The sequence below is a fragment of the Streptomyces sp. NPDC048461 genome, from assembly GCF_055587105.1.
Window position 1 is genome coordinate 159980 of the sequence record NZ_JBVJGW010000005.1, and the last position, 53622, is coordinate 213601.

The 53622-nt window shown below is 70.8% G+C and carries 64 protein-coding genes (2 of these 64 only partly in view); 10 read left to right on the forward strand and 54 right to left on the reverse strand.

Going from position 1 to position 53622, the window contains the following annotated elements; all coding sequences use genetic code 11:
• The 3 genes in view from ACZ6S8_RS11200 to ACZ6S8_RS11210 are tightly spaced (at most 57 nt apart) and all read left to right on the forward strand, a layout consistent with a single transcriptional unit that may run on beyond the window.
• Positions 1-1265: the 3' portion of a sensor histidine kinase gene (locus ACZ6S8_RS11200; protein WP_469454554.1), read on the forward strand. Its footprint begins 262 nt before the window's first position; only the last 1265 of its 1527 coding nucleotides appear in the window; its start codon lies off the left edge, out of view; it ends in the stop codon at positions 1263-1265.
• A 57-nt stretch (positions 1266-1322) separates the two neighbouring features.
• Complete coding sequence (locus tag ACZ6S8_RS11205; RefSeq protein ID WP_469454556.1) at positions 1323-2579, forward strand: LCP family protein; 1257 nt, start codon at positions 1323-1325, stop codon at positions 2577-2579.
• Positions 2567-4000 (forward strand): FtsW/RodA/SpoVE family cell cycle protein, encoded by a 1434-nt coding sequence (locus ACZ6S8_RS11210; RefSeq protein ID WP_469454558.1) that lies wholly within the window; start codon positions 2567-2569, stop codon positions 3998-4000. Before ACZ6S8_RS11205 ends, ACZ6S8_RS11210 begins: the two co-directional genes overlap by 13 nt.
• 52 nt (positions 4001-4052) lie before the next feature.
• On the opposite strand, the gene ACZ6S8_RS11215 is transcribed toward ACZ6S8_RS11210, so the two are convergent.
• Entirely contained in the window at positions 4053-4943 is an 891-nt protein-coding gene (locus tag ACZ6S8_RS11215) for a polysaccharide deacetylase family protein (protein ID WP_469454560.1), read from the reverse strand.
• Entirely contained in the window at positions 4940-5878 is a 939-nt protein-coding gene (locus ACZ6S8_RS11220; RefSeq protein WP_469454562.1) for a polysaccharide deacetylase family protein, read from the reverse strand. The genes ACZ6S8_RS11215 and ACZ6S8_RS11220 overlap by 4 nt, the downstream gene beginning before the upstream one ends.
• Positions 5879-6027: 149 nt before the next feature.
• Between ACZ6S8_RS11220 and ACZ6S8_RS11225 the strand changes: the two genes are divergently transcribed.
• From ACZ6S8_RS11225 to ACZ6S8_RS11235, 3 genes are all read left to right on the forward strand, one after another.
• Positions 6028-6444, forward strand: a complete 417-nt coding sequence (locus ACZ6S8_RS11225; RefSeq protein WP_469454564.1) for a VOC family protein — start codon at positions 6028-6030, stop codon at positions 6442-6444.
• A gap of 67 nt (positions 6445-6511) precedes the next feature.
• A complete protein-coding gene (locus ACZ6S8_RS11230) occupies positions 6512-8929 on the forward strand; it encodes an ATP-binding cassette domain-containing protein (protein ID WP_469454566.1) in 2418 nt (805 codons plus the stop codon).
• A gap of 89 nt (positions 8930-9018) precedes the next feature.
• Entirely contained in the window at positions 9019-10215 is a 1197-nt protein-coding gene (locus tag ACZ6S8_RS11235; protein ID WP_469454568.1) for a THUMP-like domain-containing protein, read from the forward strand.
• 33 nt (positions 10216-10248) lie between these two features.
• Here the strand turns inward: ACZ6S8_RS11235 and ACZ6S8_RS11240 are convergent, their stop codons facing one another.
• Genes ACZ6S8_RS11240 through tsaB form a run of 4 tightly spaced genes read right to left on the reverse strand, consistent with a single transcriptional unit; the run spans position 10249 to position 12836 of the window.
• On the reverse strand, positions 10249-10521 hold the full coding sequence (locus ACZ6S8_RS11240; RefSeq protein ID WP_383917648.1) for a hypothetical protein: 273 nt from the start codon (positions 10519-10521) through the stop codon (positions 10249-10251).
• Complete coding sequence (tsaD, locus tag ACZ6S8_RS11245; RefSeq protein WP_469454570.1) at positions 10518-11663, reverse strand: tRNA (adenosine(37)-N6)-threonylcarbamoyltransferase complex transferase subunit TsaD; 1146 nt, start codon at positions 11661-11663, stop codon at positions 10518-10520. Before tsaD ends, ACZ6S8_RS11240 begins: the two co-directional genes overlap by 4 nt.
• Complete coding sequence (gene rimI / locus ACZ6S8_RS11250; protein WP_469454912.1) at positions 11656-12135, reverse strand: ribosomal protein S18-alanine N-acetyltransferase; 480 nt, start codon at positions 12133-12135, stop codon at positions 11656-11658. Before rimI ends, tsaD begins: the two co-directional genes overlap by 8 nt.
• A gap of 38 nt (positions 12136-12173) precedes the next feature.
• Positions 12174-12836: a tRNA (adenosine(37)-N6)-threonylcarbamoyltransferase complex dimerization subunit type 1 TsaB gene (gene tsaB / locus ACZ6S8_RS11255; RefSeq protein ID WP_469454572.1), complete on the reverse strand. Its 663-nt coding sequence runs from the start codon at positions 12834-12836 to the stop codon at positions 12174-12176.
• A gap of 114 nt (positions 12837-12950) precedes the next feature.
• On the opposite strand from tsaB, the gene ACZ6S8_RS11260 reads away from it, so the two are divergent.
• On the forward strand, positions 12951-13508 hold the full coding sequence (locus ACZ6S8_RS11260) for a hypothetical protein (protein ID WP_469454574.1): 558 nt from the start codon (positions 12951-12953) through the stop codon (positions 13506-13508).
• Between the two features lie 106 nt (positions 13509-13614).
• Here the strand turns inward: ACZ6S8_RS11260 and ACZ6S8_RS11265 are convergent, their stop codons facing one another.
• From ACZ6S8_RS11265 to ACZ6S8_RS11300, 8 genes are all read right to left on the reverse strand, one after another.
• The gene (locus ACZ6S8_RS11265) at positions 13615-13803 is read right to left on the reverse strand and encodes a hypothetical protein (protein ID WP_469454576.1); all 189 of its coding nucleotides are present in this window, start codon (positions 13801-13803) and stop codon (positions 13615-13617) included.
• Positions 13804-13944: 141 nt separating this feature from the next.
• A complete protein-coding gene (gene tsaE / locus ACZ6S8_RS11270) occupies positions 13945-14511 on the reverse strand; it encodes a tRNA (adenosine(37)-N6)-threonylcarbamoyltransferase complex ATPase subunit type 1 TsaE (protein ID WP_469454578.1) in 567 nt (188 codons plus the stop codon).
• The gene (locus tag ACZ6S8_RS11275; protein WP_469454914.1) at positions 14462-15598 is read right to left on the reverse strand and encodes an alpha/beta fold hydrolase; all 1137 of its coding nucleotides are present in this window, start codon (positions 15596-15598) and stop codon (positions 14462-14464) included. The genes tsaE and ACZ6S8_RS11275 overlap by 50 nt, the downstream gene beginning before the upstream one ends.
• A gap of 71 nt (positions 15599-15669) precedes the next feature.
• Positions 15670-16806 carry an alanine racemase gene (alr, locus tag ACZ6S8_RS11280; RefSeq protein WP_469454579.1) on the reverse strand — a complete coding sequence of 379 codons (1137 nt, stop codon included), beginning with the start codon at positions 16804-16806 and terminating at the stop codon, positions 15670-15672.
• 90 nt (positions 16807-16896) lie between these two features.
• Positions 16897-18315, reverse strand: coding sequence for an NAD(P)H-hydrate epimerase (locus ACZ6S8_RS11285; protein WP_469454581.1), 1419 nt, complete (start codon positions 18313-18315; stop codon positions 16897-16899).
• A 55-nt stretch (positions 18316-18370) separates the two neighbouring features.
• Entirely contained in the window at positions 18371-18739 is a 369-nt protein-coding gene (locus tag ACZ6S8_RS11290) for a holo-ACP synthase (RefSeq protein ID WP_469454583.1), read from the reverse strand.
• Positions 18740-18760: 21 nt separating this feature from the next.
• Positions 18761-20608, reverse strand: coding sequence for a glutamine--fructose-6-phosphate transaminase (isomerizing) (gene glmS, locus ACZ6S8_RS11295; protein WP_469454584.1), 1848 nt, complete (start codon positions 20606-20608; stop codon positions 18761-18763).
• Between the two features lie 110 nt (positions 20609-20718).
• Positions 20719-21504, reverse strand: coding sequence for a hypothetical protein (locus ACZ6S8_RS11300; protein ID WP_469454586.1), 786 nt, complete (start codon positions 21502-21504; stop codon positions 20719-20721).
• A gap of 288 nt (positions 21505-21792) precedes the next feature.
• Here ACZ6S8_RS11300 and coaA point away from each other — a divergent pair, with 288 nt between their 5' ends.
• On the forward strand, positions 21793-22869 hold the full coding sequence (coaA, locus tag ACZ6S8_RS11305) for a type I pantothenate kinase (protein ID WP_469454588.1): 1077 nt from the start codon (positions 21793-21795) through the stop codon (positions 22867-22869).
• A gap of 28 nt (positions 22870-22897) precedes the next feature.
• Positions 22898-23848: a DUF389 domain-containing protein gene (locus ACZ6S8_RS11310; RefSeq protein ID WP_469454590.1), complete on the forward strand. Its 951-nt coding sequence runs from the start codon at positions 22898-22900 to the stop codon at positions 23846-23848.
• Between the two features lie 75 nt (positions 23849-23923).
• Here the strand turns inward: ACZ6S8_RS11310 and glmM are convergent, their stop codons facing one another.
• From glmM to ACZ6S8_RS11495, 37 genes are all read right to left on the reverse strand, one after another.
• Positions 23924-25282, reverse strand: coding sequence for a phosphoglucosamine mutase (gene glmM / locus ACZ6S8_RS11315; RefSeq protein WP_469454592.1), 1359 nt, complete (start codon positions 25280-25282; stop codon positions 23924-23926).
• A gap of 135 nt (positions 25283-25417) precedes the next feature.
• Positions 25418-25939, reverse strand: coding sequence for a 30S ribosomal protein S9 (rpsI, locus tag ACZ6S8_RS11320; RefSeq protein WP_267725064.1), 522 nt, complete (start codon positions 25937-25939; stop codon positions 25418-25420).
• 42 nt (positions 25940-25981) lie between these two features.
• On the reverse strand, positions 25982-26425 hold the full coding sequence (gene rplM, locus ACZ6S8_RS11325) for a 50S ribosomal protein L13 (RefSeq protein WP_266934864.1): 444 nt from the start codon (positions 26423-26425) through the stop codon (positions 25982-25984).
• Between the two features lie 232 nt (positions 26426-26657).
• Positions 26658-27941 carry a glycosyltransferase family 87 protein gene (locus tag ACZ6S8_RS11330; RefSeq protein WP_469454595.1) on the reverse strand — a complete coding sequence of 428 codons (1284 nt, stop codon included), beginning with the start codon at positions 27939-27941 and terminating at the stop codon, positions 26658-26660.
• Positions 27942-27981: 40 nt separating this feature from the next.
• Complete coding sequence (locus ACZ6S8_RS11335; protein ID WP_469454597.1) at positions 27982-29610, reverse strand: ABC-F family ATP-binding cassette domain-containing protein; 1629 nt, start codon at positions 29608-29610, stop codon at positions 27982-27984.
• Between the two features lie 57 nt (positions 29611-29667).
• Positions 29668-30519: a tRNA pseudouridine(38-40) synthase TruA gene (gene truA, locus ACZ6S8_RS11340; protein WP_469454599.1), complete on the reverse strand. Its 852-nt coding sequence runs from the start codon at positions 30517-30519 to the stop codon at positions 29668-29670.
• Positions 30520-30654: 135 nt separating this feature from the next.
• Positions 30655-31137: a 50S ribosomal protein L17 gene (gene rplQ / locus ACZ6S8_RS11345; RefSeq protein WP_267725053.1), complete on the reverse strand. Its 483-nt coding sequence runs from the start codon at positions 31135-31137 to the stop codon at positions 30655-30657.
• Between the two features lie 136 nt (positions 31138-31273).
• Complete coding sequence (locus ACZ6S8_RS11350) at positions 31274-32296, reverse strand: DNA-directed RNA polymerase subunit alpha (RefSeq protein ID WP_008739666.1); 1023 nt, start codon at positions 32294-32296, stop codon at positions 31274-31276.
• A 137-nt stretch (positions 32297-32433) separates the two neighbouring features.
• Positions 32434-32838, reverse strand: coding sequence for a 30S ribosomal protein S11 (rpsK, locus tag ACZ6S8_RS11355; protein ID WP_006376016.1), 405 nt, complete (start codon positions 32836-32838; stop codon positions 32434-32436).
• Between the two features lie 54 nt (positions 32839-32892).
• Complete coding sequence (gene rpsM, locus ACZ6S8_RS11360; protein WP_214936437.1) at positions 32893-33273, reverse strand: 30S ribosomal protein S13; 381 nt, start codon at positions 33271-33273, stop codon at positions 32893-32895.
• Positions 33274-33473: 200 nt separating this feature from the next.
• On the reverse strand, positions 33474-33587 hold the full coding sequence (gene rpmJ / locus ACZ6S8_RS11365) for a 50S ribosomal protein L36 (protein WP_003956441.1): 114 nt from the start codon (positions 33585-33587) through the stop codon (positions 33474-33476).
• A gap of 72 nt (positions 33588-33659) precedes the next feature.
• Positions 33660-33881, reverse strand: a complete 222-nt coding sequence (gene infA, locus ACZ6S8_RS11370) for a translation initiation factor IF-1 (RefSeq protein ID WP_003956442.1) — start codon at positions 33879-33881, stop codon at positions 33660-33662.
• A gap of 354 nt (positions 33882-34235) precedes the next feature.
• Complete coding sequence (gene map / locus ACZ6S8_RS11375) at positions 34236-35087, reverse strand: type I methionyl aminopeptidase (RefSeq protein ID WP_383905236.1); 852 nt, start codon at positions 35085-35087, stop codon at positions 34236-34238.
• A 165-nt stretch (positions 35088-35252) separates the two neighbouring features.
• The gene (locus tag ACZ6S8_RS11380; protein ID WP_469454602.1) at positions 35253-35900 is read right to left on the reverse strand and encodes an adenylate kinase; all 648 of its coding nucleotides are present in this window, start codon (positions 35898-35900) and stop codon (positions 35253-35255) included.
• Positions 35900-37213, reverse strand: coding sequence for a preprotein translocase subunit SecY (gene secY, locus ACZ6S8_RS11385; RefSeq protein ID WP_267724880.1), 1314 nt, complete (start codon positions 37211-37213; stop codon positions 35900-35902). The genes ACZ6S8_RS11380 and secY overlap by 1 nt, the downstream gene beginning before the upstream one ends.
• A gap of 187 nt (positions 37214-37400) precedes the next feature.
• Positions 37401-37856: a 50S ribosomal protein L15 gene (rplO, locus tag ACZ6S8_RS11390; RefSeq protein WP_053682613.1), complete on the reverse strand. Its 456-nt coding sequence runs from the start codon at positions 37854-37856 to the stop codon at positions 37401-37403.
• Between the two features lies 1 nt (position 37857).
• Positions 37858-38040, reverse strand: coding sequence for a 50S ribosomal protein L30 (rpmD, locus tag ACZ6S8_RS11395; RefSeq protein ID WP_053682614.1), 183 nt, complete (start codon positions 38038-38040; stop codon positions 37858-37860).
• The gene (gene rpsE, locus ACZ6S8_RS11400; protein ID WP_030298218.1) at positions 38040-38645 is read right to left on the reverse strand and encodes a 30S ribosomal protein S5; all 606 of its coding nucleotides are present in this window, start codon (positions 38643-38645) and stop codon (positions 38040-38042) included. Before rpsE ends, rpmD begins: the two co-directional genes overlap by 1 nt.
• Positions 38646-38690: 45 nt before the next feature.
• Positions 38691-39074, reverse strand: coding sequence for a 50S ribosomal protein L18 (gene rplR / locus ACZ6S8_RS11405; protein WP_267724873.1), 384 nt, complete (start codon positions 39072-39074; stop codon positions 38691-38693).
• A gap of 2 nt (positions 39075-39076) precedes the next feature.
• Entirely contained in the window at positions 39077-39616 is a 540-nt protein-coding gene (gene rplF, locus ACZ6S8_RS11410; RefSeq protein ID WP_469454605.1) for a 50S ribosomal protein L6, read from the reverse strand.
• 20 nt (positions 39617-39636) lie between these two features.
• Positions 39637-40035, reverse strand: coding sequence for a 30S ribosomal protein S8 (gene rpsH / locus ACZ6S8_RS11415; RefSeq protein ID WP_067163170.1), 399 nt, complete (start codon positions 40033-40035; stop codon positions 39637-39639).
• Positions 40036-40258: 223 nt separating this feature from the next.
• Entirely contained in the window at positions 40259-40444 is a 186-nt protein-coding gene (locus tag ACZ6S8_RS11420) for a type Z 30S ribosomal protein S14 (protein ID WP_003956452.1), read from the reverse strand.
• 5 nt (positions 40445-40449) lie between these two features.
• Entirely contained in the window at positions 40450-41001 is a 552-nt protein-coding gene (gene rplE, locus ACZ6S8_RS11425; RefSeq protein ID WP_030388859.1) for a 50S ribosomal protein L5, read from the reverse strand.
• Positions 41001-41324: a 50S ribosomal protein L24 gene (gene rplX / locus ACZ6S8_RS11430; protein ID WP_267724807.1), complete on the reverse strand. Its 324-nt coding sequence runs from the start codon at positions 41322-41324 to the stop codon at positions 41001-41003. Before rplX ends, rplE begins: the two co-directional genes overlap by 1 nt.
• 2 nt (positions 41325-41326) lie before the next feature.
• Positions 41327-41695: a 50S ribosomal protein L14 gene (gene rplN, locus ACZ6S8_RS11435; protein WP_008739701.1), complete on the reverse strand. Its 369-nt coding sequence runs from the start codon at positions 41693-41695 to the stop codon at positions 41327-41329.
• Positions 41696-41801: 106 nt separating this feature from the next.
• Positions 41802-42083 (reverse strand): 30S ribosomal protein S17, encoded by a 282-nt coding sequence (gene rpsQ, locus ACZ6S8_RS11440; protein WP_030008467.1) that lies wholly within the window; start codon positions 42081-42083, stop codon positions 41802-41804.
• Positions 42083-42307 (reverse strand): 50S ribosomal protein L29, encoded by a 225-nt coding sequence (gene rpmC, locus ACZ6S8_RS11445; RefSeq protein WP_073912892.1) that lies wholly within the window; start codon positions 42305-42307, stop codon positions 42083-42085. The genes rpsQ and rpmC overlap by 1 nt, the downstream gene beginning before the upstream one ends.
• Positions 42307-42726 carry a 50S ribosomal protein L16 gene (rplP, locus tag ACZ6S8_RS11450; protein WP_030026326.1) on the reverse strand — a complete coding sequence of 140 codons (420 nt, stop codon included), beginning with the start codon at positions 42724-42726 and terminating at the stop codon, positions 42307-42309. The genes rpmC and rplP overlap by 1 nt, the downstream gene beginning before the upstream one ends.
• A 5-nt stretch (positions 42727-42731) precedes the next feature.
• Entirely contained in the window at positions 42732-43574 is an 843-nt protein-coding gene (rpsC, locus tag ACZ6S8_RS11455; protein WP_008739710.1) for a 30S ribosomal protein S3, read from the reverse strand.
• The gene (rplV, locus tag ACZ6S8_RS11460; protein WP_267725087.1) at positions 43574-43921 is read right to left on the reverse strand and encodes a 50S ribosomal protein L22; all 348 of its coding nucleotides are present in this window, start codon (positions 43919-43921) and stop codon (positions 43574-43576) included. The genes rpsC and rplV overlap by 1 nt, the downstream gene beginning before the upstream one ends.
• Positions 43922-43964: 43 nt before the next feature.
• Positions 43965-44246 (reverse strand): 30S ribosomal protein S19, encoded by a 282-nt coding sequence (gene rpsS / locus ACZ6S8_RS11465; protein WP_008739713.1) that lies wholly within the window; start codon positions 44244-44246, stop codon positions 43965-43967.
• Between the two features lie 12 nt (positions 44247-44258).
• The gene (gene rplB / locus ACZ6S8_RS11470) at positions 44259-45095 is read right to left on the reverse strand and encodes a 50S ribosomal protein L2 (protein WP_030388860.1); all 837 of its coding nucleotides are present in this window, start codon (positions 45093-45095) and stop codon (positions 44259-44261) included.
• A gap of 40 nt (positions 45096-45135) precedes the next feature.
• A complete protein-coding gene (gene rplW / locus ACZ6S8_RS11475; protein WP_383917702.1) occupies positions 45136-45459 on the reverse strand; it encodes a 50S ribosomal protein L23 in 324 nt (107 codons plus the stop codon).
• Complete coding sequence (gene rplD / locus ACZ6S8_RS11480; protein WP_267724792.1) at positions 45459-46109, reverse strand: 50S ribosomal protein L4; 651 nt, start codon at positions 46107-46109, stop codon at positions 45459-45461. The genes rplW and rplD overlap by 1 nt, the downstream gene beginning before the upstream one ends.
• Before the next feature lie 4 nt (positions 46110-46113).
• Positions 46114-46758, reverse strand: coding sequence for a 50S ribosomal protein L3 (gene rplC / locus ACZ6S8_RS11485; protein ID WP_215015311.1), 645 nt, complete (start codon positions 46756-46758; stop codon positions 46114-46116).
• Positions 46759-46772: 14 nt separating this feature from the next.
• Complete coding sequence (gene rpsJ / locus ACZ6S8_RS11490; protein ID WP_003948644.1) at positions 46773-47081, reverse strand: 30S ribosomal protein S10; 309 nt, start codon at positions 47079-47081, stop codon at positions 46773-46775.
• A gap of 552 nt (positions 47082-47633) precedes the next feature.
• Positions 47634-49442: a hypothetical protein gene (locus tag ACZ6S8_RS11495; RefSeq protein ID WP_469454612.1), complete on the reverse strand. Its 1809-nt coding sequence runs from the start codon at positions 49440-49442 to the stop codon at positions 47634-47636.
• Positions 49443-49795: 353 nt separating this feature from the next.
• On the opposite strand from ACZ6S8_RS11495, the gene ACZ6S8_RS11500 reads away from it, so the two are divergent.
• The gene (locus tag ACZ6S8_RS11500) at positions 49796-51523 is read left to right on the forward strand and encodes a hypothetical protein (RefSeq protein ID WP_469454614.1); all 1728 of its coding nucleotides are present in this window, start codon (positions 49796-49798) and stop codon (positions 51521-51523) included.
• A 97-nt stretch (positions 51524-51620) separates the two neighbouring features.
• Here the strand turns inward: ACZ6S8_RS11500 and ACZ6S8_RS11505 are convergent, their stop codons facing one another.
• The 3 genes in view from ACZ6S8_RS11505 to ACZ6S8_RS11515 are tightly spaced (at most 6 nt apart) and all read right to left on the reverse strand, a layout consistent with a single transcriptional unit that may run on beyond the window.
• Positions 51621-52520 carry a glycosyltransferase family 2 protein gene (locus ACZ6S8_RS11505; RefSeq protein WP_469454616.1) on the reverse strand — a complete coding sequence of 300 codons (900 nt, stop codon included), beginning with the start codon at positions 52518-52520 and terminating at the stop codon, positions 51621-51623.
• A gap of 6 nt (positions 52521-52526) precedes the next feature.
• The gene (locus tag ACZ6S8_RS11510; RefSeq protein WP_469454618.1) at positions 52527-53030 is read right to left on the reverse strand and encodes a DUF2304 family protein; all 504 of its coding nucleotides are present in this window, start codon (positions 53028-53030) and stop codon (positions 52527-52529) included.
• Positions 53027-53622: the 3' portion of a glycosyltransferase family 2 protein gene (locus ACZ6S8_RS11515; RefSeq protein ID WP_351278179.1), read on the reverse strand. The gene runs 94 nt beyond the window's last position; only the last 596 of its 690 coding nucleotides appear in the window; its start codon lies beyond the right edge, outside the window — the gene reads right to left on this strand; the stop codon is at positions 53027-53029. The genes ACZ6S8_RS11510 and ACZ6S8_RS11515 overlap by 4 nt, the downstream gene beginning before the upstream one ends.

Below are 53622 nucleotides of genomic sequence, written 5' to 3' on the forward strand. Positions count from 1 at the left end.
TCGTACGGGACGCGGCCGGGCGGACCGTGGCCGGCAGCGGGAACCCGGAGGACGCCCCGGACTTCGGGGCCCTGCGCCCCGGCCCCGGGGAGGACTCCCGCTCGGCCGTGCTGCCGCCGGCACGGCCCGGCGCGCAGCGGCGGGTGGTGGTCGTCGTGCGGGCCCCGGGCGCGCCCGGGGCGACGGGCGCGGTGCCGGCACCGGGCGCGCCGGGGGTGCAGGGCCCCCACACCGTGTACGCCATGACGGTGCTCGGCGACGTCGACGACGCGACCGGGGCGGTCGCCGCCGGGCTGCTGGCGGGCGCGCCGCCGCTGATCGCCTTCGCGGCGGCCCTCGCCTGGTGGGTGACGGGCCAGGCGCTCCGCCCCGTCACCGCGATCCGCACCGGGCTGGCCGCGGTCACCGCGAGCGAGCCGGGCCGGCGGGTGCCCGACCCGGGCGGCGCCGACGAGATCGCCCGGCTGGCCCGCGCCGTCAACGACACACTCGACCGGCTGGAGCGCTCCGACGCCCGGCAGCGGCAGTTCACCGCCGACGCCTCGCACGAGCTGCGCAATCCGCTGGCCGCCGTACGCACCCGGCTGGAGGTCGCGCTGGCCGCGGGCCGCCCCGACCGCGCGTCGGTGGCCGCCGCGCTGGCCGACACCGAGCGGCTCCAGGGGATCGCGGCGGACCTGCTGCTGCTCGCCCGCCTCGACGGCGGCCCGGCGCCGCGGACCGAGCCGGTGGACCTGGCGCTGCTGGCGGCGGAGGACGCGGCGCGCCGGGGCGGGTCCCGGGTGGCGGTGCGCCTGGAGGCGGGGACGCCCGTACCGGCGGCCGGGGACCCGGCGCGGCTGGAGCGGGCGCTGGCCAACCTGGTGGACAACGCCGTGCGGTACGCCCGTACCGAGGTCGTCGTACGGGCGGGGCGGGACGGCGCGGGCCGGGCGCTGCTGGAGGTGGTGGACGACGGGCCGGGCATCCCGGAGGCGGACCGGGAGCGGGTGTTCGAGCGGTTCGTACGGCTGGACGCGGACCGGGGCCGGGCCAGCGGCGGAACCGGGCTAGGCCTGGCCATCGCCCGGGAGATCGCGCGGGCGCACGGCGGCGAGGTGACGGCGGGCCCGGGGCCGGAGGGCGGCGCCGCGCTGACCCTGCGGCTGCCGGCGGGGCGGGCGGGGCGCGGACCTGCGGCCCCGGCGGTTCCCGTGCGGGCCCTTCGGGCCGGCGGCGGCCCCGGCGGCCCGAAGGGCCCGGCCCCGGGAGGCCGGAGGTCCTGAAGCCGCCTTCAGGATCTTCAGGTTTCCCTCAGCGCGGGCGCCCCAGCATCGACAGGCATGAGCGCGCACCGGAGGAAGACGACGACGAACCGAGCCCGCCGGCCGTCCCGGCGCCGCCGTCGGCGGCTCGCCCGCACCCTGCTGATCACGGGCTGCGCCCTGACGGTGATGGCGGGCGGCACGGCCTGGTACCTGTACCGCGACCTGGCCGCGAGCATCGGCAGCTCCAAGGCCCTGGAGGGGGCCGAGAAGTCGTCGTCCGGCGACGTGAACATCCTGCTGATGGGCCTGGACAGCCGCAAGGACCAGAACGGCGAGGACCTGCCGGACGACGTGCTCGACAAGCTCCACGCGGGCAGCTCGGACATCGGCGGCTACAACGCGAACACGCTGATCCTGCTGCACGTGCCCGCGGACGGCAGCCAGGCGAAGGCCTTCTCCGTCCCGCGCGACGACTTCGTCGACATACCCGGCCACGGCAAGGACAAGATCAAGAAGGCGTACGGGCTCGCGAAGGAGAAGCGGCAGGAGCAGCTCGCCGCGCAGGGCGTCAAGGACCGGCGGCAGCTGGAGCGCGACGGCCGGGAGGCCGGGCGCGCGGCGCAGATCGAGACGGTGCGCGCCTTCCTCGGGGTGCCGGTCGACCACTTCGCCGAGCTGAACCTGGCCGGTTTCTACCACCTCGCGGACGCGCTGGGCGGCGTACCCGTGTGCCTGAACAAGCCGGTGAAGGACTCCTACTCGGGGGCCGACTTCCCCGCCGGACCGCAGACGCTGAACGGCGGGCAGTCGCTCGCCTTCGTCCGCCAGCGGCACGGCCTGGACATGGGCGACCTCGACCGGACGAAGCGCCAGCAGGCGTTCCTGGCGGGCGCGACGCGGAAGCTGGACTCGGCCGGCACCTTCACGGACCCGGTGAAGCTGATGCGGCTGATCGACGCGGCGAAGCAGGACGTGGTGACCGACGCGGGGTGGGACCTGCTCTCGTTCGTGAAGCAGGCGAAGAACCTGTCCGGCGGGAAGGTGCGCTTCACGACACTGCCCGTGGAGCGGTTCGGAAGGAACCACGGGGAGGACGTGAACGTCGTAGATGATATGAAGATAAAGCGCCTCATTGCAGAGCAGATCGGACCCAAGGCCGCCGCCTCCCCCGGCGCGCCGGACCCCGCTCCCTCCGCACCGGGTGCGCCCGCGGCGCCCGGCGGCGCGTCCGGCGAGGCGTCACCCCCTGCGTCCCGCGACGGGGCGCCCCCCTCGTCGCCCGCCCCCTCGGCCTCCCCCCAGGACGTCGGCGGCATCCCGTGCGTCGACTGAAGCCCCTGACGACGGCGGGCTCCCGCCGGCGCACCGAGGCCCTGCTCCTGGTGTTCGTCGTCGCCATCGCGGTCCTCGGCCACGCCAGCGCGGGGCTCGCGATGAACGACGAGCTGCCGCCCAACCTGGCCGGTTTCACGGTCAGCATGACGCTGCTGTCGCTCGTGGGGCACCTGGGCGTGCGCCGCTTCGCGGCCTACGCCGATCCGCTGGTCTTCCCGCTGGCCATGCTCCTCACGGGGCTGGGGCTGGTGCTCCTGCACCGCCTCGACCAGGGGTACATCGAGCGCTACGGCGCGGACGCGAACGCGCCGGGCCAGCTGCTGTGGACGGTGGTCGGGGTCGCCGCCTGCCTGGTGGTCCTGGCCCTGCTGCGCGACCACCGGCTGCTCCAGCGGTTCATCTACCTCACGATGGCGGTCGCGCTGGTGCTGCTGATCGCGCCGGCGTTCTTCGGCGCGGACACGTACGGCGCGAAGCGCTGGATCATCCTCTTCGGCTTCTCGCTCCAGCCCGGCGAGTTCGTGAAGATCATGATCGCGGTCTTCTTCGCCGGCTACCTGGTCGTCCACCGCGACTCGCTGGCCCTGACGGGCCGCAAGGTCCTGGGCGTGCGGCTGCCCCCGATGCGCCAGCTCGGTCCGATCGTCACCGTGTGGATCGTCTCGATGCTGGTGCTCGTCTTCGAGCGCGACCTCGGCACCTCGCTGATCTTCTTCGGCGTGTTCGTGGTGATGCTGTACGTCGCCACCGAGCGCACCGGCTGGATCGCGTGCGGCCTCGTCATGGCCTCGCTCGGGGCGTTCGTGGTGGGCTCGACCGAACCGCACGTCCAGGCGCGCGTCGCCGCCTGGCTGGAGCCGCTGTCGTACTACTGGGAGAACCGGCCGGCCGGGGTCACCTCGGACCAGTCGGCGCAGGCGCTGTTCAGCTTCGGCACGGGAGGCATCTCGGGGACGGGCCTCGGCCTGGGGCATCCGGAGCTGATCAAGTTCGCGGGCCGCAGCGACTTCATCCTCACCACGGTCGGCGAGGAGCTCGGCCTGGCCGGGGTGATGGCCGTACTGCTCCTGTACGCGCTGCTCGTACAGCGGGGCCTGCGGATGGCGCTGGGCGCCCGCGACCCGTTCGGCAAGCTGCTGGCGGTGGGGCTGGCCTCGGCGCTGGCCCTGCAGGTCTTCGTGGTCGCGGGGGGCGTCACGGGCCTGATCCCGCTGACGGGCAAGGCGCTGCCGTTCCTGGCGAAGGGGGGCTCGTCCCTGCTGGCCAACTGGATCATGATCGCGCTGCTCCTGCGCATCAGCGACAGCGCCGAGCGCCAGCGCGAGGCGGACGTCCTGGGGCCGGCGGAGACCACGATCACCCCAGTGGCGGCGGGGGCGGACGCCGATGCGGCGGGGGCCCGGGCGCGAGCGGGCTGACCGCGGGGCGGCGGCAGCAGGGACGGCTAGGGGCGACCGGCCACGGCCACGGCTAGAGGTAGTCCTCCAGGCGCCCTATCCGGAAGCCCTGCTCCTGTATGCGCTGGAGCATCCGCGTCGTCATCTGCGTCTCCGTGGCGCCCTTGAGCTCCGACGGGCCCCGGAAGTGCGCCAGGACGATGTCCCCCGGCTTGAGGGCGGAGCCCTCGGCGTACTGGAAGTTGTTGATCTGCATCGAGACCCGCCACAGCACCACGTCGCTGACCCCGCACTCCGCGGCGGCGCGGAGGGTGTCGTCGTTGTAGTTGCCGAACGGCGGGCGGAAGAGCGCCGGGCGCGTGCCGAAGCGTTTCTCCAGATGCTCCTGCTGGCCGCATATCTCCTTCTTCTGCGCCGCGAAGGGCAGGGTCCGGAGGTTCGGGTGCGTCAGCGTGTGGTTGTTGACCGTGCTCGCCGAGCCGTTGTCGCGGAGCTGCTCGAAGTGCCCGTAGTCCCCGGAGGCCACGCTGTGGGTGAGGAACATCGAGATCGGCAGCTTCAGGTCGGCCGCCATCTTCAGGAACTCGGGGTCCTTCTCCGCGCCGTCGTCGAAGGTCAGGAAGACGACCTTGTCGTCCAGCGCGACGGGTATCCGGTCCACCACGGCCGCCCTGCCCGGGGCGGCCGGCGGACGCCCGGGCTTCCGGGCGGGCTTGGGCGCGTAGGCGACGGGGGCCGTCAGGCCCCACTTCCGGTACGCCTCGTCCGAGGGGCTCCCCGGCCCCGTCGGCGATCCCGAGGGGGTCGCCGACGGACTTCCGGAGGGCCCGGCGGCCGGGGCCTCCTGCGTCGCCTTGCGGCCCAGCCGTTCGATCGGGTCCACGCTGTCCCCGCACCCCGTCAGAGACAGCGCGAGCGCGCCGGCCGCCAGCGTTCCGGCTACCAACCGGCGCGCGTGCTTCACAGATAATCCTCCAGGCGGGCCACGGAGTACCCCTTGTCCGTGACGGTCTTCATGACCTGACGGATCATGTCAGGCATGGTTCCCTTCCAGTCCTCCCGCCCCCGGAAGTGCGTGAGGATGATGTCGCCGGGGTGCAGGTCGCGGTCCCACTCCCGGTAGTCCATCCGGTTCGTGAACGCCTCGGCGTTCCACAGCGGGACGGCCTTGATGCCGCAGGACTTCGCCGCGCGCAGCGTGTCCTGGTTGTAGTTCCCGTACGGCGGCCGGAAGAGCGTCGGCCGCTTGCCGAACTGCTTCTGGATCGTGTCCTGCTGGCCGCAGATCTCCTGGCGCTGCTTCTCGTACGACAGCGCCGGCATGTAGCGGTGGTTGAGGGTGTGGTTGTTCAGCGTGACGCCCGCGGCCTGCATCTGCTTGAAGTACGGGTAGTTGTCGTTCACGACGTAGTCGCTGAGGAACGCCGTGTACGGGATCTTCAGCTCCTGCATCATCTTCAGGAACTCGGGGTCCTTCTCCGCGCCGTCGTCGATCGTCAGGAAGACGACCTTGTCCTCGGTGGGCACGGTGGTGAAGACCGGCGGGTACTCCTCCTGGTCCTCGACCTCGAAGCCGTCGCGCGTGGTGATCTCGGGCTTCTCCTTCGGCGCCGCCGGCGCCGTGAGCGGGGGCTTGAGCAGCCCCCACTTCTTCGCCGCGACGATGCGCGCCTGCTGGGCCGCCTTCGCCTTCTCCGCGGCGCTCAGCGCGCCGGCCGCGCCCGCCTCCGTGCCCTTGCCCGCCTTGGGCTTCTCCGGCGCCTCGGACCCGGAGGAGCACGCCGTCCCGAGGGCGGCGACCAGCAGGGCGGCCACGGCCACCCCGAACCGGCCGCGCGGACCCGCCGCGTACCGGTGACCGTAAAGCGTCTTACGTTCCTTTTGTCCTACTAGCTGCATAGCTGCGCATCCTGGCACCGGACACGCAGCCTCCCGGGAAGACACCGCGAGCGGCATCCCACCTTCCACCGGGTGGCCCACACCGTCCCCGGCGCGACCGGTCAGGAACGGAGAAGCGAAATCCGCCGCCGCCTCGTAGCGTCGGAGGCATGGACATCAAGCTCTCGCAATGCTTCATCGCGGTGGACGACCACGACCGGGCGCTCACCTTCTACCGGGACGTCCTCGGCCTGGAGGTGCGGGGCGACGTCGGGTACGCCGGGATGCGGTGGGTGACCGTCGGATCGCCCGCGCAACCGGGCGTGGAGATCGTCCTCGAACCGCCGCTCGCCGACCCCAACGCCTCCCCCGCCGACCGCCAGGCCATGGCGGAACTGCTGGCCAAGGGCCTGCTGCGGGGGGTGATCTTCTCCACCGACGACTGCGACGCCACCTTCGAACGCATCCGGGCCGCCGGCGGCGAGGTGATGCAGGAGCCGTTCGACCAGCCGTACGGCGTGCGCGACTGCGCGTTCCGCGACCCGGCCGGCAACATGCTCCGCTTCACCCAGGCCCGCACGCAGTAGGACCCCCGCCGGCGCCGGAGCCCGCGCGGTCGGCCCCCGCACCACAGTGACGGAGAGACAGGACAGGATGAGCAAGGCCAAGAGGACGGACCCGCGGTCGCCCGCCCCGCACGCCCCGCACGCCGCCGACGGACACGACCTGATCCGCGTGCACGGCGCGCGCGTGAACAACCTCAAGGACGTCAGCGTCGAGATCCCCAAGCGCCGCCTGACGGTGTTCACCGGCGTCTCCGGCTCCGGCAAGAGCTCCCTGGTGTTCGGCACGATCGCCGCGGAGTCCCAGCGGATGGTCAACGAGACGTACAGCGCCTTCGCGCAGGGCTTCATGCCGACGCCCGCGCGCCCCGAGGTGGACGTGCTCGAAGGGCTGACGACGGCGATCATCGTCGACCAGCAGCGGCTGGGCGCCGACACCCGCTCCACCGTGGGCACCGCCACCGACACCAACGCGATGCTGCGCATCCTCTTCAGCCGGCTCGGCACGCCGCACATCGGCTCGCCCAACGCCTTCTCCTTCAACGTCGCCTCGGTCCGGGCGAGCGGCGCGGTCACGGTCGACCGCGGCGCCGCCAGCCGGACCGTGAAGCAGACCTTCACCCGCACCGGCGGCATGTGCACGCGGTGCGAGGGCCGCGGCACGGTCTCCGACATCGACCTCACCCAGCTCTACGACGACACCAAGTCGATCGCCGAGGGCGCGTTCACGATCCCCGGCTGGAAGTCGGACAGCTGGTGGACCGTGCGGACCTACGCCGAGTCGGGCTTCCTCGACCCGGAGAAACCGATCCGCAAGTTCACCAAGAAGGAGATGCAGGACTTCCTGTACCGGGAGCCGACCAAGGTCAAGGTCGAGGGCGTGAACCTCACCTACGAGGGGCTGATCCCGAAGATCCAGAAGTCCTTCCTCTCCAAGGACCGGGAGGCGATGCAGCCGCACATCCGGGCCTTCGTGGACCGCGCGGTCACCTTCACGGCCTGCCCCGACTGCGACGGCACCCGGCTCAGCGAGGCGGCCCGGTCCTCGCGGATCGCCGGCGTCAGCATCGCCGACGCGTGCGCGATGCAGATCAGCGACCTCGCCGCGTGGATCCGCGACGTCGACGAGCCCACGGTGGCGCCGCTGCTCGCCACGCTGCGGCAGACCCTGGACTCGTTCGTGGAGATCGGTCTGGGCTACCTCTCCCTCGACCGGCCGTCGGGCACGCTGTCGGGCGGGGAGGCGCAGCGCGTCAAGATGATCCGCCACCTCGGCTCCTCGCTCACCGACACCACGTACGTCTTCGACGAGCCGACCGTCGGCCTGCACCCGCACGACATCCAGCGGATGAACGGCCTGCTGCTGCGCCTGCGGGACAAGGGCAACACGGTGCTCGTCGTCGAGCACAAGCCGGAGACGATCGTCATCGCGGACCACGTCGTCGACCTCGGCCCCGGCGCCGGCACGGCCGGCGGCACGGTCTGCTTCGAGGGCGGCGTCGAGGAGCTGCGGAGCAGCGACACCGTCACCGGCCGCCACTTCGGCGACCGGGCCGCCCTCAAGAAGACCGTGCGCGAGCCCACCGGCACGCTGCGGATCCGCGGTGCGAACGCCCACAACCTGCAGGACGTCGACGTCGACGTCCCGCTCGGGGTCCTCGTCGTCGTCACCGGCGTCGCCGGCTCCGGCAAGAGCTCGCTCGTGCACGGGTCGCTGCCCCGGCGGTCCGGGGAGGCGGGCGAGGGCGTGGTGGCGGTCGGCCAGGAACCGATCCGCGGCTCGCGGCGGAGCAATCCGGCGACGTACACCGGGCTGCTGGAGCCGATCCGCAAGGCGTTCGCCAAGGCCAACGGGGTGAAGCCGGCGCTGTTCAGCGCCAACTCCGAGGGCGCCTGCCCCGGCTGCAACGGCGCCGGGGTGCTCTACACCGACCTGGGGATGATGGCCGGAGTGGCCACCACCTGCGTGGAGTGCGACGGGAAGCGGTTCGAGGCCTCGGTGCTGGAGTACCGCTTCGGCGGCCGCGACATCAGCGAGGTGCTCGCGATGCCGGTGACCGAGGCCGAGGAGTTCTTCGGCTCCGGGGAGGCGCGCACCCCCGCGGCGCACGCGATCCTGCGCCGGCTCGCCGACGTCGGGCTCGGCTACCTCAGCCTCGGCCAGCCGCTCACCACCCTGTCCGGCGGCGAGCGCCAGCGCCTCAAGCTGGCCACCCACATGGCGGAGAAGGGCGGCGTGTACGTGCTCGACGAGCCGACCGCCGGGCTGCACCTCGCCGACGTCGAGCAGCTCCTCGGCCTGCTCGACCGGCTCGTCGACTCCGGGAAGTCGGTCATCGTCGTCGAGCACCACCAGGCCGTCATGGCGCACGCCGACTGGATCGTCGACCTCGGGCCGGGCGCCGGCCACGAGGGCGGCCGCATCGTCTTCGAGGGCACCCCCGCCGACCTCGTCGCCGACCGCTCCACCCTCACCGGGCAGCACCTCGCGGCGTACGTGGACGCCTGACCGGCGGCGCGAAGGCCGCTGCACGCCCCGCCCTCGGGAGCCGCCCCCGCCCGGGGGGCCGGGGGCGGGGCGTCGCCGACAATGGACCCGTGACCCCCGAAGACTTCGCCGCCCTCCTCACCCCCGAGGGCACCGCCCTCCTCGCCTCGCTCCGCGACCACGACCCCGCCCGGGAGCTGGCGCTCGCCACCCGGCTGCGCCGCGACCACCCCGCCGGGCTGGTCTCCGCCGCGCTGGGGCAGGCCCGGCTGCGACAGCGCGCGGTGGCGAAGTTCGGCGAGGAGGACGCCTTCCGGATGTTCTTCACCCCGGGCGGCGGCGAGATGGCCACCCGCGCCTCCGTGGCCTCGTACCGCGCCGAGCGGCTCGCCGCCCTCGGCGTGCGCACCGTCGCCGACCTGTGCTGCGGCATCGGCGGGGACGCGCTGGCCCTGGCACGGCTCGGCATCCGGGTGCTGGCGGTGGACCGCGACCCGCTGACCGTGGCCGTGGCACGGGCCAACGCCGCGGCGCTGGGCCTGGCGGACCTGATCGAGGTGCGGGAGGCGGACGTGACGGACGTGGACGTGTCCGCGTACGACGCCGTGTTCATCGACCCGGCCCGGCGCGGGGGGCGCGGCCGCATCTTCGACCCCGAGTCCTACTCGCCACCCCTGTCGTGGGCCGTGGAGACGGCCCGCGCGGCGCGGTACGCCGCCGTCAAGATCGCCCCCGGCATCCCGCACGAGGCGGTGCCCGCCGAGGCCGAGGCCGAGTGGATCTCCGACCACGGGGACGTCAAGGAGGCCGTGCTCTGGTTCGGCACCGCGCCCGGCACGATCCGCGCCACCCTGCTGCCGGGCCCGCGCGCGCTGTGCACCGCCGCCCCGCTCCCCGACCCGGAGGCCGGGCCGGTCGGCCGGTGGCTCTACGAGCCCGACGGCGCCGTCATCCGCGCCCACCTCGTCGCCGAGGTCGCCGAGCAGCTGGACGGCCGGCTGATCGACCCGACCATCGCCTACGTCACCGCCGACGAGCTGCGGGAGACCCCGTACGCGACGGCGTACGAGATCACCGACGTGCTGCCGTTCGGCCTCAAGAAGCTGAAGGCGCTGCTGCGCGAGCGCGGGGTCGGCGTCCTGACCGTGAAGAAGCGCGGTTCCGCCATCGAGCCCGAGGAGCTGCGCCGGAAGGTCAAGCCGCAGGGGCCGAACTCCGCGACGGTCTTCCTGACCCGGGTCGCGGGGGCCCCGTCGATGCTGATCGGCTCGCCCGCCCCGGTGCCGGCGTCCGGGCCCGTGCGCTGACCCGCGGCCGGGACGCCCCGCACCGGCTGCTGCTCAGCCCCCGCCGACCTCGACGGACTCGAACCGCCAGCGGTGCACCGCCCGCGTGATCAGGTCGGCCGCGGGCTCCGGCAGTTCGGGCAGCTCCGCCGCGACGCCCTCGGCCGCCTCCCACCAGGTGATCACGAGCACCCGGTCCTGCGGCGCCCGGAACACCTCGCGGCGCACCGGCTCCCGGGCCAGGACCTGCGACCGGGCCCACTCCAGCAGCTCGTTGCCCCGGCCGTCGGCGGCCCGGGCCTCCCACATCAGCGCGACGGTGCTCATGAGTACAGGTTGTCCTTGCTCAGCTCGTGCACGTGGTCGTGGGAGTGCCCGTGGCCGTGGGAGTGCCCGTGGGCGTGTCCCTCCGCGTGGCCGTGTCCCGTGCCCGGCACGTGCGGGTCGGTCACGGGCAGCGAGGAGTCCGCCGACAGGTCCCAGTCCGAGGGCGCCCGGTTGCGCTTGACCATCTCCGCGCCCAGGGCCGCGACCATGGCCCCGTTGTCCGTGCACAGCCCCGGCCGCGGCACCCGCAGGACGATCCCCGCGGCGTCGCACCGCTCCTGGGCCAGTGCGCGCAGCCGCGAGTTCGCCGCGACGCCGCCGCCGATCATCAGGTGGTCGACGCCCTCGTCCTTGCAGGCGCGGACGGCCTTGCGCGTCAGCACGTCCACGACGGCCTCCTGGAAGGACGCCGCCACATCGCGCACCGGCACGTCCTCGCCGGCCTTCCGCTTCGCCTCGATCCAGCGGGCGACGGCCGTCTTGAGCCCCGAGAAGGAGAAGTCGTACGCCGCGTCGCGCGGCCCGGTCAGCCCGCGCGGGAAGTTGATCGCCTTCGGGTCACCCTCGCGCGCGAGCCGGTCGATGACCGGACCGCCCGGGAAGCCCAGCTGCAGCACGCGCGCGATCTTGTCGAAGGCCTCGCCGGCCGCGTCGTCGATGGTCGCGCCCAGCGGCCGGACGTCGGAGGTGATGTCGGGGGCCAGCAGCAGCGAGGAGTGTCCGCCGGACACCAGCAGCGCCATGGTCGGCTCCGGCAGCGGCCCGTGCTCCAGCTGGTCCACGCAGATGTGCGAGGCCAGGTGGTTGACCCCGTACAGCGGCTTGCCGAGGGCGTACGCGTACGCCTTGGCCGCCGAGACGCCCACCAGCAGCGCGCCCGCGAGCCCGGGGCCCGCCGTGACCGCGATCCCGTCGAGGTCGCGGGCACTGACCCCGGCCTCCTTCAGGGCGCGCTCGATGGTCGGGACCATCGCCTCCAGGTGGGCCCGGGAGGCGACCTCGGGCACGACGCCGCCGAAGCGGGCGTGCTCGTCGACGCTGGAGGCGATGGCGTCCGCGAGCAGGGTCGTGCCGCGGACGACGCCGACGCCGGTCTCGTCGCAGGAGGTCTCGATTCCGAGGACGAGCGGTTCGTCAGCCATTGCTCTCACTGCTCTCAGTTCGTGCGTGTGCGGGGTCGGTCAGTCGCATGACGAGCGCGTCGACGTTGCCGGGCTGGTAGTAGCCGCGGCGGAAGCCGATGGGCTCGAAGCCGAAGCGCTCGTAGAGCTTCTGGGCGCGGGTGTTGTCCACCCGTACCTCCAGGAGCACCTCGGCGCACTCGAAGGCGGTGGCGGCGCGCAGCAGTTCGGTCAGCAGCCGGGCGCCGAGCCCGGTGCCCCACTGGTCGCGGGCCGCCGCGATGGTCTGTACGTCGGCCAGGTCTCCGGCGGCGGCCAGCCCGGCGTAGCCCACCAGGCGGCCCCGTCCGTCCTCGGCGACGAGGTAGCGGCGCGTGGCGCGCGGACCGCGCGCGTGGGCCAGCTCGGACCAGAACATGCCGGCCGACCAGGCGTCGTCGGGGAAGAGCTCGTGCTCCAGCTCCAGCACGGGCCCGATGTCCCACCAGCGCATGTCGCGCAGGACGACGTCGGGGGCGGGGGCGGCGGCCGTCACTGGGGGGTGACCACCTTGTAGTTCTTGGGCACCTGCGCGTCGGGCCTGCGCAGGTAGAGGGGGGTGGGCGGCAGGAACGCCTCTCCGGCGGCCAGGCGCCGCGCGGCCAGGGCCGCGAGGGCGGCGGCCGACTGGTGCTCGGGCGCCCGCGCGTCCGGGAAGACCTCGGGGTAGAGCAGCGCGCCCTGGCCGACCGCGGGAAGGCCGGCGACCTGCTCGGCGATGTCGGCGGGGCGGTCCACGGCGGGCTCGCCGACGCGCGTGAGGGGGTCCTCGTACCGGGCCCAGTAGACCTCCTTGCGCCGCGCGTCGGTGGCGACGGCGAAGGGGCCCTCGATCCCGGCGGCGCCGGCGGCGTAGGCGAGGCCGTCCAGGGTGCACAGGCCGTGCACCGGCACGCCGAGCACGGCGGCGAAGGTGGAGGCGGTGACCAGGCCGACGCGCAGCCCCGTGTACGGGCCGGGGCCGACGCCGACCACGATGCCGGTGACGGCGTCGAGCTTCAGACCGGCCTCGGCGAGCACCTTGTCCACGGAGGGCAGCAGCAGCTCCCCGTGGCGGCGGGCGTCGACCTGGTGGGACTCGGCGAGGACGGACTCGCCGTCGTGCAGGGCGACGGTGACGGCGGGCGTGGCGGTATCTACAGCGAGCAAGAGCACGCGAACAGCCTACGACTCCGGGGCCCCGGCCCTTCGCGGCCGGTCGCGGAGCGGCCCGGCTGCTACCTTTCGACCGAGGTACCCAACGGGGTCAGGCGCGAGAGGTGGAGCAAGGTGGCACGCAGCAGCTCGGGAATCGTGGCCGGGCTCACCGCCGCGGCGATCGCCGCCGTCGGCTTCCTCGGCTACCAGGCCTCGGCCTCGGCGCCCCCGCGCGTCCCGCAGGCCGCCCCGCAGGTCCCGGCGCCCGCCGCGAGCCAGCCCGCCGCGAAGCAGGACCCGTCGAAGCCGGCGGCCGTGCCCGAGGGCTCCGGCACCGGCGTGCGGGTGGTGTACTCGGTGGGCCAGAAGCGGGTGTGGCTGGTCGGCGAGCCGGCGCAGCCCACGAAGACGTTCACGGTGGTCCCCAGTACGGTGCACCCCGCGGTCGGCACCTACGCGGTCGGTTCCCGCTCGGGCGCCGTCACCGGCTCGGACGGGGTCCCGATCGAGCACGTGGTGCGGTTCGCGAGCAACGAGGGCGTCGCGCTGGGCTTCAGCGCCCGCGTGGACGGCGCGACCCCCGCTCCGGACCCCGGCAAGAAGACCGGCGGCATCCGCATGACGCGCGCGGACGGCGACGCGATGTGGGCCTTCGCGACGATCAGCTCCAAGGTGGTCGTCGTCCCCTGACCCGGTCGCGCGACCGGGTCGCATGACGTGCGCGGGACGCGGCGCCGCCGCAGGACCGGGCGGCGCACCGCTCCCGCCCGCCCGTCGATTCACCCCAACGTGCTACTCAGGCCGCTTCGGACTCCGGAGCGGCCTGTTCGCGTACGGCTGCGGCCTCCGGCGCGGACGCGTCGGGCGCGTGCCACCGCGCCGGGGGCGTCGAGACGGCGGCTGCGGCCGCCCCCGCGGCCAGCAGCGCCCGCATGGACACGGCGGACGGGCGGGGGTGGCGCTGTGCTCCTGCTGGTGCCGGCATGGTGCCTCCTGGGGCCCGGGAACGCCGAACTTAGGCATGCCTAAGAAAGTCTCGGTACCATGTCACCACGAGCGCCGCCACCAGCGCAATATCTTCCCGACTCGCTGTCGGTACGTGTGCCGCGACCGCCGCCTCGCCCCGCTACTCGGACAGGGCTCCCGCGAGGGTCTCCAGCCCGGCGCCGGCGCCCCAGCGGGCACCGATCCCGCGGACCGAGACCTGCCGTACGTCGTCCAGGACCTCCTCGTGGCCCACGGCACGCTCGATCACCACGTGCAGCCGGTCGTCCGAGAGCTCCTCGACCTTGCCGTCGCCCCACTCCACGACGACCACGGACTCGGGCAGCGAGACGTCGAGGTCCAGGTCCTCCATCTCGTCCAGCCCGCCGCCCAGGCGGTACGCGTCCACGTGCACGAGCGCCGGACCGTCGCCCAGCGGCGGATGCACCCGGGCGATGACGAAGGTCGGCGAGGTCACGGCCCCGCGCACGCCCAGGCCCTCGCCGAGGCCGCGGGTCAGGGTCGTCTTGCCGGCGCCCAGCTCCCCGGTCAGCAGCACGAGGTCGCCGGGGCGCAGCAGCCCCGCGATCCTGAGGCCCAGCCCGCGCATGGCGTCCGGGGAGTCGACGGTGATCAGGGTTTCGGCGCGGACGCCGGCCTCAGCTGCCGGGGCCGGGCCTCGCGGCGCTTCCAGCGGTACTTCTTCCATGCCCGCCAACGTTAGCCGCTGCCGGGGCGGGGACCGCGCCGCTGCGGGCCAGCAGCTCGGTGAGCAGCCGGGTCACCGTCTCCGGCTGCTCCAGCATCATCAGGTGCCCGGCGGACTCCAGGACCGCCAGCTCGGCGCCCGGCAGCGCCTCCTTGATGGCCTCGCTGTGCGCGAGCGGAGTGATCATGTCCCGGTCCCCCGCGATGACGGTGACGGGGATGTCCGCGAACCGCCGCAGGGCCACGGTCTTGTCGTGGGTCTGGAAGGCCGGGTAGAACTCCGCGACCACGTCGATCGGGGTGGCCTCGATGAGGCGCTCCGCGAACCGCGCGACGCCCGGATCGACGTCGCGGGAGCCGAACGAGTACATCTTGATCATGCCCGCGAAGAGGTCGGCGGTGGCCCGGCGGCCCTTCTCCACCAGCTCCACCTGCGAGCCGAGGGCCTTCAGCACGCCCGGCAGGAACCGGCGCACCGCGCCCAGGCCGACCGCGGGGAGCCCGTACGTCACCTCGCCGAGGCGGCCGCTGGACGTGCCGACCAGGGCCACGCCGACGACGCGCTCGCGCACCAGGTCGGGGAACAGCTCGGCCAGACCCATGATCGTCATGCCGCCCATCGAGTGGCCGACGAGGACCAGCGGGCCCTCGGGGGCGGTGGCGTCGATGACGGCCTTCAGGTCCCGGCCCAGCTGCTCGATGGTCACCGGCTCGCCGTCCGCCTGGGAGAGGCCCCGCGCGCTGCGGCCGTGGCTGCGCTGGTCCCAGTAGACGGCGCGGACCACCCCGCGCAGCGCGGCGCGCTGGAAGTGCCAGGAGTCCTGGCCGAGGCAGTAGCCGTGGCAGAACACGACGGTGGCCGGGGGCGCCGGCTTGCGGCGCAGCCGGCGCTTGGCCGCAGCGTCGCCCGGCACCTCGTCGACCTCGTAGTAGAGCGCGGTGCCGTCCTCGGCGCGGCAGGTGCCCTCGGTACCGCGCAGGGAGCCGTAGTCCCCGGCCGCGTCGAGGGCCAGGCGCGCCTTCATGCGCATGCCGCGCCCGACGGTGATCCGCTCGACGGCCACACCGGCCGCCGCGCCCGCCGCCATCACGCCGAGGGCGGCTCCGGCCCAGCCGGCCTTGCGCCAGTTCTCGCTCACGCCGCCGCCCTCACTCGGCCTCAGCCGCCCAGGTACACCCGGGGCACGCGCCCCCCGATACGGGTGACGATCTCATACGCGATGGTGTCCGCGGCCCGTGCCCAGTCCTCGGCGGTGGGTTCGCCCCGCTCCGCGTCGCCGAAGATGACGGCCTCGTCGCCGGCGCGGGCCGTGTCGCCGCCGAGGTCGACCACGAACTGGTCCATGGCCACGCGCCCGGCGACGTGGCGGACGGTGTCGCCGACGAGCACCGGCCCGCGGCCGGAGGCGTGCCGCGGGATGCCGTCGGCGTAGCCGGCCGGGATCAGGGCGAGGGTGGTCTCGGTGTCGGTGACGTAGTGGTGGCCGTAGCTCACGCCGTGCCCGGCGGGGACCGTCTTGACCAGCGCGAGGGAGGCCCGCAGCGTCATCGCCGGCCGCAGGCCGAGCTGGGCCGGGGTGCCGAGCTCGGGGGCGGGCGACACGCCGTAGACGGCGACCCCGCAGCGCACCAGGTCGAAGTGCGACTCGGGGAGGGTGAGCGTGGCCGGCGAGTTGGCGATGTGCCGCACCTCGGGGTCCGCGCCCTCCTTCTCGGCGTACGCGAGCATGTCGCGGAAGGCGGTGAGCTGCAGCTGGATGGAGGGGTGGCCGGGCTCGTCGGCGCAGGCGAAGTGCGACCAGACGCCGGTGACCCGGACGGTCCCCTCGGCCTGCGCGGCCACGGCGGCGCCGACCAGTTCCTCCCAGTCGGCGGGCTGGCAGCCGTTGCGGCCGAGGCCGGTGTCGGCCTTGAGCTGGATGCGCGCGGTGCGCCCGGCGGCGCGCGCGGCGGCGCGCACCTCGTCCAGGGCCCACATCCCGCTCACGGACACGTCGACGTCGGCTTCGATCGCCTCGCGCCAGGGCCCGCCCGGGGTCCACAGCCAGCACATGATCCGCCCCTGGATCCCGGCGGCGCGCAGCGCGAGCGCCTCCTCGGGGGTGGCGGTCCCGAGCCAGGTGGCACCGGCCTCCCGGGCGGCCCGGGCGCACTCCAGGGCTCCGTGCCCGTAGGCGTTCGACTTGACCACGGCCATCAACTCGGCCCGGGGCGCCCGCTCGCGCAGGGCGCGCACGTTCTCCCGTACGGCATCAAGATCGATCTCGGCGTACACGCGCGTCGGTGTCTCGTTCATCGCCCACAGTCTCTCAGACCCCGGTTACGCGCCGTAAAACCTCGCCGGGGGCCGAATCCGCCCCCGCCGGGGCGTCACGGCGTGCGGACGTCACGGCGTGCGGACGTCCCGCCACGCGCCCGGCAGGGCCTCGGCCACCTCCTGCGCGAGCACCGGCGCCCCGGACGCGGCCCGCCGCCCCGCGAGCCCGTGCAGGTACGCCGCCACCGCCCCCGCGTCCGCCCCGGACAGCCCGCCCGCCAGCAGCGCACCGGCCAGCCCGGACAGCACGTCCCCGCTCCCGGCGGTGGCCAGCCACGGGGTCCCGGTCGGGTTGACCCGTACGGGAACCGCGCCCCCGCCGCAGGCGACCAGCGTCGTGGAGCCCTTCAGCAGCGCCGCCACCCCGTACAGCTCCGCCAGCGCCCGTACCGACCCCATCCGCCCCGCCTCCACCGACTCCCGCGACACCCCCAGCAGGGCCGCCGCCTCCCCCGCGTGCGGGGTCAGCAGGGTCGGGGCCGACCGGGCCCGCAGCACCTCGGCGTCCAGCCCCCGCAGCCCGTCCGCGTCGACCAGTACCGGCACGTCCTCGGCCAGCAGCCCCGCGACCTCGCCCGCGCGGCCCTCCCCGAGCCCCGGCCCGACCACCCAGGCCTGCACCCGGCCGCGCCCGATCAGCGTCTCCGGGTACCGCGCGAGCACCGCGTCCGCGGCCGCCTCCGGGCCCACGTACCGCACCGCGCCCGCACCGCCCCGCAGCGCCCCGGCCACGGCCAGCACCGCCGCGCCCGGGTACTGCGCGGACCCGGCGACGATGCCGACCACGCCCCGCCGGTACTTGTCGCTCGACGCCCCCGGCTCCGGCAGCAGCGCCGCGACGTCGGCGTGCTGCAGGGCCTCGGCGTCCGGCTCGTCCAGGGCCAGTCCGATGTCCACCAGGTGCAGGGCGCCCGCCCGCGAGGCCCCCGGGTCTACGAGCAGTCCCGGCTTGTACGCTCCGAACGTGACCGTCACGTCGGCGCTCACCGCCGGGCCCGCCACCTCCCCGGTGTCCGCGTCCACCCCGCTCGGCAGGTCCACGGCGACCACCGTGACCCCCGGCGGGACCTGTTCCGCCAGCGCCGCGGCCGCCGGCCGCAGCCCGCCCCGCCCGCCGATCCCGAGCAGCCCGTCCAGGACCAGGTCCGGACGCGCGGGGACGGCGTCCGCCACCCGGCCGCCGGCGGCCCGCAGCGCCGCGAGCCCGCCCGCGTGCATCCGCTGCGGATCCATCGGGACCGCGGTCACCCCGGCCCCGCGCCGGGCCAGGCGCGCGCCGGCGTACAGCGCGTCGCCGCCGTTGTCCCCCGGCCCGACCAGCAGCACGACGCGCGCCCCGTAGACCCTCCCCGGCCGCCGGGCCAGCAGCCCCGCGCAGACGGCGGCCAGCCCGGCCGCCGCCCGCTGCATCAGGGCGCCCTCGGGCAGCCGGGCCATCAGCTCCCGCTCGGCGGCCCGTACGGTCTCCACGCTGTAAGCAGTACGCATGGCCCCCAGCCTGCCCGACGGGCGCGCGCTCTACCCCCGGGCGCGCCCCGGGGTCCTACCCCTCGGCGATCACCACGGCGGAGGCGACCCCCGCGTCGTGGCTCAGCGAGATGTGCCAGGACGTCACGCCCAGCGCCCGCGCCCGCGCCTCGACCGTGCCGGACACCCGCAGCCGCGGCCGGCCCGACTCCTCCACGTACACCTCGGCGTCGGTCCACAGCATCCCGCCGGGCGCGCCGAGCGCCTTCGCGAGCGCCTCCTTGGCCGCGAACCGGGCGGCGAGCGAGGCGGTCCCGCGCCGCTCGCCGCTCGGCAGCGTCAGCTCGGCGTCGACGAAGAGGCGCCGCGCCAGGTTCGGCGTCCGTTCCAGCGCCGCGCCGAACCGGTCGATCTCCGCGACGTCGATCCCCACACCGATGATCACAACGACTACCCCACTGCCCCGCTACTCCACCGTCACCGACTTGGCGAGGTTACGCGGCTGGTCCACCTCGTTGCCCCGCGCGGTCGCCAGCTCGCAGGCGAAGACCTGCAGCGGCACCGTCGCCACCAGCGGCTGGAGCAGGGTCGGCGTCGCGGGGATCCGGATCAGGTGGTCGGCGTACGGGACGACCGCCTCGTCGCCCTCCTCCGCGATCACGATGGTCCGCGCCCCGCGGGCCCGGATCTCCTGGATGTTCGACACGATCTTGTCGTGGAGCACCGAGCGGCCCTTCGGCGACGGCACGACCACCACCACCGGCAGGTCCTTCTCGATCAGTGCGATCGGCCCGTGCTTCAGCTCGCCCGCCGCGAAGCCCTCGGCGTGCATGTACGCCAGCTCCTTGAGCTTGAGCGCGCCCTCCAGCGCCACCGGGTAGCCGACGTGCCGGCCCAGGAACAGCACCGTGTTCTTGTCCGCCAGGGAGCGCGCGAGCTCCCGTACGGGCTCCATCGTCTCCAGCACGGTGTCCACGGCGGCGGCGATGTCCGACAGCTCCCGGACGACCGTCTCGATCTCGTCGCCCCACTTCGTACCGCGCACCTGCCCGAGGTACAGCGCGACGAGGTAGCAGGCGACCAGCTGGGTCAGGAACGCCTTGGTGGAGGCGACGGCCACCTCCGGACCGGCGTGCGTGTACAGCACGGCGTCCGACTCGCGCGGGATGGTGGAGCCGTTCGTGTTGCAGACGGCCAGCACCCTGGCCCCCTGCTCGCGCGCGTGCCGCAGCGCCATCAGGGTGTCCATGGTCTCGCCGGACTGCGAGATCGCGATGACCAGCGTCCGCTGGTCCAGGATCGGGTCGCGGTAGCGGAACTCGCTCGCCAGCTCCGTCTCGCACGGGATGCGGGTCCAGTGCTCGATGGCCAGCTTCGCGATCATGCCGGCGTGATAGGCCGTACCGCACGCCACGATCACGACCTTGTCGACCTCCCGGAGCACCGAGACGGGGATGCGCACCTCGTCCAGGGTCAGCGAGCCGTTCGCGTCGATGCGGCCCAGCAGGGTGTCGGCGACGGCCTTCGGCTGCTCGGCGATCTCCTTGAGCATGAAGTAGTCGTACCCCCCCTTCTCGGCCGCCGAGGCGTCCCAGTCCACGTGGTACGCCCGCACCGACGCGGGCGAGCCGTCGAAATTGGTCACCGTGACGCCGTCGCGGCGGAGCTCGACGACCTGGTCCTGACCCAGCTCGATCGCGGCCCGGGTGTGCGCGATGAACGCGGCCACGTCGGAGGCGAGGAAGTTCTCCCCCTCGCCGACGCCCACCACCAGGGGCGAGTTCCGGCGCGCGCCGACCACCACGTCCGGCTCGTCGGCGTGCACCGCGACCAGCGTGAAGGCGCCGTCCAGGTGCCGGCACACCCGCCGCATCGCCTCGGCGAGGTCCCCCGCGGCCGCGAAGTGCTCGGCGAGCAGGTGCGCCACGACCTCGGTGTCCGTCTCGGAGTCCAGCCGGTGCCCGCGCTCGGCCAGCTCGGCGCGGAGCGCGGCGAAGTTCTCGATGATGCCGTTGTGCACGACGGCGACGCGCCCCGTGTTGTCGAGGTGCGGGTGGGCGTTGGCGTCGGTGGGCCCGCCGTGGGTCGCCCACCGGGTGTGCCCCAGCCCCGTTGAACCGGCCGGCAGCGGGTGCCCGACCAGCTCCTTCTCCAGGTTGACCAGCTTTCCGGCCTTCTTGACGGAGGCCAGCCCGCCGTCGGCGAGCACGGCGATCCCCGCCGAGTCGTAGCCGCGGTACTCCAGCCGCTTGAGTCCGGCGATGACCACATCGAGCGCCGACTGCGCTCCCACGTAACCCACAATTCCGCACATAGGCGGCAGGGTACGCCGTCGTCGGCCGTCTGCCCGGTACCTGAACGAGACGAAAAACCCGCCCCGGCACATGCGGCCGGGACGGGTCGATGTTCATCTCCCCGCGGGGGTCAGACCAGCTTCTTGCCCTGCGCCTCGATCAGCGCCTTCGGGAAGACCGCCTTGCCGGTCAGGCTGATCGACGAGAAGGTGGCGACCGTGTTGCCCTTGCGCGCCACGGTCAGCAGGACGCTGGACTTCTCGCCGTCCCCCAGGTCCATGGCGACGACGAGGCTGACGGCCTCGTCGCCCACGGCCGCGCTCTCGCCCGGCTTGACGCTCTCGAACCTGGTGCTCTCGCCGTCCTCGGTCACCGCGAAGCCCCCGGCGCACGACTGGCCCGCGGCCTTGACGGACGCCACGGTCTCCTCGGCGCCCTTGCCCTCGTACGAGGAGAGGCCCACCAGCGTGGTGGTGACACCGATGGCGTCCGTGATGGCCGCCGCCTTGTCCGCGTCGGTCGCGTCCGGGTCGAGCTCCTTCGGCTTGGCACCGAGGGCCGTGCTCGCGACACCGGTCGGCGCGCCGATCTTCTGCTGGCCGATGGCGTTGAGGAGGACCTTGCACTCGGGCTTGTCGGTGGTGCCCGCGGCGCTGACGGCCGAGGCCTCGGCGGTCTTCTTCGCCGCGTCCTTCACCTCGATGTAGTCGGGTGCGTCGGCCTGCGCGATCAGCAGCGGGGCGAGCTCCGCGTCCGTCTTGCCCTTGGCGGCGGGCGCGGCCGACGTCGCCGGGGCGCTCGCGGACGCCTTGGCGTCGGCCGTGCCGTCCGCCTTCCCGCCGCAGGCGGTGGCCAGCAGGGCCAGGGACACCGCGGACGCGGTCAGGACGGTACGGCGGACAAGAGCGGTACGCACGAAAGATCTCCCCCATGGAGTACGACGACGGAACGGCGCAAGGACAGCCCGACGGGCGCTCCACGGTTCCGGGAGCGCGTCAGGGTTGCGGTGAGCGACAATCTACGCGCCGTCAGCACGCCCCGCGGGCCTCCCCGGCCCTCCCGCGCCAATCGTGATCATCGCGAGACTCCGCCACCCTCGAATCGGTACGCGGACCCGTACAACCCCGGCCCGGCCGGGCCACCGGTACCGCCACGTGACCGACCGCATAACCCACAACAGCCCCCCAGCCCCGACAATGGCGGTGTGATCACTTCGCCGCCACGAAGCAGCACGCCGGAGAACGCAATGGAGCGCACCGGCCCGGACGGGCCCCACCCGCGCACCGGCCAGGACGGGTCCCACCCGCGCCCGGGCCACCGCCGGGGCCCGGACGCCTCGCCGTACGTCGACCTGACCCGGGCCGAGTGGAGCGCCCTGCGCGAGCGGACCCCGCTCCCGCTCACCGCCGACGAGGTCGAGCGGCTGCGCGGACTCGGCGACGTCATCGACCTCGACGAGGTACGCGACGTCTACCTCCCGCTCTCCCGCCTGCTCAACCTGTACGTCGGGGCCACCAGCAACCTCCGCGGCACCCTCAACACCTTCCTCGGCGACGCGGGCAACGGGCACGGCGCCCAGCAGGGCACCCCGTTCGTCATAGGGGTCGCCGGGTCCGTCGCCGTCGGCAAGTCCACCGTGGCCCGCCTGCTCCAGGCGCTCCTGGCCCGCTGGCCCGAGCACCCGCGCGTGGAGCTGGTCACCACGGACGGGTTCCTGTACCCGATGAAGGAGCTCCAGCGGCGCGGCCTCACCTCCCGCAAGGGGTTCCCGGAGTCCTACGACCGCCGCGCGCTCACCCGCTTCGTCGCCGACATCAAGGCCGGCAAGGACGAGGTCCGGGCGCCCGTCTACTCGCACCTGATCTACGACATCGTCCCGGGCGAGGAGCTCGTCGTACGCCGCCCGGACATCCTCATCGTCGAGGGCCTGAACGTCCTCCAGCCGGCCCTCCCCGGCAAGGACGGGCGTACCCGCGTCGGCCTCGCCGACTACTTCGACTTCAGCGTGTACGTCGACGCCCGGCCCGAGGACATCGAGCGCTGGTACCTGAACCGCTTCCGGAAGCTGCGCGCGACGGCCTTCCAGAACCCGTTCTCCTACTTCCGCAAGTACACCCAGGTCTCCGAAGAGGAGGCCGTGGAGTACGCGCAGACGATGTGGCGGACCATCAACAAGCCCAACCTGCTGGAGAACGTGGCCCCCACCCGCGGCCGCGCCACCCTGGTCGTCCGCAAGGGCCCCGACCACAAGGTGCAGAAGCTGAGCCTGCGCAAGCTCTGACCCGAAGGCGACGCACTAGGGTGCGGGGATGCTGCATCTGCGCCTGATCACGCCTCCCGACCGTACGGAGGCGGTGGTCGCGGCCGTCGAGAAGACGGTCGGCACCACCCACCTGGTCGTCCTGGCGGGCGCCGCGCGGGTGCCGCCCGGAGACCTCGTCCTGTGCGACGTGGCGCGCGAGGCCGCGGACGAGCTGCTGGAGGAGCTGCGGGCCCTCGGGATCGCCGAGGACGGCTCGATCGCCGTCGAGAACATCGACCTCTCGCTGTCCAGGCGGGCCGACGCGGCCGAGGAGGAAGCGCCGGGCGAGCCGGCGGACGCCGTCCTGTGGGAGCACCTGACCGAATCCACGCACGAGGAGTCCACCCTCAGCATCACCTACGTCGCGTTCATGATCATCGCGACGATGATCGCCGCCTGCGGCGTGGTCCTCGACAACGCCGTCCTGATCGTGGGCGCCATGGCCGTCGGCCCCGAGTTCGGCCCGCTCGCCGGCGTGTGCACCGCCCTGGTGCAGCGCGCGCCCCGGCTGGCGGCGCGCTCCCTCATCGCCCTGTTGATCGGCTTCGCGGCCGCGATCGCCGTCACCACCCTGTTCAGCCTGGCGATGGACGCGATGGGCCAGTTCGACAGGGGCATGCTGGAGGACCCGCGGCCGAACACCAGCTTCATCTGGCAGCCGGACCCGTTCTCGTTCGTCGTGGCGCTGCTCGCCGGAGTCGCCGGAATACTGTCCCTGACCTCGGCCAAGTCCGGGGCCCTGGTGGGCGTGGCGATCTCCGTGACCACGGTCCCGGCGGCCGCCAATGCCGCCGTGGCCCTGAGCTACGGCGACGTCGGCCAGATGTGGGGCTCGGCGGAGCAGCTGCTGCTGAACCTGGGCGGCATCATCGTGGCGGGCGTCCTGACCCTGCTGACCCAGAAGGCCCTGTGGCGGACGCAGCGGGGCCGCTGGGTCCGGGGCGCGAAGAAGACCTGAGGAGACCCCGTCGCACGCCCGCGGCCCCGCACCCTGATCGGGTACGGGGCCGCGGGCGTGCGACGGTCGGCGGGGTCAGCCCAGCGCCGACTTCACGACGTCGGCGAGCCGGCCGGCGACCGCGCGGGCCTGCTCGATGTCGGCGGCCTCGACCATGACCCGTACGAGCGGCTCGGTGCCGGAGGGACGCAGCAGCACGCGGCCGGTCGAGCCCAGCTCGCGCTCGGCGTCGGTGACGGCGGCGGCCAGCTCGGCGGAGGTCGTCACCCGGGACCGGTCCACGTCGGGAACGTTGATCAGCACCTGCGGCAGCCGGGTCATGACGCCCGCCAGGTCGGCCAGCGACCTGCCGGTGTCCGCGATCCGCGCCGCCAGGAGCAGACCGGTCAGCGTGCCGTCGCCGGTGGTCGCGTGGTCGAGGATGATCACGTGGCCGGACTGCTCGCCGCCCAGCGCGTAGCCGTGCTGCTTCATCGACTCCAGCACGTACCGGTCGCCGACCCCGGTCTGCACGACCTGGATGCCCTCGGCCTCCATGGCCAGCTTGAAGCCGAGGTTCGACATCACGGTGCCGACGACGGTGTTCTCGCGCAGCTGGCCTGCCTCCCGCATGGCCAGGGCCAGTACGGCGAGGATCTGGTCGCCGTCGACCTCCGCGCCGGTGCCGTCGACGGCCAGGCAGCGGTCCGCGTCGCCGTCGTGCGCGATGCCGAGGTCGGCGCCGTGCTCGATCACGGCGGCCTTGAGCAGGCCCAGGTGGGTGGAGCCGCAGCCGTCGTTGATGTTCAGGCCGTCGGGCTCGGCGCCGATCGTGACGATCTCCGCGCCCGCCCGGGTGAAGGCCTCGGGCGAGACGTAGGCGGCGGCGCCGTGCGCCTCGTCCAGGACGACCTTGAGGCCTTCGAGGCGGTTCGGCAGGACCCCGATGAGGTGGGCGACGTACTTGTCGAAGCCCTCCGTGTAGTCGGAGATCCGGCCCACGCCGGAACCGGTGGGCCGGTCCCAGGGGGCACCGGTGCGGTGCTCTTCGTAGACGGACTCGATCCGGTCCTCCAGCTCGTCGGCGAGCTTGTGGCCGCCGCGCGCGAAGAACTTGATCCCGTTGTCGGGCATGGCGTTGTGGCTGGCGGAGAGCATCACGCCGAGGTCGGCACCCAGCGCACCGGTGAGATACGCCACCGCCGGGGTGGGCAGCACACCGACGCGCAGGACGTCCACGCCCGCGCTCGCGAGGCCGGCGACGACCGCGGCCTCCAGGAACTCGCCGGAGGCCCGGGGGTCACGGCCGACCACGGCGGTGGCCCGGTGGCCCTCGAAGGTGCCCGCCTCGGCCAGTACATGGGCAGCCGCGACGGAGAGGCCGAGCGCGAGCTCAGCCGTCAGATCCGCGTTGGCGACGCCGCGTACACCGTCCGTCCCGAAGAGTCGTCCCACTGTTGTCCTCCCGAGTTTCTGCTTCGCTTGTGACCGCATGTGACAGATATTTGCCGCTTGTGGCGGTAAACGAACCGCCCCGGCAGCACAGAGAGTGCTGCCGGGGCGGTTTCGTTGCAGAACAGCAGGCGCAGATTAACGCTTGCTGTACTGCGGGGCCTTACGGGCCTTCTTGAGACCGGCCTTCTTGCGCTCGACCGCACGGTCGTCGCGGGAGAGGAAGCCGGCCTTCTTCAGCGCCGCGCGGTTGTTGTCCACGTCCGCCTCGTTCAGCGCACGGGCCACACCCAGGCGCAGGGCGCCGGCCTGGCCGGAGACGCCGCCACCCGAGATGCGGGCGATGACGTCGTAGCGGTTGTCCAGCTCGAGCAGCTTGAACGGCTCGTTGACTTCCTGCTGGTGCACCTTGTTGGGGAAGTAGTCCTCAAGGGTACGACCGTTGATCTTCCACTTGCCGGTGCCCGGAACGATCCGGACGCGGGCGATGGCGTTCTTGCGACGGCCCAGGCCGGCGGCCGGCTGGGGGTCGCCGAAGCGGCCGGCAAGGGACTCGGAGGTGTAGTCGCCCTCGGCGACGACCTCAGACTCGCTGGTGTACTCCTCGACGTTGCCCTCGAACTCGTCGACGGGGGTCGTCTCGGCGGTGGTCTCGGCCACGATGCTCCTCAGAATTTTCTACGTCTTAGGGGGTGGCCGGAACTACTGCGCGACCTGGGTGATCTCGAACGGCACCGGCTGCTGGGCAGCGTGGGGGTGCTGGTCGCCCGAGTAGACCTTCAGCTTGGACAGCATCTGACGGCCCAGGGTGTTCTTGGGGAGCATGCCCTTGATGGCCTTCTCGACGGCCTTCTCCGGGTTGTTCGCCAGAAGGTCGTCGTAGCGCACCGAGCGGAGACCGCCCGGGTAGCCGGAGTGGCGGTACGCCATCTTCTGGGTCGCCTTGTTGCCGGACAGGTGAACCTTGTCGGCGTTGACGATGATGACGAAGTCGCCCATGTCCATGTGGGGGGCGTAGGTCGGCTTGTGCTTGCCCCGCAGAAGGGCCGCGACCTGGGTCGCCAGACGGCCGAGGACAACGTCCTGGGCGTCGATGACGAGCCACTGGCGCGAGATGTCGCCGGGCTTGGGGCTGAACGTACGCACGCGTATGCCTTCGCTTCTTCAGTGGTGGTATCCCACGGGCGCTAGCCCAGCGGGAAGGTCCTGACAGGGTCACCACGGACGATCACGACAGCCCTCGTCCACATCGGGGACGCAACCCGTGTGAACCGCTGGTCATCGGTCCGGTGGACCGCGCGCAAGGCCCTTTCACGTGAGAATGAGCAAGCCAATACGCATAACAAACCAGCAGGGTACCCAAGCAGACCCGTACGGGTCAAAACGCGGTCCGCGATGCCGGTCCTGCTGGCTCCGCGGCGCACTCCGGTTCGGTCCTGGGTGGGGACCCCGCAGTTGTTACCGGGTCCAGAGTAACCCGCCCGGAGAGCAGCCCACGACGCGCCAGCAGGATCGCGAGCCCGCACAGGGTGGCGCAGTCCTTGAACGCGCGCCGTTTGGCGTCCAGCTCCGACGGCCACGGGATCCCCGCCGTCTGCGGGGCCAGGGCCGCCCAGAACCAGGGCGAGCGCGGCATCGAGCCGGGCCGCACCGCCGACGCCAGCAGCAGCGGGAGCACCACCAGCAGGTAGTGGTCGAAGGACGGCCGCGACACCAGGAATGCGGCGAGCATCACCATGCAGGCCGTCTCCGCCAGCCGCAGCTCGCCACCGTCCGCGTCGTCGCCGACCCTGCGCCAGCGCGCCCGGGCCGCCCACAGCCCCGCCCCGGCCCCGGCGAAGGCGACCAGCACCGCGACCGGCTCCGGCACCCCCAGCCGCGGCAGCACCGCGATCGGCGAGGCGTCCCAGGGCAGGGCGTACGCGTCCTGCCCCTTGAGCAGGAACGGCAGGGTTTTCGTGAAGAACAGCGACGGGCTCGGCATCAGCAGCGCCCCCGCCAGCGAGAGCCCCAGCGGCACCAGGACGGCCGCGGCCAGTCCCCGCCACCGCCGGGCCACCAGGAACAGCAGCCCGATCGGCACCAGCATCGGCTTGCAGGCGATCGCCAGCCCGACGACCAGACCGGCCGCGCCCCACTGCCGCCGGTGCGCGAGCAGCAGCGCCACCGGCAGGGCGGCCGCCGAGATCGCGGTCCAGTTCCCGATCAGCACCAGGTTCACGTACGGCTTGTAGGCCAGGGCGAGGACGGGGAAGCCGATGACCGCGAAGCGCGAGCGCAGCGGCACCGAGAACAGCCGCAGCGCGGCCAGCCAGCCGGCGCCCAGCAGCCCCGACATCCCCACCGGCAGCAGCCAGCGCAGGGCGGTCTGCGGGAGCATCGCCTCCGGGACGGCCATCAGCACGGCGCTGGGCAGGTACAGGAAGCGCTTGTCCTCGTACGGGGACCCGCCCTCCAGCAGCGTCTGCGCCGCCTTGACCACGAAGGCGTTGTCCGAGCCCCAGTTCGCCCGCAGGCTCGTGGAGACGGCGATCCCCAGGATCACCGCGAGCGAGAGGAACTGCCACGGCCGCGAGGCCGGCAGCAGCAGCCGGTCCATCAGCCGGTTCCCCGAGGCCCGGTTCTCCCACTTCGTCAGCCAGTTGCCAGGGCGCAGCCCCACAACGCCTCCCCCTCACCGTTCCGAGGGGGTGGTCCGCCCCCTAGCGCTTCCGCTCGACTCTACGTTCGTCCCAGACGGGCTCCTGAGTCTCCCGCACAACACCGTCCGAACCGAAGACCAGGTAACGGTCAAATGTGCGCGCGAACCACCTGTCGTGTGTGACACACAACACAGTCCCGTCGTACGCCTCCAGTCCGTCCTGCAGCGCCTCGGCCGATTCCAGGTCCAGGTTGTCCGTCGGCTCGTCCAGCAGCAGCGCCGTGGTGCCCGCCAGCTCCAGCAGCAGGATCTGGAAACGCGCCTGCTGGCCGCCCGACAGCTTCTCGAACGGCTGGTCCCCCTGGCGCTCCAGCTCGTACCGGCGCAGCGCGCCCATCGCCGCGCCGAGCGGCTTCGCCGCCTCCGTCCACAGGATGTCGACGAGGGTGCGGCCGAACAGCTCGGGGTGGGCGTGGGTCTGCGCGAAGTGGCCGGGAACCACGCGCGCGCCCAGCTTCCACGTCCCGGTGTGCTTCACGTCCTCGCCGGCCATCAGCCGCAGGAAGTGCGACTTGCCGGAGCCGTTCGAGCCGAGCACCGCGACCCGCTCGCCGTAGAAGACCTCCAGCGAGAACGGCTTCATCAGGCCCGTGAGCTCCAGGTTCTCCACGGTCAGCGCGCGCACGCCGGTGCGGCCGCCCTTGAGCCGCATCCGGATGTCCTGCTCGCGCGGCGGCTCCGGCGGCGGACCGGCCTCCTCGAACTTCTGGAAGCGGGTCTGCATCGCCCGGTAGCGCGAGGCCATGTCGGGGCTGGAGGCCGCCTGGTTGCGCAGCCGCAGCACCAGCGCCTTCAGCCGGGCGTGCTCCTCGTCCCAGCGCCGCTTGAGCTCCTCGAAGCGTGCGAAGCGCTCCTTGCGGGCCTCGTGGTAAGTGCCGAAGCCGGCGCCGTGCACCCAGACGTCGCTGCCCGTCGGGCTCGCCTCCAGGCTGATGATCTTCTCGGCGGCCTGGGTGAGCAGTTCCCGGTCGTGGCTGACGAACAGCACCGTCTTGCGGGTGGCCTTGAGCTGCTCCTCCAGCCACCGCTTGCCCGGGACGTCGAGGTAGTTGTCCGGCTCGTCGAGCAGCAGCACCTCGTCCGGCCCGCGCAGCAGCGCCTCCAGCACGAGCCGCTTCTGCTCACCGCCCGAGAGCGTGCGCACCTCGCGGAACTGGGCGCTGTCGTACGGGATGGCCAGGGCCGCCATGGTGCAGACGTCCCACAGCGTCTCCGCCTCGTACCCCTGCACGTCGGCCCAGTCGCTCAGCGCCTGCGCGTACGCCATCTGCGCGGCCTCGTCGTCGACGGTGAGGATCAGCTCCTCGGCCCGGTCCACGGCCTTGGCCGCCTCCCGGATCCGCGGCTGGGAGACCGAGACCAGCAGGTCCCGTACGGTCGTCTCGTCCCGCACCGAGCCCACGAACTGCGACATCACCCCGAGCCCGCCGCTGATGGCGACCCCGCCGCCGTGCGGCTGGAGCTCACCGGAGATCAGCTTGAGCAGGGTCGTCTTGCCGGCGCCGTTCGCCCCCACCAGGGCCACCACCGACCCCTCCCCCACGCGGAAGGAGACGTCGGGGAGCAGGACCCGCCCGTCGGGAAGGTAGTACTCCAGGTGGTTGGCTTCGAGATGTCCCATGCCGGGCATTGTCCCGGTCCGCCGGCGATCCGCCCAAACGGGTGGACGGGCGCCCCGCGGCGGCGCTCAGCAGCAGCCGGCTCCGGGCAGGGTGCGCACGTTGCGCGCCTCCTTGCTGCGGGCGGCCAGCAGCTCGTCGGCCGGGTAGCCGACCTCCTCCAGCGTCAGCCCGTGCGGCTTGACCACGTGCACCGAGGAGTCCCGTACGGCGGCGGCCAGCACCTTCCCCGGCCAGTCGACGGGCCGGTGGCCGTCGCCGACGTGCAGCAGGGCGCCGACCAGCGACCGGACCATGTTGTGGCAGAAGGCGTCGGCGCGCACGGTCGCGGTGACGATGCCGTCCTCGGCCCGCTCCCAGCTGAGCTGCTGGAGGGTGCGGATGGTCGTCGCGCCCTCGCGCTTCTTGCAGTACGCGGCGAAGTCGTGCTCGCCGAGCAGCGGGGCGGCGGCCTCGTTCATGGCGTCCACGTCGAGGGGCCACTGGTGCCACAGGACGTGCCCGCGGCGCAGCGGGTCCACGCCGGCCTGGTGGTCGCCGACGCGGTACGCGTAGCGGCGCCAGATCGCCGAGAAGCGCGCGTTGAAGCCCGCGGGGGCCTCGGCGGCCCTCCACACCCGTACGTCGTGCGGCAGGCGTCCCGCGAGGCGGCGCAGCAGCTTGTCGTGGTGCTCGGCCCACACCTCCTCGGCCAGGTCGAACTGCGCGACCTGGCCGCGGGCGTGCACGCCCGCGTCCGTCCGCCCGGCCACCGTCAGCTCGACCGGTTCGGACAGCCGCATCACGGTCCGCAGCGCCGACTCCAGCTCCCCCTGGACGGTCCGCAGCACCCGCTGCTTCGCCCAGCCGGAGAAGTCCTTGCCGTCGTAGCTCAGGTCCAGCCGTACCCGGACGTGCCCGGGCTCCACCTCGTCACTCACGTGACCGATCCTCTCAGAAAGCCGAACGCACCCGACAACGCGGAACGACGCGGGACAACGCAGAACGGGCCCGCCCCGGGAAGGGGCGGGCCCGTTCAGAGCCGTTCAAGCAGACGCGATTCCCGGAAGGGGGAATCAGGCCTCCTTGGTCTCCTCGGCCGGAGCCTCGGTCTCGGCGGGAGCCTCGGCCTTGGCCTCGGACTCCTTGACGGCGCGCTTGGTGGCGGCCTCGGCCTCACCGGTGGCCTGCTGGGCGACCGTAAGGGCCTCGACCAGCTCGATCACGGCCATCGGGGCGTTGTCGCCACGACGGTTGCCGATCTTGGTGATGCGCGTGTAACCACCGGGGCGGTTCTCGTAGCGCGGGGCGATCTCGGTGAAGAGCGTGTGCACGATGCTCTTGTCCGTGATCGTCTGCAGCACCAGGCGACGGTTGTGGATGTCGCCCTTCTTGGCCTTGGTGACCAGACGCTCGGCGTAGGGACGCAGGCGACGGGCCTTGGCCTCGGTGGTGGTGATGCGGCCGTGCTCGAAGAGCGCCTTCGCGAGGTTCGCGAGGAGGTGCTTCTCGTGCGCGGCGCTGCCGCCCAGACGGGCACCCTTTGCGGGACGCGGCATGGTGATACTCCTTCATATCTGCACCGGCCGTGTCAGGTACCGGTGTCAGTTCCCCCGGGGCGGCTGCCCCGGGAAAGTCACGACGTGCCCGGCCGGCGGCCGGGCACGAGGCCCGGGCCGCCGGCGGCGGGGAAAATCAGTACTGCTCGGTCTCGACGAAACCGGCGTCCGCGTCGTCGTCGGCGCCGAAGGCGTCGGCGGCGGCGGTCGGGTCGAATCCGGGCGGGCTGTCCTTGAGGGCCAGGCCCATGCCGGCCAGCTTCGCCTTGACCTCGTCGATCGACTTCGCACCGAAGTTGCGGATGTCGAGCAGGTCGGCCTCTGAGCGGGCCACGAGCTCACCCACGGAGTGGATGCCCTCGCGCTTGAGGCAGTTGTACGAGCGGACCGTGAGCTCGAGCTCCTCGATCGGCAGCGCCAGATCGGCGGCCAGGGCCGCGTCCGTCGGCGAGGGGCCCATGTCGATGCCCTCGGCGTCGATGTTGAGCTCGCGCGCCAGGCCGAACAGCTCGACCAGGGTCTTGCCTGCGGACGCCATGGCGTCGCGCGGGCGCATGGCCTGCTTGGTCTCGACGTCGACGATGAGCTTGTCGAAGTCGGTGCGCTGCTCGACTCGGGTCGCCTCGACCTTGTAGGTGACCTTGAGGACCGGGCTGTAGATGGAGTCGATCGGGATGCGACCGATCTCCTGGCCCAGCTGCTTGTTCTGCACGGCGGAGACGTAGCCGCGACCGCGCTCGACGGTCAGCTCCATCTCCAGCTTGCCCTTGCCGTTGAGCGTGGCGAGGACCAGGTCCGGGTTGTGCACCTCGACACCGGCCGGGGGCGCGATGTCGGCAGCGGTGACCAGGCCGGGACCCTGCTTGCGCAGGTACATCACGACCGGCTCGTCGTGCTCCGAGGAGACGACGAGCTGCTTGATGTTGAGGATGATGTCGGTGACGTCTTCCTTGACACCCGGCACGGTGGTGAACTCGTGCAGGACGCCGTCCACGCGGATGCTGGTGACAGCGGCACCCGGGATCGAGGACAGGAGCGTGCGGCGCAGCGAGTTGCCGAGGGTGTAGCCGAAGCCCGGCTCCAGCGGCTCGATCACGAACCGCGAGCGGTACTCGTCTACGACCTCTTCGGTCAGCGAGGGACGCTGAGCGATAAGCATGTGTGTTCCTTCAGTCGTGGACGCCCACTATTTGACGTCCGACGGGCACTACGTACAGCAAGGGTACGGGCGGCACGTCCCCCGCGAGGGGTTCGTACCGCCCGGACACTCAAAGACGCACAGGTGCGTCCGCTGCGTCAGACGCGGCGGCGCTTCGGCGGGCGGCAGCCGTTGTGCGGGGTGGGGGTGACGTCCTGGATCGAGCCGACCTCGAGGCCGGTGGCCTGGAGGGAGCGGATCGCGGTCTCACGGCCGGAGCCGGGACCCTTGACGAAGACGTCGACCTTGCGCATGCCGTGCTCCTGCGCGCGACGGGCGGCCGACTCGGCGGCCATCTGCGCGGCGAAGGGGGTGGACTTGCGCGAGCCCTTGAAGCCGACGTGGCCGGCGGAGGCCCAGGAGATCACGTTGCCCGCGGGGTCCGTGATCGAGACGATGGTGTTGTTGAACGTGCTCTTGATGTGGGCGTGCCCATGAGCGACGTTCTTCTTTTCCTTGCGGCGCACCTTCTTGGCAGCGCCCTGACGACCCTTGGGGGGCATCTAAATCTCCTACGGGAGGTGGTCGGTCCTACAGCGCAAGACCGCTGAACAGGACTACTTCTTGCCCGGCTTCTTCTTACCGGCGATCGCGCGACGCGGACCCTTGCGGGTACGGGCGTTCGTGCTGGTGCGCTGACCGTGCACCGGCAGGCCACGACGGTGGCGGATGCCCTGGTAGCACTGGATCTCGACCTTGCGACGGATGTCGGCCTGGATCTCGCGGCGGAGGTCACCCTCGGTGCGGAGGTTGGCGTCCACGTACTCGCGGATCTTGACCAGGTCTTCTTCGGCCAGGTCACGAACGCGGGTGTTCGGGTTCACACCGGTGGCCTCAAGGATTTCCTTGGACCGGGTGCGCCCGACACCGAAGACGTAGGTGAGTGCGATCTCCACGCGCTTTTCGCGCGGGATGTCGACACCGGAAACGCGTGCCATTCAATGGCTCCTGTGTGTTCGGGGGTCTTCAGCAGAACCATCCCCGACCGCCGACCACGCCTTGATGGGTGGTGGTACGTCCGGGTCCCCGGCCCCCGCCGGAGGTGCCGCCGGCCCGGTGAGGGGCTGGGCGGGTTCTGCGTATGTACGTTTTCTTACGTCGCGCGAAGAACTGCGGAAGGCAGGTCGGTCGGCGTGCGTCAGCCCTGGCGCTGCTTGTGGCGCAGGTTGTCGCAGATGACCATGACCCGACCGTGACGGCGGATCACCTTGCACTTGTCGCAGATCTTCTTGACGCTCGGCTTGACCTTCATTGGGTGAGGTTCTCCGGGTCAGTGCCACCACCCGCGCCGGGACGAGACGCCCAGACGGAGTGAAGACAAGATCTACTTGTATCGGTAGACGATCCGGCCACGCGTCAGGTCGTACGGAGAGAGCTCCACGACAACCCGGTCATCAGGAAGGATGCGGATGTAGTGCATGCGCATCTTGCCGCTGATGTGCGCGAGGACCTTGTGACCGTTCTGGAGTTCCACCTTGAACATCGCGTTCGGGAGGGACTCGATCACGGTGCCCTCGATTTCGATGGCACCTTGCTTCTTGGCCACGCTTCGCCTTTCGAATCGGCTACCTTGATCGGCTCAGTGCGCCATGCAGGCATGGGAGTGCACGAGAGCCGACGAGTCAGTCTACGACAGGGCACCCGGAAAGACGAATCCGGAAAGTTTGCCCCGGAGTCTAGATCATTAACCGAGAGGGCCCGGCGCCGTCAGCCCAGCGGGTCCGGCGCCGTCGTGACGCCGGCCCCTCCTTCTCCTGCCGCGCTCGCGGGCTCGGCGCCGGGGCGCCTCACATGCTTCGCACGGCTGCGCCGGACTCCGTCCGGCGTGGCCCCGGCCGTAGTACGCCGGGGTGCCCGCGGTACGCGGGACCGCACGTCGGTCCGACGGCCCGTCCCGCCGTCAGCCCAGCGGGTCCGGCGCCGTCGTGACGCCGTACTCCGCCAGCTTCGCCTTGCCGCAGTCCGGGCTGGTCAGCACGATGGGGCCGGCCTCGGTCAGCGCGATGGAGTGCTCCCAGTGCGAGGACCAGGTGCCGTCCGTGGTGATGACCGTCCAGTCGTCCGCCAGGACCTCCGTCTGGGCGGTGCCCAGGGAGACCATCGGCTCGATCGCCAGGCACAGGCCCGGGACGAGCTTGATCCCCTTGCCCCGCTTGCGCGAGACGTAGTTCAGCAGGTGGGGGTCCATGTGCATCTCGGAACCGATGCCGTGGCCGCCGTAGTCCTCGATGATCCCGAACTTCCCGAGGCTGTGCTCGCCGGTGGTGGGACGCGGCTGGCGCTTGATGTACGTCTCGATCGCCTTCGAGATGTCCACGAGGCGGTTGCCGAGCCGCATGGCGGCGATCCCCGCCCACATGGACTCCTCGGTCACCCGGGAGAGCTCCAGGAGCTCAGGGGCGTGCCCAGTGCCCACGAAGGCCGTGTACGCGGCGTCGCCGTGCCAGCCGTCGACGATCGCGCCGGCGTCGATCGAGATGATGTCGCCGTCCTTGAGGACGGTCTTGTCGTCCGGGATGCCGTGGACGACGACCTCGTTGACCGAGGTGCAGATCGTCGCGGGGAAACCGCCGTAACCGAGGAAGTTCGACTTCGCGCCGGCGTCGTCGATGACCTTGCGGGCCACCATGTCCAGATCCCGCGTCGTGGCGCCGGGCACGGCGGCCTCGCGGGTCGCCGCGTGGATGGCCGCGACGACCAGCCCCGCCTCGCGCATCTTCGCGATCTGCTCGGGGGTCTTGATCTGCACCATGAACGTGCCTTCCCTCTGTAGCGGCGGGATCGCCGCCGCTCTCGCGGAGGCGGTCGGCCCCCGCTTCGGTTCCTCAATTATTGGCTGATGCCGCGCGAACCCGCGTCACGCAGACGGCCGCGGCGCCCGATGGGCACCGCGGCCGGACCTGCGCAGCGAGGGGTACTACTTCTTCAGGGCTTCCATGGCGCGCTTGGTGATCTCGTGCACCTCGCCGAGGGCGGGGATGGTCACCAGCAGGCCCTGGGCCTTGTAGAAGTCGATGATCGGCTCGGTCTGCGTGTGGTAGACGTCCAGCCGGTTGCGGACCGTGGCCTCGGAGTCGTCGTCACGCAGGTAGAGCTCGCCGCCGCAGATGTCGCAGACGCCGTCCGCCTTCGGCGGGGCGTACGTGACGTGGAAGACGTGCTTGCCGTCGTTGCGGCAGGTGCGGCGACCCGCGATCCGCTTGACGACCTCGTCCTCCTCGACCTCCAGGTCCAGGACCGCGTCCAGCTTCATGCCGGACTCCTGGAGCATCGTGTCGAGGGCTGCGGCCTGCGACACGTTGCGGGGGAAGCCGTCGAGCAGGAAACCGTTCGCGGCGTCCGGCTGCTCCATGCGGTCCTTGGCCATGCCGATGGTGATCTCGTCGGGGACGAGGTCGCCGGCGTCCATGAACGCCTTCGCACGCCGGCCGAGCTCGGTGCCCTGGCTGATGTTGGCCCGGAACAGGTCTCCCGTGGAGATGTGCGGGATCGACAGGTTCTTGGCGAGGAACGCGGCCTGCGTTCCCTTGCCCGCACCGGGCGGTCCGACGAGGACGATTCGCATCAGCGGAGGAACCCTTCGTAATTACGCTGCTGGAGCTGGCTCTCGATCTGCTTCACGGTTTCCAGACCCACACCCACGATGATCAGGATGCTCGTCCCGCCGAACGGGAAGTTCTGGTTCGCCCCGAAGCCCGCCAACGCCATCGTCGGCACGAGAGCGATCAGACCCAGGTACAGCGACCCCGGCCAGGTGATGCGGTTGAGTACGTAGCTCAGGTACTCAGCGGTGGGCCGACCGGCGCGGATACCCGGGATGAACCCACCATACTTCTTCATGTTGTCTGCAACTTCCTCGGGGTTGAACGAGATCGCCACGTAGAAGAACGCGAAGAAGACGATCAGGAGGAAGTAGACCGCGATGTAGTACGGGTGGTCGCCCTTGACGAAGTGCTTCTGGATCCAGGTGGCCCAGCCGGCGGTGGAACCGCTGAACTGGACGATCAGCGCCGGGATGTAGAGCAGCGACGAGGCGAAGATGACGGGGATGATGCCCGCCTGGTTCACCTTGAGCGGGATGTACGTCGAGGTGCCGCCGTAGGCGCGGCGGCCCACCATGCGCTTGGCGTACTGGACGGGGATCCGGCGCTGCGCCTGCTCGACGAAGACCACCAGACCCACCATCGCGAGGCCGACGAGCATCACGACGCCGAACTCGACCCAGCCGTCGGCGATCTTGCCCTGGAGCTTGATCTGCCAGAGGGCGCCGATGAAGCCGGCTGCGATCGAGATGAACATGAGGATCGACATTCCGTTGCCGATACCGCGGTCCGTGATGAGCTCACCGAGCCACATCACGACACAGGTACCGGCCGTCATGGTGATGACCATGACCACGGTGGTGAAGATCGAACGGTCGGGGACGATCTGACTGGCGGCGGAGCAGCCCTGGAAGAGGGCACCCGTGCGGGCGGTGGCCACGAGGCCGGTGCCCTGCAGGATCGCGAGCGCGACCGTCAGATAGCGCGTGTACTGAGTGATCTTCGCCGTGCCGGACTGTCCCTCTTTTTTGAGGTTCTCCAGCTTCGGGATGACCACGGTCAGCAGCTGCAGGATGATGCTCGCCGTGATGTACGGCATGATGCCGAGCGCAAAGATCGTGATCTGCAGCAGCGCACCGCCGCTGAACATGTTGACGAGACCGAAGAGGCTGTTGCTGCTCCCGGCCTGGTCGACACAGATCTGAACGTTCTTGTAGCTCACGCCGGGGACCGGGATGTGGGACCCGAGCCGGAACAGCACGATGATGGCGAGCGTGAAGAGCAGCTTCTTGCGCAGGTCGGGCGTCTTGAACGCCCGGGCGAACGCGGTGAGCACGGTGCCTCCTGCGACCCCCGCGCAACTGCGTCAGAGGTGACGGTCTGAGGGATCGACGAATACGTACAAGCAAAGGTGCAGGCCACCTTACCGGCGACAGTGCCCCCCGTGGAACGACCAACCGGGGATGCCCCATATGTGAGGCATCCCCGGTCGGGTTTCGAGCTATTTAGCCACTGGATTCGTCTTAGACGAGCTCGGTGACAGTGCCACCGGCAGCGGCGATCTTCTCCTTGGCGGAGCCGGAGACGGCGTCAACCGAAACCTGCAGCGCCACGGAGATCTCGCCCTGGCCCAGGACCTTGACGAGGCTGTTCTTGCGAACCGCGCCCTTGGCGACCAGGTCGGCCACCGTGACTTCTCCACCCTCGGGGTAGAGAGCGCCGAGCTTGTCCAGGTTCACGACCTGGAACTCGGTGCGGAACGGGTTCTTGAAGCCCTTGAGCTTCGGCAGACGCATGTGGAGGGGCATCTGCCCACCCTCGAAGCGCTGCGGGATCTGGTAACGGGCCTTCTGGCCCTTCGTACCACGACCGGCCGTCTTACCCTTCGACGCCTCACCACGACCGACACGGGTCTTCGCGGTCTTGGCGCCGGGGGCGGGACGGAGGTTGTGGGCCTTCAGCGGGCTGTTCTCAGCCATGTTAGTCAACCTCCTCAACCGTCACGAGGTGGCGGACGGTCTGCACCATTCCGCGGAACTCGGGGCGGTCCTCCTTGACGACCACGTCGTTCAGGCGCTTGAGCCCGAGCGAACGCAGCGTGTCGCGGTGGTTCTGCTTGCTACCGATGTACGACTTCGTCTGCGTGATCTTGAGGCGGGCCATTACGCAGCACCCGCCCCGGCACGCGCACGGAGCAGGGCCGCGGGAGCGACGTCCTCGAGGGGCAGACCACGGCGAGCCGCGATCTCCTCGGGACGCTGCAGACCCTTGAGCGCTGCCACGGTCGCGTGCACGATGTTGATCGCGTTCGACGAGCCGAGCGACTTCGACAGGATGTCGTGAACGCCGGCGCACTCCAGAACGGCGCGCACCGGGCCACCGGCGATAACACCGGTACCGGGGGAAGCCGGCTTCAGGAGCACGACGCCCGCGGCACGCTCGCCCGTGATCGGGTGAGGGATCGTGCCCTGGATGCGCGGAACCTTGAAGAAGTTCTTCTTGGCTTCCTCGACACCCTTGGCAATGGCCGCGGGAACTTCCTTGGCCTTGCCGTAACCGACACCTACAGTGCCGTCACCGTCGCCCACCACGACCAGCGCGGTGAAGCTGAAGCGGCGACCACCCTTGACAACCTTGGCGACGCGGTTGATCGCGACGACGCGCTCAACGTAAGCGGTCTTCTCGGCGGCAGGGCCACCGTCGCGACCCTTCCGGTCCCGCCGCTCGCCGCCACCGGCACCGCTTCCGCGGCGCTGGGGTCCAGCCATTGGATTACCTCTCTCTGTTACGTCCGTGAGTCCCGGAACCGGGGCTTAGAACTTCAGCCCGGCTTCGCGGGCGGCGTCAGCCAGAGCGGCAATGCGCCCGGCGTATCGGTTGCCACCGCGGTCGAACACGACGGTCTCGACACCCGCGGCCTTGGCACGCTCGGCGACGAGTGCGCCGACAGCCTGGGCCTGGGCGCTCTTGTCGCCTTCGCCACCGCGGATCGAAGCGTCCAGGGTCGACGCGGACGCCAGGGTGTGCCCCTGGAGGTCGTCGATGACCTGAGCAACGATGTTGCGGTTGGAACGCGTCACGACGAGGCGCGGACGCTCCGCCGTACCCGAGACGTGCTTGCGGATGCGGATGTGGCGGCGGGCCTTGGCGGCACGCTTGTACGCGTCGCCCTTGGCGATCTTTACACCGTATGCCATGGCTACTTACCAGCCTTTCCGACCTTGCGGCGGATGACTTCGCCGGCGTACTTGACACCCTTGGCCTTGTACGGGTCGGGCTTCCGCAGCTTGCGGATGTTGGCGGCGACCTCGCCGACCTTCTGCTTGTCGATGCCCTCGACCGTGAACTTGGTGGGCGACTCGACCTTGAAGGAGATGCCCTCGGGCGCCTCGATCAGGATCGGGTGGCTGTAGCCAAGCTGGAACTCCAGGTTGGAGCCCTTCGCGGCGACGCGGTAACCGACACCGCTGATCTCGAGAGCCTTGACGTATCCCGCGGTCACGCCGGTGATCATGTTCGCCACCAGCGTGCGGGACAGGCCGTGCAGGGCCTTGTTCTGACGCTCGTCGTTGGGGCGGGTGACGTTCAGAACGCCGTCCTCACCCTTCTCGACTGCGATGGGCGCCTTGACGGTGTGCGAGAGGGAACCCTTGGGGCCCTTCACGGCGACCGTGGTGCCATCGATGGTGACGTCCACACCGGCGGGAACCTGGATGGGGAGCTTGCCGATTCGCGACATTGCTTTTCCTCCGTTCCCGACTACCAGACGTAGGCGAGGACTTCCCCACCTACGCCCTTCTTGCCTGCCTGCTGGCCGGTGAGCAGTCCGTGGGACGTGGAGATGATCGCCACGCCCAGGCCGCCGAGCACCTTGGGCAGGTTGGTGGACTTCGCGTACACGCGCAGACCGGGCTTCGAGATCCGCTTGATGCCCGCGATGGAGCGCTCACGGTTCGGCCCGAACTTCAGCTCGAGGACGAGGTTCTTGCCGACCTCGGCGTCCTCGACCTTCCAGCCGGTGATGAAACCCTCCTGCTGGAGGATCTCCGCGATGTGCGACTTGATCTTGCTGTGCGGCATCACGACGGTGTCGTGGTACGCCGAGTTAGCGTTACGCAGACGCGTGAGCATGTCTGCGATCGGGTCAGTCATGGTCATGAAGTGGCCTTCGGCCTCTCTCGCCGGGGTTTCCTGTATGCGCCATCCCTCTCCCCACTCAGTGGCGGGACGGGTGCGGTGCGGGGACCTACGGCGTAGTAAGTCGTTATGGGCGGCAGACGCCCAACCACACAAGCCTAAGGCATGCGCGGCCGGGCACCTGCCGTCCAGATGCTTACCGAGAGTGCCTGGATGTTCCCAAGTCCTTGCGGACGAGAGGGAATTACCAGGAGCTCTTGGTCACGCCCGGCAGCTCGCCACGGTGAGCCATCTCACGAAGGCACACGCGGCACAGGCCGAACTTGCGGTACACGGAGTGGGGGCGACCGCAGCGCTGGCAGCGGGTGTACGCACGCACACCGAACTTGGGCTTGCGGGCAGCCTTCGCGATGAGAGCCTTCTTCGCCATCTCGCTTACGCCTCCTTGAAGGGGAAGCCGAGGTGACGAAGGAGGGCGCGGCCCTCGTCGTCGTTGGTCGCCGTGGTAACCACGGTGATGTCCATACCCCGGGTACGGTCGATCTTGTCCTGGTCGATCTCGTGGAACATGACCTGCTCCGTGAGACCGAAGGTGTAGTTGCCACGGCCGTCGAACTGCTTCGGCGACAGACCACGGAAGTCACGGATACGCGGCAGCGCGAGCGACAGCGTACGGTCCAGGAACTCCCACATGCGGTCACCACGGAGGGTGACGTGGCAGCCGATCGGCTGACCCTCGCGCAGCTTGAACTGCGCGATGGACTTCCGGGCCTTCGTGACGGCCGGCTTCTGACCGGTGATCGTCGTCAGGTCCTTGATGGCGCCGTCGATCAGCTTGGAGTCGCGGGCGGCGTCGCCCACACCCATGTTGACCACGATCTTCACGAGGCCGGGAATCTGCATGACGTTCTCGTAGGAGAACTCCTCACGCAGCTTGCCCGCGATGTCCTCGCGGTACTTCGTCTTGAGACGCGGAGTGGTAGCCATCAGATGTCCTCACCCGTCCGCTTGGCAACGCGGATCTTGTTGCCCTCGTCGTCGAAGCGGAAACCGACGCGGGTAACGACCTTCTGGCCGTCCTTCTCCACAACCAGCTGAACGTTGCTGACGTGGATCGGCGCCTCGGTGATCACGATGCCACCGGTCTGGGACCCACCAGCGGTCTGACCGGCCTTGGTGTGCTTCTTGACCCGGTTGACACCCTCGACGAGGACGCGGTTGGCAGTGGGCATGGCCGCGATGACCTTGCCCTGCTTGCCCTTGTCCTTACCGGTGATGACCTGAACCAGGTCGCCCTTCTTGATCTTCATGCTTACAGCACCTCCGGCGCGAGCGAGATGATCTTCATAAACTTCTTCTCGCGCAGCTCACGGCCCACCGGGCCGAAGATACGGGTGCCGCGAGGGTCGCCGTCGTTCTTGAGAATGACAGCGGCGTTCTCGTCAAAGCGGATGTACGAGCCGTCCTGGCGGCGACGCTCCTTGACGGTGCGAACGATGACCGCCTTGACGACGTCACCCTTCTTCACGTTGCCACCGGGGATCGCATCCTTGACGGTGGCGACGATGACGTCACCGATGCCCGCGTAGCGGCGACCGGAACCACCGAGAACACGGATGCAAAGGATTTCCTTGGCACCAGTGTTGTCGGCGATACGCAGTCGCGACTCCTGCTGGATCACGTGTATCTCCTGTTTGTCTGCCGGTTCCCGGCGGGGGCTTCACTCCGAGGAGCTACAGCCCCCACCGAGCCTGGCGGAACGAACCTGAGGGAAACCCCTCAGATACTTACTTGGCCTTCTCGAGGATCTCGACGATGCGCCAGCGCTTGCTCGCCGACAGCGGACGCGTCTCCATGATGAGGACGCGGTCGCCGACGCCGGCAGCGTTCTGCTCGTCGTGCGCCTTGAGCTTGTTCGTACGGCGGATGACCTTGCCGTACAGGGCGTGCTTCACGCGGTCCTCGACGGCGACGACGACGGTCTTGTCCATCTTGTCGCTGACGACCAGACCCTCACGGGTCTTGCGGAAACCGCGCTCGGTCTTCTCAGTCACGTTGTTCTCGCTCATCAGGCGCTCTCCACCGTCTCGATACCGAGCTCACGCTCGTGCATCAGGGTGTAGATGCGAGCGATGTCCTTACGGACGGACCTGAGCCGGCCGTTGTTCTCCAGCTGACCCGTGGCCGCCTGGAAGCGGAGCTTGAACAGCTCCTCCTTGGCCTCGCGCAGCTTGCCAACGAGCTCCTCGTTGCCGAGCTCACGCAGCTCGGACGCCTTGGTTCCCGTCGCCATCACGACTCACCTGCCTCGCGCCGAACAATCCGGCACTTCATCGGAAGCTTGTGAGCAGCGCGGGTGAGCGCCTCACGAGCAATCTTCTCGTTCGGGTAGGACAGCTCGAACATGACCCGGCCCGGGTGCACGTTCGCGATCCACCACTCGGGAGAACCCTTACCGGAACCCATGCGGGTCTCGGCAGGCTTCTTGGTCAGCGGGCGGTCCGGGTAGATGTTGATCCAGACCTTGCCGCCACGCTTGATGTGGCGGGTCATCGCGATACGAGCCGCCTCGATCTGGCGGTTCGTCACGTACGCCGGGGTCAGCGCCTGGATGCCGTACTCGCCGAACGAGACCTCAGTACCGCCCTTGGCCATACCGCGGCGCTTCGGGTGGTGCTGCTTGCGGTGCTTGACCCTACGAGGGATCAGCATGTCGGTCAGGCCTCCGTTCCGGTGCTCTCGGCCGGAGCGGCGGCGGGAGCGTCGGCCTTGGGGGCCTCGGCACCAGCAGCCTGCTGCGGCTTGCGGCCACCACGGCCGCCGCGCTCGCCACCACGGCCACCACGGCCGGCGGGACGGTCGCCAGCGCCCTGCGCGCCACGGGCCGGGCGGTTACCCGCACGGGCCGCAGCGTTCTCGGCGCGAACCTCGGCGATGTTCTTGACGTCGCCCTTGTAGATCCAGACCTTCACACCGATACGGCCGAAGGTGGTCTTGGCCTCGAAGAAGCCGTAGTCCACGTTCGCGCGCAGCGTGTGCAGCGGCACACGACCCTCGCGGTAGAACTCGGAGCGGGACATCTCGGCGCCGCCGAGACGACCGCCACACTGGATCTTGATGCCCTTGGCGCCGGCCTTCATCGTGCCCTGCATGCTCTTGCGCATGGCACGACGGAAGGAGACGCGGGAGGAAAGCTGCTCGGCAACGGCCTGGGCAACCAGCTGAGCGTCAAGCTCGGGGTTCTTGACCTCGAGGATGTTCAGCTGGACCTGCTTGCCCGTGAGCTTCTCGAGGTCACCGCGGATGCGGTCGGCCTCGGCGCCACGGCGGCCGATGACGATGCCCGGACGAGCGGTGTGGATGTCCACACGCACGCGGTCACGGGTGCGCTCGATCTCAACCTTCGAGATGCCGGCGCGCTCCATGCCGGACGTCATCATCCGACGGATGGCGACGTCTTCCTTGACGTAGTCCTTGTACAGCTTGTCGGCGTACCAACGCGACTTGAAGTCGGTGGTGATGCCGAGCCGGAACCCGTGCGGGTTTACCTTCTGGCCCATTACCGGGAACCTTCCTTGCTGCTGACGACCACGGTGATGTGGCTGGTCCGCTTGCGGATCCGGTAGGCACGGCCCTGCGCACGCGGACGGAACCGCTTCAGGGTCGGGCCCTCGTCCACGAACGCCTCGCTGATGACCAGCGAAGAAGCGTCCGGGTGGTTGTAGTTGTGTGCGGCGTTGGCAATGGCGCTGTCCAGCACCTTGCCAACCGGCACGCTCGCGGCCTGCGGGGCGAAACGCAGGACCGCCTGAGCCTCCGTGGCATCCATGCCACGGATAAGGTCCACCACTCGGCGGGCCTTCATGGGCGTGACGCGGATGTACCGCGCCTGGGCCCTGGCTTCCATGGTTGTCCCTTCGGTGTAAGTCATAGTCGTAACCACCCCGCCTTTAGCGGCGCTTCGACTTCCGGTCGTCCTTGACGTGGCCGCGGAAGGTGCGAGTCGGCGAGAACTCGCCGAGCTTGTGGCCGACCATCGACTCGGTGACGAACACCGGGACGTGGGTCTTGCCGTTGTGCACCGCGATGGTGTGACCCAGCATGCTGGGGATGATCATCGAGCGACGGGACCAGGTCTTGATGACGTTCTTGGTGCCGGCTTCGTTCTGGACGTCCACCTTCTTTACGAGGTGGTCGTCGACGAAGGGCCCCTTCTTGAGACTGCGCGGCATCTAAACCCGCTCCTAGCGCTTCTTGTTCGTCTTGCGGCGGCGGACGATGTACTTGCTCGAAGCCTTCTTCGGCGAGCGAGTACGACCCTCCTTCTGACCCCACGGGGAGACCGGGTGGCGACCACCACTGGTCTTGCCCTCACCACCACCGTGCGGGTGGTCGACCGGGTTCATCGCGACACCGCGGACGGACGGGCGAACGCCCTTCCAGCGCATGCGGCCGGCCTTGCCCCAGTTGATGTTCGACTGCTCGGCGTTGCCGACCTCGCCGACCGTGGCGCGGCAGCGGGCGTCGACGAGACGGATCTCGCCGGACGGCATGCGGAGGTGGGCCATGACGCCCTCCTTCGCGAGCAGCTGCACGGACGCACCGGCGGAGCGGGCGAACTTCGCACCGCCACCGGGACGCAGCTCGATGGCGTGGATGGTCGTACCGACCGGGATGTTGCGCAGCGCCAGGTTGTTGCCCGGCTTGATGTCGGCCGTCGGGCCGTTCTCAATCCGGTCACCCTGCTGCAGGCCGCGCGGCGCGATGATGTAGCGCTTCTCGCCGTCGGCGTAGTGCAGCAGCGCGATGCGCGCAGTGCGGTTGGGGTCGTACTCGATGTGCGCGACCTTTGCCGGCACGCCGTCCTTGTCGTGACGACGGAAGTCGATCACGCGGTAGGCGCGCTTGTGGCCGCCACCCTGGTGTCGAACCGTGATCCGACCGGTGTTGTTACGGCCGCCCTTGCTGTGCAGGGGGCGGACCAGCGACTTCTCCGGCGTGGACCGCGTGATCTCGACAAAGTCGGCGACGCTGGAGCCACGACGGCCCGGGGTCGTCGGCTTGTACTTGCGGATACCCATTTCTCAGTCCTCGTCCGATTCCGGACGACTCAGGACTCCGTTAGGAGCCCTGGCCGCCGAAGATGTCGATTCGGTCGCCCTCAGCGAGGGTCACGATGGCGCGCTTGGTGTCAGCGCGCTTGCCGAAACCGGTCTTGGTGCGCTTGCGCTTACCCTGACGGTTGATCGTGTTGACCCCGGTGACCTTGACCCCGAAGACCGCCTCGACGGCCTGCTTGATCTGGGTCTTGTTGGAGCCGGGCGCGACGATGAACGTGTACTTGTTCTCGTCCAGCAGCGCGTAGCTCTTCTCCGAGACAACCGGCTTGATCAGCAGGTCGCGCGGGTCAGTGAAGGTCTTGCTGGTAACGGTCGCCTCAGACATCAGGCGTCGCTCCCTTCGGTCTCATCGGCCTTGGGGCCAGACACGAAGGACTCGAAAGCGGCCTGAGTGAAGACCACGTCGTCAGAGACGATCACGTCGTACGTGTTCAGCTGGCCCGGCTCCAGGATGTGAACCTGGGGCAGGTTGCGGGCGGACAGCCACGCGGCCTCGTCGGCGCGCTCGACGACCAGGAGCAGGTTCTTGCGCTCCGAGATCTTGCCGAACAGCGTCTTGGCGGCCTTCGTGGAAGCGGAACCCTCGACCACGCCGGTGACGACGTGGATGCGGGAGTGACGCGCACGGTCCGAGAGGGCACCGCGGAGGGCGGCGGCCTTCATCTTCTTCGGGGTCCGCTGGGAGTAGTCACGCGGCTGCGGGCCGTGGACGACGCCACCGCCGACGAACTGCGGGGCTCGGGTCGAACCCTGACGCGCGCGGCCGGTGCCCTTCTGGCGGTACGGCTTGCGGCCACCACCACGGACTTCGCCACGACGCTTGGTCTTGTGCGTGCCCTGACGGGCAGCTGCCAGCTGGGCGACAACGACCTGGTGGATCAGCGGAACGCTGGTCTTCGCGTCGAAGATCTCCGAGGGGAGCTCGACGGTACCGGCCTTGTCGCCTGCCGGCGAAAGGATGTCAATGGTGCTCATTACCTCAAGCCCCCTTGGCCGCGGTACGGACCAGGACGAGGCCGCCGTTCGGACCGGGGACCGCGCCCTTGATGAGGAGCAGACCCTTCTCCGCGTCAACCGCGTGGATGGTCAGGTTCTGGGTGGTGACGCGCTCGTTGCCCATACGACCGGCCATGCGCATGCCCTTGAAGACACGCCCAGGGGTGGCGCAGCCACCGATCGAACCGGGGGAGCGGTGCTTGCGCTGGACACCGTGACCGGCGCCGAGGCCCTTGAAGTTGTGACGCTTCATGACACCGGCGAAGCCCTTGCCCTTGCTGTTGCCCGTGACGTCAACCTTGACGCCCGACTCGAACACAGCAGCGGTGATCTCCTGGCCGAGCGTGTACTCGCTGGCGTCGGAGGTGCGGAGCTCCACCAGGTGGCGGCGGGGGGTCACGTCGGCCTTGGCGAAGTGGCCCTTGAGGGGCTTGTTCACCTTGCGCGGGTCGATCTCGCCGAAGGCGATCTGGACCGACTCGTAGCCGTCGATGTCGTTCTTACGGACCTGGGTAACGACGCAGGGTCCGGCCTTGACCACGGTGACCGGGACGACACGGTTGTTCTCGTCCCAGACCTGGGTCATGCCGAGCTTCTCGCCCAGGACGCCCTTGATCTGCTTTGCCATCTTCTCGACGCCTCTCAGAGCTTGATCTCGATGTCAACGCCGGCCGGAAGGTCCAGGCGCATCAGCGAGTCAACGGTCTTGGGGGTCGGGTCGAGGATGTCGATCAGGCGCTTGTGCGTGCGCATCTCGAAGTGCTCGCGCGAGTCCTTGTACTTGTGCGGCGACTTGATGACGCAGTACACGTTCTTCTCAGTGGGCAGCGGCACCGGGCCCGCGACCGACGCACCAGTGCGCGTCACCGTCTCGACGATCTTCTTCGCCGAGGAATCGATGACCTCGTGGTCGTAGGCCTTGAGCCGGATGCGGATCTTCTGTCCCGCCATGGCTACTCCGTAGTCCTGTCTCTATGTGGAAACGCTCTGGCACTCGATCGGCTGCGGGATGGTTCCCGCGGCTCCTCCTCCGACCCACGCGGTCGGGCGTGTCGCACACCCTCTACAGAAAATTCCCATACGGAAATTCCCTCTCCAAGGGGGTGCGGTCCCTGAGACCGCGGTGCGGGGGAGAAACACCCACCGAGCGCCTGGTGTGCACCGTGCTGACACTTCCCAGAAGATTCCCGTACGTCCGTCCTCATTGCTGCCCCGAGAGGCAGATTAAGGACGACGAGTACTGTGGGACTCGCTTCCGGTCCTCCCGGCGGGAGGCGCGCAGCATCGGCACTCAGCCGAGCAACTTGAGTAGTCTGCCATACGAGGCACGTACTGCGCCAATCGGGCCGAAGAGAATACCCCGCCACGCTGCGTGGTCAAACGGCCCGCGCCCGGGCGCCCGCCTCCGGCCCGCCGGACAGCGGAAAGGCCCCGCACCGGCAGGTGCGGGGCCTTTTCCTTCGGGCGTTCCGGTCACTCGGTGGAACGGCCGGTGTGCGCGCCCTACTCCCAGGGAGCCTTCCACGGCGCCTTGCGGCCGCAGACCGTGAGCCACTCCTCCGCCGAGATGCCGGCGCAGAAGAGGCCGCCCTCGTCCTTCTGCTGCTTCCACAGCTTGACCCGGGGCTCCGCACAGTTCTTGACCGGCGAGAAGCGCGGGCACTGGCCGTTCGGCTTCTTGATCTCGTGCGCGCGCCAGGCGTCGATGCCCATGGTGTTGGTCGACTCGGGCGTCGGCATGTAGCGGTTGACGGACCAGGACGCGCCCATCGTGCCGAACAGTGCGATCGCGCACACCATGCCGGCCGAGAGCTGCTGCATCCCGCGGCGCGGAAGGAACCGCTGCGCCGGATCCGCGCCCGCGGGGCGCAGGGTCCGCTCGGCCCAGCCCGAACCCCGCTGGACGACGGCCATCATGCCCAGCACGCACAGGATCATCAGGCAGTACATGATGATCCACGTGGTCCGCGGGAAGAGCTGGACGGCCTTCTCCTGCGCCATGTTGGAGGCGAACCAGAAGCGGGCCAGCCAGGCGCCGGCGAGCGTCGCCGCCGCGGTGCGCACCATGATGTGCCGCATGCCGAGGCCGACCCCGAGGCCCACGCCGAAGAGCAGCAGCAGCGCGAACCCGGTCTGCCCCGCCATCTCGCCGGAGATCGGCCAGTCCTGGTAGGTCAGCTTGCCGGACCGGTCGGAGGACCAGCCCATGACGTAGGCCGGGTCCACGTACACCGACAGGTAGGCGTAGCGGTCCGGCGTCTGGGCGCCGAGCCGGGCCATCTGGTAGAGCAGCGGGGCGCCGATCACGCCGGCCGTGACCAGGACGGCTCCGACGTACGCGCCGGCCCGCTTGACCACGGCCCCGCCCGCCCGCCAGGGGAAGAGGAAGAGGAACAGCAGGCCCACGCCGGGGGCGGCCCACACGTACCAGCCGGAGTACCAGAGGAACAGGACGCCGAAGACCACGCCCATGCCCGCGCCGCGCAGCAGGACCGACGGGACGGACCGCGTGCCCGCCTTGCGCAGCTCCAGCAGGCAGTAGCCGAGCAGCGGCAGCAGCACGATCATGACGACGTGGCTGTACGGGCGGATCGGGTCGAGGAACAGCACGGAGGCCGGGACGGCGATCAGCAGCGCCCAGAAGGGGCGCAGCAGCAGCCGCCAGGACAGGTAGGCCATCGGCCCGACCAGGGCGCTGAAGAAGATCTGGAAGTCGTGGAGGGCGAAGCCGCTCCCGCCGAGGCCGCCGTAGCGGAGCTTGGCCCAGACGGCCATCAGGCCCGGGAAGCCGGGCGGGTAGATGCCCGACATGCTCTCGCCCGCGAGGAAGGAGTTGGCCATCTCGACCAGGACGCTCGGGTCGCCCTCCTGACCGCCCAGCGGCCAGGGGGTCCCGTTCAGCGCGACGACGACGCCGCCGGCCACCACGCCGGTGGACAGGCCGGCCAGGGCCGCGCAGACCAGGCGCTTGACCAGCTGGTGGCGGGCGAGGCGCCCGCGGTACGCGGTGTAGAGGAGCAGGGCGAGCAGCGGCAGGCCGATCAGGGCCGCGTACTCCTGCATCTTGGCGAGGCCGCTGACCTGGCCGACGCGGTTGAGCGGGTTGACGCCGATGCGCGAGCACAGCAGCGTGTAGCCGAGCGCCGCCACGACGCTGACCAGGGCTTCGGCGAGGATCAGCACCCAGCGCTTGGCCATCCACGCGCGGACGCGCGAGGAGGACGGGGAGGGGGCGGACCCGCCCTTCGCCGTCCCGGTCCGGGCGGGCGCGGAGTCGGCCGCTCCGACCGCCTCGGGGGCCAGATTCGTCATCTCAGTCCATTTCCGTCGCGATGTGAACCGCGGGTGGGGCCCGGGGCGTCTGTCTGCTGTTCGGTGTCCGCGCAGACGTGCGGGGCGTCCTCGCGTGGACCGCGCAGGATGCGGTGCGATCCGGTGCGGTGCACGGGATGCGGTGCGATGCGGCGCGGTGGCGGTACACAGGCAGGTGTGACCGTGGTGCGGCCGTGATGCGCCGGAGCGCGCGCGGCCGGGGCACGGCGGCGCGGCATGCGCGTACGTCCCCCCGACGTCACCGTACCAAGGGGGCGCTGGGCTCTGCGGCGCCGCCCGCCCCGTCCCGGGCATCGTGGCCGCGCAGTGGGGGCCGGTATGGTGAACGGAACATGATAGTGACCGCTCCCTCGACGGCCCAGGCCGCGGAACAGAGGGCCCCGCGCCGCCCGAGCGGCGGCCTCCGACGTACGTTCGCCCTCACCCTGGCCGAGGGAGCCGTGGCCCTCACCGCCGCCGGACTCCTGCTGTGGCTGTGCCTGCGGATCCGGATCAACCCGATGGACCGCATCGGGCAGGTCAGCGGACTGGCCGGGATCCAGCTGCGGCTGATGGTCATGACGGCCCTGACGCTGCTGCTGTACCTGCTGGTCTCCCGGTGGAAGCCGGGCGCCGCCACCCGCTTCGGCGCGGCCGCGGTGGCCGGTCTGGCGACCGGCGTGATCGCGGCGGGCAACGTGGTCGCGCTGCGCGGCACGTCCTGGCCGATCTACGCGAACTGGGGCGACGTCGGCAACCTCCAGCAGTGGGCGTTCGACGTCATCGACGGCGTCGGCCTCCCCGCGATGTACCCGCCGGGTTTCCCGCACCTGCTGGCCTGGACCTCGGAGCTGTTCTTCGCCGGCGACATGGCGAAGGCCACGAAGTGGGTGATGATCGGCTTCCTCGCCCTGACCGGTCCGGCCGTCTACATGGCCTGGCGGATGCTGCTGCCCCCGCTGTGGGCGCTCGGCATCGGGGTCACCGCGACGCTGCCGGTGCTCGACCCGTACAAGCCGTACTCCGCGCTCGTCCTCGCCGTGGTGATCCCGGTCTTCGCGAAGACGTGCGACGTGGTGATGCACTCCACCGAGCTGGGCAGGAGGCGGTCCGCGGCGACGGGGGCCGGTCTCGGCCTGCTGCTGGCCGCGATGTTCCTGCTGTACTCGGGCTGGTTCCTCTGGTCCTCGGTCGGCGTGGTCGTGCTGTTCGCGATGGTGCTCGTGGGCCTCGCCCGGTCCGGCGGAATGCGCGGGCTGCTGGACGGGCTGGTGCCGCTGGCGTCCGCCCTGGTCGTCTTCCTCGCGCTGGCCGGCACGTACCTCGTGCGGCTGCTCGGCTCCGGCAGCACGACGAAGGACGCGTACTTCTACTTCGACACCTGGGTCGACCCCGCCTACTTCACCATGTGGGCCTCCGGGACCCCGGGCCCGCTGCGCAGCCTCGGCTGGCCGCCGCCCGGCGAGCTCGCCGGCGTCGGGCTGTTCACGCTGGTCCTGGTGGCCGGCCTGGGCCTGGCCCTCGCGCTCGGCCTGCGCCGGCCCATGGTGCTGACCCTGGCCGCGTGCACGGCGAGCGCCTTCCTGCTGCGCTACTGGTACGCCGCCCACATGGAGCGCGACCAGGCCGTCCAGCTCTACCCGCGGACCAGCCACCAGCTGATGTACTGCCTGATCGCCCTGTCCGGGCTGGCGTTGTACTACGCCGGCAAGCGGGTCCGGGTCTGGCTGCGCCTGCACGAGGCGGCGCTGCCGGGCGGCGCGCGGCGGTCCGCCGCCTCGCGGCGTCCGCGGGCGGTCGTCGTCGGCGCGCTCTGTTCGCTGGGGCTGCTCTTCGGCCTGGCGGGCTCGGCGACGGTCAACGCGTACATGCCGCAGGACCCGGGGCAGAACTCCTCCGGGCAGTTCGCCTGGTTCTCCCACAACATCCGCCAGCCGAACGGCGAGTGCCCGCGCTTCGCGGTCAACGGCGAGTGCGCGCCGTACGTTCCGCCGCTGCGCGGCCCCTCCCGGCCGCCCGCGGTGCAGAAGCCCTTCGAACGGCTGACCCCGCCGCCGGCCCTGTCGGTCACCCCGAAGTGACCGCCGTCCGGACATGAGAAACGGCCTGCCTCCGGTCCCGGGACCGGAGGCAGGCCGTTGTCGTCCGTGCGCGCGGGCGCGTGCTCCGCGCGGTCGCTCAGCTCTTGCCCGAGGTGAAGGCGTGCCGGGCCAGGGCGCGTACGCCTTCGCTGTGCCGGCGGCGCAGGGCCCCGGGCAGCATGGTCAGCGCGTGCAGGCGGGAGGCGCTGTGGAAGCGCGCCGCCCGGGCCGCCCGGGGCCAGCCGCGGGCGTCCATCCGCTCGGCCACCGCGTGGAAGTAGCGGGCGGCCTCGGTGAAGCGGGTGCCGGAGAACGCCTGGACCGACGACTCGCTGACGGCGTGCCGGCGGTACTGGAAGACGGTGGCCGAGTTGTCGACGACCATGCCCTCGCCGGCCTCCAGCAGGTCGACGACGAGCGCCAGGTCCTGGATCACCGAGTAGTCGTCGCGGAAGTTCACCTTGCGCAGCGCCTCGCCGCGCCAGGCGATCGACGGGAAGTAGAGCCAGTTGCCGCGCAGCACGCTGGCGGCCAGCTCCTCGCCGGCCATCAGCCGGCTGCCCTTGACCTGCGGCTGGTAGAGCCGCTTCTTGGTGTTGTCGGCCAGGCCCTGGGTGACGCGGCCGTCGCCGTCGATGACCTCGACGCCGGGCTGGACCATGCCGATGCCCGGGGTGGCCTCGGCGAGGCCGCGCACCGTCTTCAGGTAGTCGGGGTGCAGCAGGTCGTCGCAGCCCATGATGACGACGTAGTCGGCCTCGGAGAGCTCGACGCACTTCTGGAAGTTCTTGGTGATGCCGAGGTTGTGCGCGTTGCGGGTGTAGTGCACCCGGTCGTCGCCGAGTCCCTCGAACCAGCCGGGCACCTCCGGCTCGCGGCCGTCGTCGATGACGACGAGCCGGAACTCCCGGTCCGTCTGGGCCAGGACGCTGCGGACGGCGTCCTGCATCAGCCGCACGTCCCCGTAGTAGGGGAGCATGAAGTCGAACGTCACCATGGAGCGTCAGGCCTTCACGGAGTCGGAGGTGGAGGCGGACCCGGCGTCGGATCCCGTTCCGGATCCGGCTTCGGAGCCGTCGCCCGGCTGGGCCGGGAGCGGAGCCGGTTCGGCGGCCTGGAGGACTCCGGGGGCCGGCGGCGCGACGACGTCCTGGCCGAGGCGCGCGTCGTTGTGCCGGACGCCCTCGCTGATGGCCACGGTCCGGGCCAGGTCCGTGATCTTCTTCTCCAGGGAGCGGAAGCGCAGGAAGGTGTTGAGGGTGAGGAACCCCATCGCCATGACCATCACGTACAGCACCAGGTCGGTGCCACGGCCGACGCCGAGCTGCTGGGCGAGCCAGGTGACGTCCGTCGGACGCAGCACCGCGTACACGTTGACGACGACGAACACCGAGAACGCGATGCGCTTCCAGGCACGGTTCTTCGCCTGGCTCCACGTCCGTATGAACATCAGTGCCATGGACACGGAGCCCAGGATCAGCAGCAGCTGGATCCAGAAGTACTTCATCGACGTCCACGCTCCCGCAACGAAATGTCAAAGATGATGTTGACGCCGTTGATCAGGGACTGACCCTTGGCGCGCGAATAGTCGGTGTAGAGGATGTCGACCGGCACCTCGGTGACGCGCAGTCCGGACCCGGCCAGGAAGCCGACGATCTCGGACGCGTGGGCCATGCCGTTCATCGTGATGCTGAGCTGCGCCGCGGCCGCGCGGCCCAGGACGCGCAGGCCGTTGTGCGCGTCGGTGAGCTTCAGCTTGCGGGCGGTCGGGCTCACGGCGGCCGCCGTGCGCAGCACGACCTGCTTGATCCACGGCACCTGGCCGTTCTGCTCGATGAAGCGGGAGCCGAGGACGACGTCCGCCTCGTCGGCGCGCAGGACGCCGACCATCGTCTCGACGTCCTTGGTCTGGTGCTGGCCGTCGGCGTCGAAGGTGGCGAAGTACCGGGCGCCGGGCTGCGCGAGGGCGTACGTGAGACCGGTCTGCAGGGCCGCGCCCTGACCGAGGTTGACCGGGTGGCGGACCAAGTGGGCGCCGGTGGAGGCGATGTGCTCCGCCGAGTCGTCCGTGCTTCCGTCATCGACGACGACGATGTTGG

What these genes read in the sequence shown, in the direction of transcription:
- rplR (WP_267724873.1), bottom strand. Translation starts at nt 39,074, where the DNA reads ATGGCATACGGTGTAAAGATCGCCAAGGGCGACGCGTACAAGCGTGCC.
- ACZ6S8_RS11230 (WP_469454566.1), top strand. Translation starts at nt 6,512, where the DNA reads ATGAGCAAGGCCAAGAGGACGGACCCGCGGTCGCCCGCCCCGCACGCC.
- rpsK (WP_006376016.1), bottom strand. Translation starts at nt 32,838, where the DNA reads ATGCCCCCCAAGGGTCGTCAGGGCGCTGCCAAGAAGGTGCGCCGCAAG.
- rplC (WP_215015311.1), bottom strand. Translation starts at nt 46,758, where the DNA reads ATGGCAAAGCAGATCAAGGGCGTCCTGGGCGAGAAGCTCGGCATGACC.
- ACZ6S8_RS11275 (WP_469454914.1), bottom strand. Translation starts at nt 15,598, where the DNA reads ATGGCGGCGGGCGCGGCGGCCGGTGTGGCCGTCGAGCGGATCACCGTC.
- rplW (WP_383917702.1), bottom strand. Translation starts at nt 45,459, where the DNA reads ATGTCTGAGGCGACCGTTACCAGCAAGACCTTCACTGACCCGCGCGAC.
- ACZ6S8_RS11510 (WP_469454618.1), bottom strand. Translation starts at nt 53,030, where the DNA reads ATGAAGTACTTCTGGATCCAGCTGCTGCTGATCCTGGGCTCCGTGTCC.
- rpsE (WP_030298218.1), bottom strand. Translation starts at nt 38,645, where the DNA reads ATGGCTGGACCCCAGCGCCGCGGAAGCGGTGCCGGTGGCGGCGAGCGG.
- rpsH (WP_067163170.1), bottom strand. Translation starts at nt 40,035, where the DNA reads ATGACCATGACTGACCCGATCGCAGACATGCTCACGCGTCTGCGTAAC.
- ACZ6S8_RS11285 (WP_469454581.1), bottom strand. Translation starts at nt 18,315, where the DNA reads ATGCGTACTGCTTACAGCGTGGAGACCGTACGGGCCGCCGAGCGGGAG.
- rplX (WP_267724807.1), bottom strand. Translation starts at nt 41,324, where the DNA reads ATGAAGATCAAGAAGGGCGACCTGGTTCAGGTCATCACCGGTAAGGAC.
- ACZ6S8_RS11505 (WP_469454616.1), bottom strand. Translation starts at nt 52,520, where the DNA reads ATGGTGACGTTCGACTTCATGCTCCCCTACTACGGGGACGTGCGGCTG.
- alr (WP_469454579.1), bottom strand. Translation starts at nt 16,806, where the DNA reads ATGAACGAGACACCGACGCGCGTGTACGCCGAGATCGATCTTGATGCC.
- rpsS (WP_008739713.1), bottom strand. Translation starts at nt 44,246, where the DNA reads ATGCCGCGCAGTCTCAAGAAGGGGCCCTTCGTCGACGACCACCTCGTA.
- map (WP_383905236.1), bottom strand. Translation starts at nt 35,087, where the DNA reads ATGGTGCAGATCAAGACCCCCGAGCAGATCGCGAAGATGCGCGAGGCG.
- rplV (WP_267725087.1), bottom strand. Translation starts at nt 43,921, where the DNA reads ATGGAAGCCAGGGCCCAGGCGCGGTACATCCGCGTCACGCCCATGAAG.
- rplB (WP_030388860.1), bottom strand. Translation starts at nt 45,095, where the DNA reads ATGGGTATCCGCAAGTACAAGCCGACGACCCCGGGCCGTCGTGGCTCC.
- ACZ6S8_RS11265 (WP_469454576.1), bottom strand. Translation starts at nt 13,803, where the DNA reads ATGCCGGCACCAGCAGGAGCACAGCGCCACCCCCGCCCGTCCGCCGTG.
- ACZ6S8_RS11225 (WP_469454564.1), top strand. Translation starts at nt 6,028, where the DNA reads ATGGACATCAAGCTCTCGCAATGCTTCATCGCGGTGGACGACCACGAC.
- rplO (WP_053682613.1), bottom strand. Translation starts at nt 37,856, where the DNA reads ATGGCTGAGAACAGCCCGCTGAAGGCCCACAACCTCCGTCCCGCCCCC.
- tsaD (WP_469454570.1), bottom strand. Translation starts at nt 11,663, where the DNA reads ATGGCTGACGAACCGCTCGTCCTCGGAATCGAGACCTCCTGCGACGAG.
- ACZ6S8_RS11240 (WP_383917648.1), bottom strand. Translation starts at nt 10,521, where the DNA reads ATGAGCACCGTCGCGCTGATGTGGGAGGCCCGGGCCGCCGACGGCCGG.
- rpsJ (WP_003948644.1), bottom strand. Translation starts at nt 47,081, where the DNA reads ATGGCGGGACAGAAGATCCGCATCCGGCTCAAGGCCTACGACCACGAG.
- rpsM (WP_214936437.1), bottom strand. Translation starts at nt 33,273, where the DNA reads ATGGCACGCGTTTCCGGTGTCGACATCCCGCGCGAAAAGCGCGTGGAG.
- ACZ6S8_RS11500 (WP_469454614.1), top strand. Translation starts at nt 49,796, where the DNA reads ATGATAGTGACCGCTCCCTCGACGGCCCAGGCCGCGGAACAGAGGGCC.
- rpsQ (WP_030008467.1), bottom strand. Translation starts at nt 42,083, where the DNA reads ATGAGCGAGAACAACGTGACTGAGAAGACCGAGCGCGGTTTCCGCAAG.
- rimI (WP_469454912.1), bottom strand. Translation starts at nt 12,135, where the DNA reads ATGCGCTGGTGGGACATCGGGCCCGTGCTGGAGCTGGAGCACGAGCTC.
- ACZ6S8_RS11350 (WP_008739666.1), bottom strand. Translation starts at nt 32,296, where the DNA reads ATGCTTATCGCTCAGCGTCCCTCGCTGACCGAAGAGGTCGTAGACGAG.
- ACZ6S8_RS11495 (WP_469454612.1), bottom strand. Translation starts at nt 49,442, where the DNA reads ATGACGAATCTGGCCCCCGAGGCGGTCGGAGCGGCCGACTCCGCGCCC.
- rpmD (WP_053682614.1), bottom strand. Translation starts at nt 38,040, where the DNA reads ATGGCCCGCCTCAAGATCACGCAGACGAAGTCGTACATCGGTAGCAAG.
- rpmC (WP_073912892.1), bottom strand. Translation starts at nt 42,307, where the DNA reads ATGGCGACGGGAACCAAGGCGTCCGAGCTGCGTGAGCTCGGCAACGAG.
- rplD (WP_267724792.1), bottom strand. Translation starts at nt 46,109, where the DNA reads ATGAGCACCATTGACATCCTTTCGCCGGCAGGCGACAAGGCCGGTACC.
- ACZ6S8_RS11335 (WP_469454597.1), bottom strand. Translation starts at nt 29,610, where the DNA reads ATGCCCGGCATGGGACATCTCGAAGCCAACCACCTGGAGTACTACCTT.
- rpsC (WP_008739710.1), bottom strand. Translation starts at nt 43,574, where the DNA reads ATGGGCCAGAAGGTAAACCCGCACGGGTTCCGGCTCGGCATCACCACC.
- tsaE (WP_469454578.1), bottom strand. Translation starts at nt 14,511, where the DNA reads ATGGAAGAAGTACCGCTGGAAGCGCCGCGAGGCCCGGCCCCGGCAGCT.
- ACZ6S8_RS11420 (WP_003956452.1), bottom strand. Translation starts at nt 40,444, where the DNA reads ATGGCGAAGAAGGCTCTCATCGCGAAGGCTGCCCGCAAGCCCAAGTTC.
- rplF (WP_469454605.1), bottom strand. Translation starts at nt 39,616, where the DNA reads ATGTCGCGAATCGGCAAGCTCCCCATCCAGGTTCCCGCCGGTGTGGAC.
- glmS (WP_469454584.1), bottom strand. Translation starts at nt 20,608, where the DNA reads ATGTGCGGAATTGTGGGTTACGTGGGAGCGCAGTCGGCGCTCGATGTG.
- rplQ (WP_267725053.1), bottom strand. Translation starts at nt 31,137, where the DNA reads ATGCCGCGTCCCGCAAAGGGTGCCCGTCTGGGCGGCAGCGCCGCGCAC.
- rplP (WP_030026326.1), bottom strand. Translation starts at nt 42,726, where the DNA reads ATGCTGATCCCTCGTAGGGTCAAGCACCGCAAGCAGCACCACCCGAAG.
- ACZ6S8_RS11220 (WP_469454562.1), bottom strand. Translation starts at nt 5,878, where the DNA reads ATGCAGCTAGTAGGACAAAAGGAACGTAAGACGCTTTACGGTCACCGG.
- rplE (WP_030388859.1), bottom strand. Translation starts at nt 41,001, where the DNA reads ATGGCTACCACTCCGCGTCTCAAGACGAAGTACCGCGAGGACATCGCG.
- ACZ6S8_RS11205 (WP_469454556.1), top strand. Translation starts at nt 1,323, where the DNA reads ATGAGCGCGCACCGGAGGAAGACGACGACGAACCGAGCCCGCCGGCCG.
- rpmJ (WP_003956441.1), bottom strand. Translation starts at nt 33,587, where the DNA reads ATGAAGGTCAAGCCGAGCGTCAAGAAGATCTGCGACAAGTGCAAGGTG.
- ACZ6S8_RS11310 (WP_469454590.1), top strand. Translation starts at nt 22,898, where the DNA reads ATGCTGCATCTGCGCCTGATCACGCCTCCCGACCGTACGGAGGCGGTG.
- ACZ6S8_RS11380 (WP_469454602.1), bottom strand. Translation starts at nt 35,900, where the DNA reads ATGCGAATCGTCCTCGTCGGACCGCCCGGTGCGGGCAAGGGAACGCAG.